The sequence below is a fragment of the Streptomyces sp. NPDC044719 genome, assembly GCF_056433405.1.
Genome location: NZ_JBWKHE010000006.1, coordinates 509,655 through 565,996, shown reverse-complemented (window position 1 = coordinate 565,996; position 56,342 = coordinate 509,655). Strand labels below are relative to the sequence as shown.

Below are 56,342 nucleotides of genomic sequence, written 5' to 3'. Positions count from 1 at the left end.
CTTCTTCACCCCGTCCCGCCCCGACCCGGCCGACTGGTCCAAGCTGGACATCTGGCAGGCGGCCAGCGACCAGCACCGCGTCTTCAAGGCCCTGAAGAGCGTCTACGGCAAGAACTGGCTCTCCACGGGCGGTTCGAAGGGCGGCATGACCGCCACCTACTACGAGCGCTTCTACCCCCGCGACATGGACGGCGTCGTCGCCTACGTCGCGCCCAACGACGTCGTGAACAAGGAGGACTCGGCCTACGACCGCTTCTTCGCCCGCGTCGGCACCAAGGAGTGCCGCGACCGGCTGAACGCCGTGCAGCGCGAGGCGCTGGTCCGCCGCGAGCCGCTGGAGAAGAAGTACGCGGCCTACGCGAAGGAGAACGGCCTCACCTTCGAGACCATCGGCAGCCTCGACAAGGCCTACGAGGCGACCGTCCTCGACTACGTCTGGGGCTTTTGGCAGTACAGCCTGCTGAGGGACTGCGACCAGATCCCGGCCGACGCCAAGAACGCCACCGACGACGACATCTGGACCTCCGTCGACACGATCGCCGGCTTCTCCGCCTACGCCGACCAGGGCCTGACCACCTACACGCCGTACTACTACCAGGCCGGCACGCAGCTCGGCGCGCCGACGATCGGCTTCCCGCACATCGAGAAGCAGTACATCCGCTACGGCTACCAGCCGCCGCGCAACTTCGTCCCCCGGGACATCCCCATGAAGTTCCAGCCGTCGGCGATGCGGGACGTGGACACCTGGGTCCGCCACAACGCCCGCCACATGCTCTTCGTCAACGGACAGAACGACCCGTGGAGCGCGGAGCCGTTCCGCCTCGGCAAGGGCGCGAAGGACTCCTACGTCATGACCGCTCCGGGCATGAACCACGGGGCCAACGTCGTGGGCCTCGTGCCCGAGCAGAAGGCCCTCGCCACCGCCCGCATCCTCGAGTGGGCCGGTGTCGCCTCCGGCGCGGTGCAGGCCGACCCGCAGGCGGCGAAGCCGCTGGCGAAGTTCGACGCCAAGCTCGACAAGCGGGACGTCCAGCGTGAGATGACGCTGCGCCCGTAACGCACATCGCCCTCGCGCCCGGCCGCTCACAGCGGCCGGGCGCACCCCACCGGCCGATCGCCGCCGAGCCGCACGTACAGGGCGGTCGAGCCGGGGCAGTCCTCCCGCCCGGCGACCGCCCGGGTCACCCGGTACTCCGGCTGCCGTTCGCCCTTCCCGTCGCACGCGGTCTCGCGGACCTGCCCGTCGCCGGAGCTGTAGACGCAGTCGCCGACGATGGTGCGCGGCCCGCCCCCGCCGCCCGGGTCTCCGGGGTGCGGCGGCTGGAGGTTGCGCATACAGGCGTAGCCGCGCGGCACCGCCCCGTCGCCGTCCTCGTCGGACGCGGGCCGCTGCTCGCTGATGTGCAGCACGAAGTCCGTGGTCCGCGGGCAGCGCGGCCCGTCACGCACCGCGCCGTCGTGCCGCGCCACGACTCGCGCCGCCGCCCGCTCACCGGCGCACGGCACCTCGGTGAAGCTCGTCGTACCGAACGAACTGCACTCGTCGACCGCGAGGAACACCGCCCCGTACCCGGACGGCCGGGTCGCCGACGGCGAGACCGCGGCACTCGTCCCCGTCACCGGCTCGCCCAGCCGGCCGTCCTCCGCCACACCCGCCGACGGGCTCTGACACCCGACCAGCAGCGCGACCAGCACGAGCAGCCCGCCCATCCCCCCGACCGAACCCGTCTTGCGCATTGCCGTCCCCCAAAGTGCTCAGGGCCCCGGGGCCCTGCCCCAGCGTGACCCGCCATCGCGGGCGCACGCCAGGCACATGGGGCGGTTTGCGCACGTTGGGGGTGGTGCGCCCGGTCCGTGGCGTACGTCTAGTACGACAGACCGTGCCCGATCGGGTACAGCACCTGTTCTGGATCATCCGCCCGCTGTACGGCGACCGGCAGTTTCCCGCGTGGCTCCACCCGGCCCGCGATCACCCGTGCGGCGGCCCGCAGTTCGACGTCCGTCCAGGAGTAGGCGGCCAGGCAGGCCCGGACGGACGGCAGCTGGGCCACGTCGTAGGGATTGCGGATGGCGACCGCCACGACCGGCCTCCCGGTCGCCAGGAGCTGCTCGACCAGGGTCTTCTGGCTGCTGCCCGCCGTGACGTTGTACGTGGCGGCCACCACCGCGTCCGCGTCCCGCGCCGCCGCGACCGCCTTCGCGATGGTCGCCGCCGAGGGGGCCGTACCCGTCGACAGGGCAGTGGCGGTGAAGCCCAGTTCCGACAGCGCGCCCGCGAGCACGCCCGTGGGCGGCCCGGTCGTCCCCGACGGCGAGGCCGGATCGGCCCCGACCACGAGCACCTTGGGATGGCGGCGCCGGGACAGCGGCAGCAGCCGCCCCTCGTTGACGAGCAGGGTGGTCGTCCGCTCGGCGATCCGGTCGGCCGCCTTCAGGTGCGAGCGGATGCCGACGGTCCGGTCGACACCGTCCTGACCGACGTACGGTGCCCGGAAAAGTCCCAGCCTGGACTTCAGCCGCAACACCCGCAGGATCGATTCGTCGAGTCGATCCTCCGTCAGCTCGCCCGCACGCACGGCCGTCAGGACGGCGTTCCAGGCCAGGTCCAGATCCGGCGGGTTGAGCAGCTGGTCCACGCCCGCCTTCAGCGCGAGCACCGGCACCCGGGCGTCGCCGTACTTGGTCCGTACGCCCTCCATGCCGAGGGAGTCGGTGACCACCACCCCGTCGTAGCCGAGCTGTTCGCGGAGGATGCTGGTGAGGATGGGGCGGGAGAGGGTGGCGGGGTCGCCGGAGTCGTCGAGGGCCGGGACCATCAGATGGGCCGTCATGATCGAGTCGATGCCCGCGGCGATCGCCGCCCGGAACGGCGGCGCGTCCAGCTTCTCCCACAGCTCCCGGCTGTGCGTGATGGTCGGGAAGCCGGTGTGGCTGTCGACGTTGGTGTCCCCGTGCCCCGGGAAGTGCTTGGCGGTCGCGGCGACCCCGGAACCCTGGTACCCGGCGACCTCGGCGGCCACCAGCCCGGCCACGGCCCGCGGGTCGGCACCGAAGGAGCGTACGCCGATGACCGGGTTGGCCGGGTTGACGTTCACGTCGGCCACGGGGGAGTAGTCCTGCCGGATGCCCATCGCCCGCAGCTCGGCGCCCGCGATCCGGCCGAGCGCCCGGGCGTCGGACCGGGATCCGCCCGCCCCCACGGCCATGGCCCCGGGGAAGAGCGTCGCGGGCTTCCCGACCCGGGCCACGATCCCGTGCTCCTGGTCGGTGGAGATGAGCACGGGCAGCCCGCGGGGCAGTCCCAGGGAGGCCCGCTGGATGCCGTCGGAGAGGTCGGCGATCTGGTGCGGCTCACGGGTGTTGTGCGCCCAGGCGAAGTAGATGATGCCGCCGACCCGGTACTTCGCGACCAGCTCGGCGGCCGTACGGACCCCGATCTCCTTGAGGTTGGCGTCGATGTCGGCCTGGTCGGGGGCGGTGGCGGAGTGGCCGTAGACCCGCATCACGAAGAGCTGGCCGACCTTCTCCTCCAGCGTCATCCGCGAGACGAGTGCGCGCAGTCTCTTGTCGTCCGGTGGGCCGGAGGCGTACGAGGGCCCGGCGGCCGCGAGGGCGGCGGTGACCCCGGCCGTGGCGGCGAGAACGGTGCGTCTGGAGGGCTGTGCGGTGCTTCCTGTGCTTCCCGTGCCGGTGTCGTGCACGTGCGCTCCTTCCGGAGGTGATCCTCTCGGATCCGCTGAAGGAAACTTCCAAGAGGTCACCAATAACCGGGAAGTTTCTGCCAGTCAAGGGAGCGCGCGGTGACCGCACAGGGGCCGCCACCGGCGCGGTTGGAGGGGGACGCGCCGATGGCGGCGGGGCCGCCGGCCGCGGTACGGCGGAGAGGGAGGTCAGCGATCGCAGCCAGCAGCGAGGGCCGACACCGCACCGTGGTGACTCTCCGGCGGCCTGCGATTGGACGACGGGAGTCCGGGCCGGGTTCCCGGCGCGGGCCGTATTTCCGGAAGTCGGTACCCGGGGTGAACCGGTGGTCCAACGGGGCGTGTGAGCCGACATTTGGCCACTACTCGCCGAGTGCCCGGTTTCCGCGATGGCCGGACGCCGGGCCGCCCCCGTCCGCCACAGCGCGTACTTCCGCCGCACCGGCACGGGATCGAGCGGCACCTCCCCCCGGTCGTGCCCGGCCGTGCGCAGCGTCTGCGGCAGCCAGTCGTGGCAGACCCGCTTCGCTGCCACGACCTCGATACGGCCGCTGCCCCGCCCGGTTCCACGGGCGGGGCAGCGAGCCTGGTTCAGCAGCGGATCACCGGGTGTGCTCGACGAACCTCGCCGCCGTCTCGGCCAGCACCTCGCGGCCGTCCCGTGCCCACAAGCCGTCGTTGAACAGCTCCACTTCGATGGCGCCGGTGTACCCGGCCGCCTCCACGTACCCCTGCCACTCCCGCATGTCGATCGCGCCGTCGCCGATCTGGCCCCGGCCGGTCAGCACGCCCTCCGGGAGGGGAGTCGTCCAGTCGGCGAGCTGGAAGGTGTGGATGCGGCCGGACGCGCCCGCGCGGGCGATCTGCGCCGGAGCCGTGTCGTCCCACCAGATGTGGTACGTGTCGACGGTGACCCCGACCTGCTGGGCGGGGAACCGTTCGGCCAGGTCCAGGGCCTGGGCCAGCGTCGACACCACACAGCGGTCGGAGGCGTACATCGGGTGGAGCGGCTCGATGGCCAGGCGGACGCCGTGCTCCTCGGCGTACGGCCCCAGTTCCGCCAGCGCGTCCGCGATCCGCTCCCGCGCCCCGTGCAGATCCTTCGAGCCCGCCGGGAGCCCGCCCGAGACCAGGACCAGCGTGTCCGTGCCCAGCGTCGCCGCCTCGTCGATCGCGCGGCGGTTGTCGGCCAGGGCCTCGGCCCGCTCCCGCGGGTCGATCGCCGTGAAGAAGCCGCCCCGGCACAACGTCGTCACCGTCAGGCCCGCGTCACGGACCAGCTTGGCCGTGGCCTCCAGACCGTACGACTGGACCGGCTCACGCCACAGGCCTACGTTGACGACGCCCACCTCACGGCAGTTGTCGACCAGTTCCGGCATCGACAGCTGCTTGACCGTCATCTGGTTGATGGAGAAACGCGCGAGCTCCGTCACTGGTTCACCCCGTACAAGGACAGCAGGTTCTTCATCCGCTCCTGCGCCAGCTTCGGGTCGGGGAACAGACCGAGACCGTCGGCGAGTTCGTACGCCCTCGCGAAGTGCGGGAGCGAGCGGGCCGACTGCAGGCCGCCGACCATCGTGAAGTGGGACTGGTGGCCCGCCAGCCAGGCCAGGAACACCACGCCCGTCTTGTAGAAGCGGGTCGGCGTCTGGAAGAGGTGGCGGGAGAGCTCGACCGTCGGGTCGAGGAGCGCGCGGAACCCCGCGACGTCCCCGGTGTCCAGCACCCGGACCGCCTCGGCGGCCAGCGGGCCCAGCGGGTCGAAGATGCCGAGCAGGGCGTGGCTGAAGCCCCGCTCGTCGCCCGCGATCAGCTCGGGGTAGTTGAAGTCGTCGCCGGTGTAGCAGCGGACCCCGTCGGGGAGCCGGCGGCGCAGGTCGACCTCGCGCTGGGCGTCCAGCAAGGAGACCTTGATGCCGTCGACCTTGTCGGGGTGGGCCGAGATCACCTCCAGGAAGGTGTCCGTGGCCGCGTCCAGGTCGGACGACCCCCAGTAGCCCTCCAGCGCCGGGTCGAACATCGGGCCGAGCCAGTGCAGGACGACCGGCTCGGCGGACTGGCGGAGCAGATGGCCGTAGACCTCCAGGTAGTCCTCGGGCCCTGAGGCGGCCGCCGCGAGCGCCCGGGACGCCATCAGGATGGCCTGGGCGCCGGACTCCTCCACGACCGCGAGCTGCTCCTCGTAGGCCGCGCGGACCTCGGCGAGGGACGCCGGGCCGGTGAGCTGGTCGGTGCCCACGCCGCAGGCGATACGACCGCCCACCGACTTGGCCTCCGCCGCCGACCGGCGGATCAGCTCCGCCGCGCCCGCCCAGTCCAGGCCCATGCCGCGCTGCGCGGTGTCCATGGCCTCGGCGACACCCAGCCCGTGCGCCCACAGATGGCGGCGGAAGGCGAGGGTGGCGTCCCAGTCGACGGCGGCGGGCGAGTCGGGGGACACATCCGCGAACGGGTCGGCGACGACGTGCGCCGCCGAGAAGACCGTGCGGGAGGTGAGCGGGGAACCGGTGGTGAGGGTGAGCGGTTCCTGGCGGGGCTCGTACGCCCTCAGGGACCCGCTCGCGTCCGGGAGCTGGATGGTCACAGCGCGATCTCCGGTACGTCGATACGACGGCCCTCGGCCGAGGACGCGAGGCCCAGCTCGGCGAGCTGGACACCGCGGGCACCGGCCAGCAGGTCCCAGTGGTAGGGCGCGTCGGCGTAGACGTGCTTCAGGAACAGCTCCCACTGGGCCTTGAAGCCGTTGTCGAACTCGGCGTTGTCCGGGACCTCCTGCCACTGGTCGCGGAAGACCTCCGTGGCGGGGATGTCCGGGTTCCAGACCGGCTTGGGGGTGGCCGAGCGGTGCTGGACGCGGCAGTTGCGCAAGCCCGCCACCGCCGAGCCCTCCGTGCCGTCCACCTGGAACTCCACCAGCTCGTCGCGGTTGACGCGCACGGCCCAGGAGGAGTTGATCTGGGCGATGGCGCCGCCCTCCAGCTCGAACACGCCGTAGGCGGCGTCGTCGGCGGTGGCGTCGTACGGCTTGCCGTTCTCGTCCCAGCGCTGCGGGATGTGGGTGGCGGTGAGGGCCTGGACGGACTTCACGCGGCCGAACAGCTCGTGCAGCACGTACTCCCAGTGCGGGAACATGTCGACGACGATGCCGCCGCCGTCCTCGGCACGGTAGTTCCAGGACGGGCGCTGGGCGTCCTGCCAGTCGCCCTCGAAGACCCAGTAGCCGAACTCGCCGCGCACGGAGAGGATCCGGCCGAAGAAGCCGCCGTCGATCAGGCGCTTCAGCTTCAGCAGGCCGGGGAGGAAGAGCTTGTCCTGGACGACGCCGTGCTTGATGCCGGCCTCGTCCGCCAGCCGGGCGAGGTCCAGGGCGCCGGCGAGGCCGGTGGCGGTCGGCTTCTCGGTGTAGATGTGCTTGCCGGCCGCGATGGCCTTCTTCAGGGCCTCCTCGCGGGCGGAGGTGACCTGGGAGTCGAAGTAGATGTCCACCGTCTCGTCGGCGAGGACCGCGTCCAGGTCGGTCGAGACGTGCTCGAGGCCGTGCCGCTCGGCCAGCGCCCTGAGCGCGTGCTCACGGCGGCCGACCAGGATCGGCTCGGGCCACAGCACGGTGCCGTCGCCGAGGTCGAGGCCGCCCTGCTCGCGCAGGGCCAGGATGGAGCGGACCAGGTGCTGGCGGTAGCCCATGCGCCCGGTCACGCCGTTCATGGCGATACGCACCGTCTTGCGTGTCACGTCGTTCCCTTCGTACGCGGTCGTCGCGCCGCGTACGCCCACTGGTGAGCGTTGCAGCAAGCGCTTTCTACATACGGAGAAGCTAGCCTCTGAACGGTGGTCCGGACAAGACCGTGACCAGGACGAGTTGTTCGAGGGGGCGAACAACCGGGGGTCGGGGGCTTAAAGTCTGCTCGGAAACCTTGGCCACGGATTCGGTGAGGCCAGGGCTGCCGACCTGCTCGGAACCGTAGTCATGGCTCCGGGTGTGTACGAGGGCGACGACGAGATGCGCGACCGGAGGACGACGAGATGACGGTGACCCTGGCGGACGTGGCGGCCCGCGCGCAGGTCTCGCCCGCGACGGTGTCGCGCGTGCTGAACGGGAACTACCCCGTTGCCGCCTCCACCCGCGAGCGGGTGCTGAAGGCCGTGGACGAGCTGGACTATGTGCTCAACGGGCCCGCGAGCTCCCTGGCCGCCGCCACCTCCGACCTGGTCGGGATCCTGGTGAACGACATCGCCGACCCCTTCTTCGGGATCATGGCGAGCGCCATCCAGGCCGAGATCGGCGGCCCGGGCGGCCGTGCGGGCGGAGAGAGACTCGCGGTGGTCTGCAACACGGGCGGCTCCCCGGAGCGGGAGCTGACGTATCTCACGCTGTTGCAGCGGCAGCGTGCGGCGGCCGTGGTGCTGACCGGTGGGGCGATAGAGGACGCGGCGCACAAGGCGGCGATGGACGCGAAGGTGCGCAAGCTCACGGACGCGGGGACGCGGGTGGTGCTGTGCGGGCGGCCGCCGGCGCCGGAGACCGGGGCGATCGCGCTGACCTTCGACAACCGCGGCGGCGGGCAGGAGCTGACCGAGCACCTGATCGGGCTCGGGCACCGGCGGCTCGGCTACATCGCGGGCCCCGAGGAGCGGACCACGACCCGGCACCGGCTGGAGGGACACCGGGCCGCGCTGGCCGCGCACGGGATCGAGGAGGACCCCCGGTGGACGGTCCACGGACGCTACGACCGCAGGTCCGGCTACGAGGCGACGCTGGAGCTGCTGCGGCGTGACCCGTCGCTGACGGCGGTCGTCGCCGCGAACGACTCCGTCGCGCTGGGGGCGTGCGCGGCGCTGCGCGACTCGGGGCTGCGGATTCCGGAGGACGTGTCGGTGGCCGGGTTCGACGATCTGCCGTTCAGCATCGACGCGGTGCCTTCGCTCACGACGGTGCGGTTGCCGTTGGGGGAGGCCGGGGCGCGGGCCGGGCGGATCGCGATGGGGCGGGAGGAGGCGCCGCCCGGGGGGATCGCCTCGGTGCGGGGAGAGTTGATGGTGCGGGGGTCCTCCGGGGTGCCGCGGGTTTCGTAGTGCTGGGCGTTGCTGCCCGGGTCGTACTGGGGGTGCCGCGGGTTTCGTAGTGCTGGGCGGCGCCACCCGGGTCGTGCTGGGGGTGGCGCGGGCTTCCTGGCCCTGGGCGTTGCCGCCCCGGCCCTGCTGGGGGCTGCCGCCCCCAGGCCCCCGCTTCGGCCTGAACGGCCTCGTCCTCAATCGCCGGACGGGCTGAGACGCGCTGCCCCGCCCCCCAGGGGGGCGGGGCGGGCCGAGCGCGCGGCGCCTCGTCAGCGAACGACGTCGAAGATGTTCTTCTGCAGACCGTTGGCGTAGGCCTTGTGCTCGACGAGTCTCAGCTTCTGGGCGTCCTTGTCCGTGGTGCTGAAGAGCCGCTTGCCCGCCCCGAGCAGAAGCGGGAAGACGAGCAGGTGGTAGCGGTCGATCAGGCCGGCGTCGGAAAGGGCCTGGTTGAGGGAGGCGCTGCCGTGGATGATGATCGGGCCGCCCTCCGTCTCCTTCAGCGCGGCGACGTCGTCGAGCGACCGCAGGATCCTCGTCTCCCCCCAGTTCTTCACGAGCTCGTCCTCGGTGAGGGTCGTGGAGACGACGTACTTCGGCATCACGTTGTAGTCGGCGAATTCCTCCTCCATGCCGGGCCACACCGGGCTGAACGCCTCATAGCTGGTGCGGCCCATCATCATCGCGGTGGCTTCCCGCTGTTCCCGGTCCTTGATCTCGTACGCCTCGGGCAGGAACTCGGCGTGCTTGAAGGTCCAGCCGGTGTTCCGGTAGCCGGGCTCGCCGCCCGGGGCCTCCACGACGCCGTCGAGCGAGATGAATGCGGTACTGATCAGGGTGCGCATCGTGGGTTCCTCGGTCTCTCATGTCGGGTTCTCGGCGGACTTCGTCCGTGCGTGCCTTCCACGACACTCGCGGCCGCGACGCACGAACACGTCTTCTGACTGCGCCATACGGAAAAACTCATCGGCCGTCTCTCGTCCGGATCCTTCTCGCGTCTGGCCTCGCATGTCCCGGACCGTTAGGCTCGGCTCGTCGGTATCTCTGACTGAGTCAAACATTCGGGGGTCGAGGTCATGACCGTCCAGGACATCCGCTCCTTCAACCGCTTCTACACGAACGTCATCGGCGCGCTCGACTACGGCCGCCACATGTACGCCCCCTACACCCTCACCGAATCCCGCGTGCTCTACGAGCTCGCCCACGCACCGCGCACGGACGCCGCCGACCTGCGGACCCAGCTGCACCTGGACGCCGGATACCTGACCCGCATCCTGAACAAGTTCGAGCAGGACGGACTGGTCGAGCGCGGCCCGTCGGAGACGGATCCGCGCCGCCGCCGCATCACCCTCACCGCGTCCGGCCGCGAGGCCGCCGCACTGCTCGACGAGCGGGCCCGGGAGACGGTCGGGGCGATGCTGGACACAGTGCGGGCCGAGGACCGGCCCCGGCTGGCGGAGGCCCTGCGGACCGTTCGGACGCTCCTCGGCGACGGCCGTGCCCCGCGTCCCGAGGACGTCGTCCTGCGTGAGCCCACCCCCGGCGACCTCGGCTGGATCGTGGAGCGCAACGCCGCGCTGTACGCCGCCGAGTACGGCTTCAACCTCGAGTACGAGGGCCTCGTCGCCCGTATCGTCGCCGACTACGGCGAGGACCACGACCCGCGTCTGGACCGGACCTGGATCGCCGAGCTGGACGGCCGGCGGGTGGGGTGCGTGATGTGCGTACGGGACGACGCACCCGGGGCCGCCCGGCTCCGGCTGCTGCTCGTCGAGCCCGACGCGCGCGGCCTGGGCATCGGCGACCGGCTGGTGGGGGCACTCGTGGACTTCGCCCGCGCAGCCGGCTACCGCGAGGTGGTCCTGTGGACCAACGACATCCTCGGCGCGGCCCGCCGCATCTACCAGCGCCACGGCTTCGAGCTGGTCGCGGAGAAGCCGCACCACTCCTTCGGCCAGGACCTGAACGGCCAGGACTGGCGGCTGGATCTTCACGCAACACCCGAGTGAAGTAAGGGAGTCGTTCGGCGGGAGTGCCGGGGTAGGGTCCGTCCACTTGACTTCCTCCCCCTCGTGACGAGGGGGATTCCTACGGCTTGCGTCGTAGGGATTCCTGCTTCGTCACCGGCTGCCCGCCCGGAGTGCTCCGTTGAGGTCTTACGCCGGCTCCACAGGCCGACACCGCCAGCCCGGGGACGGTTCCTGACCATGTTGCGGACGGTCAGGTCCTCGATCACGATCGTTTGGTTCTCACGAACGAGACGTGTGCTGAGCTTGTGGAGGTGGTCACGGCGCCGGTCGGCGATCCGGGCGTGGATCTTGGCGACCTTGCGCCGGGCCTTGCGCCGGTTGTCGCCCTCTCCCCTGACCTTGCGGGACAGCTCCCGCTGGGCCTTGGCCAGACGGGTGCGGTCACGGCGCTCGTGCCTCGGATTGGCGACCTTCTCTCCCGTGGAGAGGGTCAGTAGATGGTCCAGGCCGACATCCACCCCGACGGCCTCATCGGTGGCGGGAAGCGGCTTGATGGCGGGGTCCTCACACAGCATGGACACGAACCATCGTCCCGCCGCGTCCTGCGACACGGTCACGGTGGACGGTTTGGCGCCTTCGGGAAGCCGCCGGGACCACACGATGTCCAGCGGGTCAGCCATCTTTGCCAGGGTCACCCTGCCGTCGTGGAAGCGGAAACCGCTGGTGGTGTACTCGGCGGACTTCCGCGATCTTTTCCGCGACTTGAAGCGCGGGTACCTGGCCCGCTTGGCGAAGAAGTGGGTGAACGCCGTCTGCAAGTGCCGCAGTGTCTGCTGCAACGGCACCGAAGAGACGTCGTTGAGGAATGCCAGTTCCTCGGTCTTCTTCCACGCCGTCAGCATGGCCGAGGTGGCGTTGTAGTTGACCCGCACCTGCCGTGTCCATGCTTCGGTGCGGGCGGCCAGGGCGAGGTTGTAGACCTTGCGCACGCACCCGAACGTGCGCGACAGCTCGGCTGCCTGCGCATCAGTCGGATAGAAGCGGTACCTGAACGCCCGCTTCACATGGTTCGCGGCCACGCTCACAAACTAGCGTGGATACGTGTAATGAATGCGGACGATGAATAAAGCTGCGGGTTGGGGCACTGTTGATCTGTCTGGCGACGAATCGCAGTTCTTCGCCCTGTCGCCGCAGGAGTCCGTTTCCTCCCCTGTCTGCGGGCGGGGGTATCCACGGAGGAATCACATGAAGCTGGCGTTCTCCACCCTCGGTGTCCCCGGCATGCCCCTGCCCGACGTCCTGCGGCTCGCGACCGCGCACGGCTACCACGGCGTGGAGCTGCGCACCCACCCGGAGGAACCGGTCCACACCGGCCTCGACCCGTCTCAGCGGGCCGAGGTGGCGGCCGAGTTCAAGGGGTCGGGCGTAGAGATCCTGGGCCTTGCGGGATACGCGCGCGTCGCCGCGCCGGGAGACGACGAACCCGTCCTGGCCGAGATCCGCGCCCTCCTCGACCTGGCCCGCGACCTCGGCGCCCCGTACATCCGCGTCTTCCCCGGCGGCGACCTGGACGTCCAGACCCCCGAGGAGGCCGACGCGACGGCCGCCCGGCGCCTGGGCACGGCCGCCGAGTACGCGAACGACCTGGGCGTGCGCGTCCTCCTGGAAACCCACGACTCGCACCGCACCGCCGCCGACGCGATGCGCGTCCTCGGCCTCGTCGGCCACCGCCAGGTCGGCGCGCTCTGGGACGTCATGCACACCTGGCTGGGCGGCGAACAGCCCTCGGAGACCTACGCGGCGCTCTCCCCCCACCTCGGCTACGTCCAGGTCAAGGACATCGCCTCCGCCGAGGACACCACACCGCTGCCCCTCGGCGCGGGCGTCCTCCCCCTGGCCGAGTGCGTGGAGGTCCTCTCCCGCCACGGCTGGGAAGGCTGGCTGTGCTGGGAGTACGAGAAGCGCTGGTACGAAACGGCCCAGCCGCTGCCGGACCTGCTGGAGGCCGGGCGCGAGCACCTGGGCAGGCTGCTGAACGACTCGGCGTGACGGGGCGCTTGCGCGCAAACCCGATTGCCGCCCGGCCCTCGTGTCGCTAGCGTCCCCGCTCATGCCCCCGACACTGCGCACCCCCCGCCTCCTCCTGGACCCCTACACCCCGCAGGACGAAGAGAGCTTCGTCGCCCTGTTCCAGGACCCGAGGGTGTCGCGGTGGATGGGGGAAGGGCCTTCGCCCGAGGCGGACGACCGGGCCCTGTTCGGGCGGATCTTCACCAAGGTCTACGCCCAGGACCTGTTCGACGTGTGGGCGGTCCGGCGCGACGGGCGGCTGATCGGGCACGCCGAGATCAAGCGGACCGACGCGGTGGACGGCCACGAGATCGTCTACGCGCTGGCTCCCGAGGCCTGGGGCGGCGGGCTCGGGACGGAACTGGCCGAGGCGCTCGTGGGGTACGGGTTCCGGACGCTCGGGCTCAGCGAGGTGCACGCCACCGTGGACGCGCGGAACACGGCCTCGCTGCACCTCCTCGGCAGGATCGGGTTCGCGCACGTCAGGGACATCGAAGAGGGCGACGGAGGTCTCACCCAGGTGCTGACCCGACCGGCGCGGTGATCTTCTCAAGAATCCGGCAAGAAATTCTTACCCGAGCGTGCAACCCTTCGCGGCCCTTGGCTGTCGTACTTGGTGTCAGGACTTCTGGGGGGAGATCTGGGGGGATCGCGGGGTTCCTGACGGGAGGGGAAAAGCCGAGGGGGCCCGGTCGACGGACCGGGCCCCCTCGAAACCTTTCACGACACCTCAGAAGAAGACGCCGCACCTCAGCAGCACGTTCGCGTACGGCCGTGCCTCGCCCGTGCGGACGATCAGCCGCGCACCCGCCGACAGCTCCTTCAGCCGCTCGTGCGAGACGAGGTCCAGCGACGGGAAGTGGCTCTCCAGAAGCCGCGAAGCCTCAGCGTTCGCTTCCCGCACCTCCGCCGCCGCCGTCGCCCCCTCGACCACCAGCTCGGCCAGCAGGCCCTCCAGCACCTCGGCGAACGCCGGCACCCCGGCCCGGAAGGCCAGGTCCACCACCCGGGGCCCGTCGGGAATGGGCATGCCCGCGTCGCACACCAGCACCCCGTCCCCGTGGCCCAGTTCGGCCAGCGCACCGGCGAGGTGGCGGTTCAGTATTCCGGCCTTCTTCACAGCTCAGCGACCTCCGCCGCCGTCGGGAAGGACGCCTGCGCGCCCTCCTTCGTCACGGTCGCCGCCCCGACCCGGGCCGCGTACGCAGCCGCCTCCGCGAGGGACTCGCCCGCCCCCAGCCGGAAGGCCAGCGCGGCGGTGAACGCGTCTCCCGCGCCGGTCGTGTCCACGGCGTTCACCTTCACGGACGGGACCCGGGAGACACCCTCCGACGACGCCACCAGCGCGCCTTCCCCGCCCAGCGTCACCACCACGGACCGGGGCCCCTTCGCGAGCAGTATCCGGGCCCAGTCCTCCGGGCTGTCCCCCACAGCGGCCGAACCGAGGATCACCTTCGCTTCGTGCTCGTTGACGATCAACGGGTCGCAGGCCGCCAGCACCTCCGGGGGGAGGGGGCGCGGGGGCGACGGGTTCAGTACGAAACGGCTCTCCGGAGCCAGGTTCCGCACGACCGCCACCACCGTCTCCAGCGGAATCTCCAGCTGCGCCGACACCACCCGGGAGCCCTGGAAAAGGCACCCGGCGGCGCTGACGTCCTCCGGGGTGAGGCGGCCGTTGGCGCCCGGCGAGACGACGATGCTGTTGTCCCCGGACGGGTCGACCGTGATCAGCGCGACGCCGGTCGGCGCGCCGCCCACCAGGACACCCACCGTGTCGACGCCGGCCTCCCGCTGCGAGTCGAGCAGCAGCCGGCCGTGCGCGTCGTCGCCGACCCGGGCCAGCAGGGCCGTACGGGCCCCGAGCCGGGCGGCCGCGACCGCCTGGTTCGCGCCCTTGCCGCCGGGGTGGATGGCCAGATCGGAGCCGAGCACGGTCTCGCCGGCACCGGGCCGGCGCTCGACACCGATCACCAGGTCGGCGTTGGCCGACCCCACGACCAGGAGGTCGTAGTCGTACATGAGTTGTCTCCCCACGTGAGTGACATGGCCGGGCGGGCCCATGCGCTGGGCGCCGCCCGGCCGTTCCCCGATGTCAGCGATAACAGCGATATCAGCCGCTGAAGCCGGCCACGTTCTCCTTCGTGACCACCTTCACCGGCACCTTCACCGTCTCCTCGACCTTCTTGCTCTGGAGCGCCTTCAGGGCGTTGTCCACGGCGATCTTCCCGAGCTGCGAGGGCTGCTGCGCCACGGACGCGTACAGCGTGCCGCCCTCGACCGCCTTCAGTCCGTCAGGCGTGCCGTCGAAGCCGACCACGGAGACCGACTTGCCGGCCTTGGAGCCCAGCGCCTTGATCGCGCCGAGCGCCATCTCGTCGTTCGCGGCGATGACGCCCTGGACGTCCGGGTGGGCCTGGAGCAGGTTCGACATCACGTCGAGGCCCTTGGTGCGGTCGAAGTCGGCGGGCTGCTGGGCGACGACCTGGATGCCCGGGTAGGCCTTGAGGCCGTTGGCGAAGCCCTGCGCGCGCTCGCGGGCGGCGGAGGTGCCCGCCTGGCCCTGGAGGATCACGATCTTGCCCTTGCCGCCGAGCTTCTCGCCGATCGACTTGGCGGCGAGTTCACCGCCGGCGACGTTGTCGGAGGCCACCAGCGTGTCCAGCTTGGCGTTGTTGACGACGCGGTCCACGGCGATGACCGGGATGTCCGCCTTGTCGGCGGCCTTCACCGAGTTGCTGGCCGCGTCCGAGTCCACCGGGTTGACGATGATCGCGCCGAGCCCGGAGCTGGTGAAGTTCTGCAGCTGGTTGGCCTGCTGGGAGGCGTCGTTCTGGGCGTCCGTGATGGTCAGGTCCACGCCCAGCTTCTTCGCCTCGGCCTGGGCGCCCGCGCGGATCTGCACGAAGAAGGGGTTGTTGAGGGTGGACAGCGACAGGCCCATCTTCGGAGTGCTCGCGGCGGAGGAACCGTTGTGCAGGAACGAGGTGGCGCCCACGATCGCGACGGTGACGACAGCCGCGAGTCCGTACGTCGCCGCCTGCTTCCCCTTGCCTCCCTGGGACGTACCGGTGGCCCCCGGAGTGGCCCCCGCCTTGCGCCGCAGCGTGTCGAACAGCACCGCCAGCGCGATGACGACACCGATGACGACCTGCTGCCAGAACGCCGACACGTTCAGCAGGTTCAGCCCGTTGCGCAGCACGGCCAGGATCAGCGCGCCGATCAGCGTGCCGGACGCCTTGCCGGTGCCACCGGCCAGAGACGCGCCGCCGATGACGACCGCCGCGATCGCGTCCAGTTCGTAGCCGTCGGCTGCCTGCGGCTGCGCCGAGGACAGCCGGGCGGCGAGCACGACACCGGCGACGGCGGCGAAGACACCGGAGAAGGCGTAGATGGCGAGCTTCTGCTTCTTCACCCGCAGGCCCGACAGCCGCGCGGCCTCCTCGTTGCCGCCGATCGCGTACATCGAGCGGCCGATGTAGGTACGGCCGAGCACGAAGGCGGCGATCAGCCCCATCACGATCATCACGAGCACCGGCACCGGCAGCCAGCCGCCGAGCGTGTCCCCGAGGTGGGAGACCGAGTCGGGCAGGGCGATCGGGGAACCCTCGGAAATGACGAGGGACAGACCGCGGGCCACCGACAGCATGGCCAGCGTGGCGATGAACGGCGGCAGCTTGCCGTAGGAGATCAGGATGCCGTTGACCAGGCCGCACGCGATACCGGTGGCTATGGCCAGCAGGACGGCGACGAAGACGGGGACGCCCGCCGAGGTCGCGGTCCACGCGAGCACCGTGGCCGACAGCGCGGCGACCGACCCCACCGACAGGTCGATGCCCGCCGAGACGATCACGAAGGTCACGCCGAAGGCGAGGATGGCGGTCACGGCCGCCTGGACGCCGACGTTGAGCAGGTTGTCCGTCGTCAGGAAGTCACCGGACAGCGCCGACATCGCGACGACCAGGACGATGAGCGCGGTGAGCGCGCCGTTGTCGAGCAGCAGGCGGCGCAGGCCCCCCGAGGCGGCTCCCGCGCCCGTCGTGCTCTTGAGCGTGTCAGTGGCCACGGGAGGCCTCCTTGTCAGTGCTGGGGTTGCTTACTGCGAGCGCCATCACGGCGTCCTGGGTGGCCTCGTCGGCGGAGAGTTCGCCCGCGATCCGGCCCTGGGCCATCACCAGCACCCGGTCGCTCATGCCGAGCACCTCGGGCAGATCGCTGGAGATCATGAGTACGGCGGCACCGGCCGCCGTCAGTTCGTTGATGAGCTGGTAGATCTCGACCTTGGCGCCGACATCGATACCGCGCGTCGGCTCGTCGAGGATCAGCACCCTGGTGTCGGCGAGCAGCCACTTGCCGATGACGACCTTCTGCTGGTTGCCGCCGGACAGCGTGCGCACGTGCTGGCCGAGTCCGGCCATCCGCACGCCGAGCTGCTCGGCGATCCGGGCGGCGGCCTCCCGCTGCCCCTTGAGGTCGACGAGCCCCGCGCGCGTGGCCGACCGCAGCGTCACCAGGCCGAGGTTCTCCTCCACCGAGGCGTCCAGCACCAGGCCCTGGCCCTTGCGGTCCTCGGGGATGAGACCGATGCCGGCGGTCATCGCGGCGTTGACGTCGTGACCCTTCAGAGCGGCCCCGGAGACCTTCACGGCTCCCTTGTCGTACGGATCGGCCCCGAAGACCGCCCGCACGACCTCGGTACGACCGGCGCCCACGAGCCCGGCGATACCGACGACCTCACCGGCGCGCACCTCGAAGCTGACGTCGTGGAAGACCCCGTCCCGGGTCAGTCCCTCGACGGTGAGCAGCGCGTCGCCCTTCTCGGGCCGCTCGCGCGGGTACTGCTGCTCGATCGACCGCCCCACCATGAGCCGTACCAGCTCGTCCTCGGGCGTGGCGGCCGGGACCTGCCCGACGCTCTTGCCGTCCCGGATGACCGTGACCCGGTCGCCCAGGGCGGCGATCTCCTCCAGGTGGTGCGTGATGAACACGATCCCGACGCCGTCCTCGCGCAGCTTGCGCACGATCGCGAAGAGCTTCTCGACCTCCTCGGAGGTGAGCACGGCGGTCGGCTCGTCCATGATGAGCACGCGCGCGTCCAGGCTGAGCGCCTTGGCGATCTCGACCATCTGCAGGCGGGCGATACCGAGTTCGCGTACCCGCGCGCGGGGCGACACCTTCACGCCCACGCGCGCGAGGAGGACCTCGGCGTCGGCCTCCATCCTCTTCCGGTCGATCATCCCGAACCGGCGCGGCTGGCGCCCCAGGAAGATGTTCTCGGCGACCGTCAGATCGGGAACGAGGTTGAACTCCTGGTAGATGGTGGCGATCCCGAGCCGCTCGGAGTCCTGCGCACCCTGGATGCGCGTCTCCTCGCCGCCGACCAGGATCCGCCCGGCGTCGGGCGTGTAGGCACCGGAGAGCATCTTGATGAGGGTGCTCTTGCCCGCGCCGTTCTCACCGAGCAGCACATGCACCTCGCCCCGGCGCAGGTCGAAGTCCACGCCGTCCAGCGCGACCACACCCGGGAAGGTCTTCCGTATGCCCTCGATGCGCAGCAACTCGTCCGCGTTGCTCACGTCTGGCTCCTGTTCTCAGCGGGGTACTGCACAGCGGGGGCCTGTGCAGGGTCCGGCCCCGGGGAGGCCGGACGGGGTTCGGGGGAAGCCGTCACCGGCTCGCCGCACGAGCGGCGTACGACGAGCCGGGCGGGGAGGGTGACGGACTTTCCGGGCCGGCCCTCGATCCGGGCGACCAGCGCGCGCACGGCGGCACGCCCCAGCTCACCGGTCGGCTGGGCGATCGCCGTGACCGGCGGATCGGTGTGCACGAACCACGGGATGTCGTCGAACGCGGCCAGCGCGAGGTCGTCCGGCACGCGCAGTCCACGCGCGCGTACGGCGTCCAGCGCGCCGAGCGCCATCAGGTTGTCGGCCGCGAACACGACCTCGGGCGGCTCGGCCAGGTCGAGGAACCCCTCGGTGACCCGGCGCCCGCTCTCGGCCTGGAAGTCGCCCTGCCCTATGTAGGCGTCGGGGAGTTCGAGGCCGTACTCGCCGAGCGCCTCCCGGAAGGCCTCCACGCGCTCCCGGCCGGTCGTGGTCGCCGCCGGTCCCGCGATGATCGCGAGCCGCCGGTGCCCGAGCCCGTGCAGATGCGCCACGAGGTCCCGTACGGCGGTCCGGCCGTCCGCCCGCACCACCGGCACGTCCACGCCCGGGATCCACCGGTCCACGAAGACCATGGGCGTCCCCGCCCGCGCGGCGTCGAGCATCAGCGGCGAGCCGCCGTCCGTGGGGGAGACGAGCAGCCCGTCGATGCGCCGGTCCAGCAGGTTGCGTACGTGGTGGTCCTGGAGGTCGGGCCGCTCGTCGGCGTTGCCGATGATGACGCTGTAGCCGAGCGCGCGGGCCTCCTCCTCGACGGAGCGGGCCAGTTCGGTGAAGTAGGGGTTCATCACGTCGCTGATGACCAGGCCGAGGGTGTGGGTCTGGTCGGTGCGCAGGGAGCGGGCGACGGCGTTCGGGCGGTAGCCCAGGGTCCCGACGGCGGCCAGCACGCGGGCGCGTGCGTCGGCGCTGACCGACGGGTGGTCGTTCAGGACGCGCGAGACCGTGGCGACGGAGACGCCCGCTTCGGCAGCGACGTCCTTGATGCTCGCCATCGCCGCTCCACCTCCTTGTGGAACCGGAACCCGCCAGGGGTTCGTGGAATCGATTACATCGACGGGTGGATGGAATCGATTACACGCCGGTAAATCAAGACCCCGGCGGCACCTCGAAACCGGATCGTGATGTCGCGGGAGGCTCCCCGGCGGTCCAGGGTGGAATGAGGAGGTCCGTTTCCACCGCGAGCGGAGGAATCATGACGGCGGCGACCCGGAACGACGTACCCGTCGCCCTCGACGGCGACGGCGTGGAGCTGCGCAGCATGCCGATCGGGGGCGGCATGTCGGTGGGCTACATCAGCCTGCCCCAGGGCACGGACATGGGCCCGGCCCTCAAAGGCATGCCGGACGACGCGTGCCAGTGCCCGCACTGGGGCTATCTGCTGAAGGGGCGGATCAGGATGCGCACGGCCTCCGGCGAGGAGGAGGAGTACGAGGCGGGACAGGCGTACTACTGGGCCCCCGGCCATGTGCCGCTCGTCCTGGAGGACGCCGAGTTCGTGGAGTTCTCACCGGAGGCGGACTTCAAGCGGGTGATCGACCACGTGGTGACGCAGGCCGGGTGAGACAGGCAGGGGGCTCCCCCGAAGACCGATGAGTTTCGCCGGCCGGAGGGGTCCACCCCCTCATCGACCACAGGAGGAGCCCCGTGTCTCAGCTACTGCGCGTGCAGAACTTCAATGTCTCCAGCGACGGATTCGGCGCCGGTGAGAACCAGAGCCTGGAGCGGCCGTTCGGCCACGCCGACCCCGGCACGATGTTCGCGTGGGCCGGGGCCACGGCGAGCTGGCCCAACCGCACCGACCCGGGCGGAAGCCGAGGCCTCGACGACTACTTCACGCGCGACTTCGCCAACAACATCGGCGCCGAGATCATGGGCCGCAACAAGTTCAGTCCCCACCGCGGCCCCTGGCAGGACCACGAGTGGCAGGGCTGGTGGGGCGACGAGCCCCCGTTCCACACCCCGGTGTTCGTGATGACCCACCACGAGCGCCCCTCCTTCACCCTCTCCGACACCACGTTCCACTTCGTCGGCGGTGACCCGGCCGACGTCCTCGCGCAGGCGCGGGAGGCGGCGCAGGGCAAGGACGTCCGCCTCGGCGGCGGAGCCGCCACCATCCGGGAGTTCCTCGACGCGGACCTGGTCGACACGCTGCACGTGGCGGTCTCGCCGGGCGTGAAGCTCGGGTCGGGTTCACGGCTCTGGGAGTCCCCCGACGAACTGCTCGACCGCTTCCACCGCGATGTCGTACCGAGCCCCAGCGGGGTGACACACCACCTGTTCTGGAGGCGGTAAGGCTAGTCGCCCTCCCCTTCTGCTTCCCCGGCCGAGGCCTCCCGCACCCCGGTCAAAAAGCCCCTGATCGCAGCCAGTTCCCGCTCGTCGTACCCGCTCAACAGGCCCACCGCCCGGTCGATCAGAGGGCCGAAGTGCTGCCGGCCGAGGGCGATCGCGCCCTCGGTCACCTCGATGGTGACCTTGCGGCGGTCCCGCTCGCCGCGCACCCGCCGCACATGCCCGGCCCGCTCCAGCCGGTCGACCAGTGCCGTCGTCCCGGCCGAGTTCAGCCCGAGCGCGGCGCCGAGTCGCCCCGCCGTGGTCTCCTCACCCGCGCGGTAGGCGTCCATCAGGACGATCAGCGCCCGCACATCGGTGGGATGCATGCCGTTGCGCTGGGCGAACCGGGCGCTGTGCCGCCCCAGGTCGACCACCACGGCGCGCAGCAGATGGACGAGCTCCATCTCCTGGTCGGACACGGGCCGCCTCCGATACCATCTCGCTGAGCAAGTATCTCGTTCAGCAAGATAATAAGGGGTCCTGGCTCATGAGCGCGCGCAGCACGTACGACACCGACCACTTTCTCGCCGCCTACGACAAGGTCATGGCCAAGTGGCCGACGGCGCGGGAGACGGCGACCGTGCCCACGCCCTTCGGCTCGACGCACGTCAACATATGCGGCCCGGCCGACGGGCCCCCGCTCGTCCTGCTGCCGGGCGGCGGAGGCCCGACCTCCGCGTCCTGGTACCGGCAAGCCGCCGAACTGTCCCATGCCCACCGGCTGTACGCCGTCGACCTGATCGGCGCCCCGGGTCGCAGCACACCGGCCCCCGGCCGCCACCCCCGTACGACCACCGACCTGGTGTCCTGGCTGGACGCCCTCCTCAAGGGCCTCGGCCTCGCGGAGACCGACCTGGGCGGGCACTCGTACGGCGCCTGGATCGCGCTGCGCTTCGCCCTGCACTCGCCCCACCGGGTACGCCGCCTGGTCCTCATGGACCCGACCCAGTGCTTCACCAAGCTGAAGCTGGCCTACGGGCGGCATGCGGTGCCGACGATGCTGCGGCCGACGCCCCGCCGCGTCCGGGAGTTCCTGGAGTGGGAGACGAGGGGCGTCCCCCTCGACCCCGATTGGCTCGCCCTCCAGGAGGCCGCCGTCGGCTTCCCCACCGTGCGGCCGGTGGTGGGACCACGCCCGACACCGGCCGCGCTGCGCGCCCTTGACCTGCCGGTTCTCGTGCTCCTCGCCGAGAACACCCGGACCCACAACCCGTCCAAGGTGGCCGCCCGCGCCGAGAAACTGCTGCCGCACGCCACGACGGCAACACTGCCGAACGTCTCCCACCACGCTCTGCCGCACGCCGCCCCGGCCGAAGCGAGCCGCCGCATCACCGACTTCCTGACCGGCCCCGCCGACTGAGCCCCTCCCACGCCGGCTACGCACAGCCGACCAGCACAACGGCTCCCACGGTCTCGACCCAGAAGTAGAACCAGGAGGGGTAGAACGCCGACGGCCGCCGCTCCACCACCCGCGCCACCAACCGCCCGAACGCCATCCCCGCCAGCGACACCGCCACCGTGAGGACCACCCCCGACCGCAGACCACCGGAGCCACTGAGCGCGGCCCAGGCGAGCAAGGCACCGACCGCGATCCCGAACCCGCCGTAGACGGCCCTGACTTCAGCGCGGGCCTCCGGGACGGACAGCTCGATACCGAAAGGGCGGATGAGCGCCCTGGGAGCGACGAGCCCGAAGAGCCCCATACCCAGGAAGAACAGTGCGACGAGGCCTGTGTAGACAGAGGACATGGCAGCGAGCGTGCCGTCCGTGAGCGTGGGCCCTCAATTACTCCCCTGGTAATGGCCTGGGCCACGGCCGAGTCGTGCCCCTCTGCTTTCCGCGACCCGTTTGACGTCCCGCAGGGACTCGGTGAGCCGCAGGGCCAGGTAGTGCAGCTCCGCGCTCGTCACCCGGCGTTCCGCGAGGAGTTCGGCGGCGTGTCCGAGCAGGTCGTCCGCCATGGCGAGCTGCAGGTCCTCGATGTCGTCGGCGAGGCGCGAGACGTAACCGGTCCCGTCGCCCACGAGATAACACGGCCGCCCGTCGGTACCGGTCCATGGCAGCAGGCGTTCGTGTGCTCCTCCGGTCATGCGCCCGTCTCCGCCATCAGATAGGGGCGGACCAGCCGGTTGTCCTCACCGCGCAGCGGAGGCTCCGTGGGGCGGCGGGGCGTCGCGACCCCGACGCCGTCGTGGCAGTACGGGCACGCGTACGGGCACGGAAGCGATGCCGACGATCGCCGCCGTCGCCCGCGAGGCGGGAACAGGAAACGGAGGAGCGGCTCGAGGAGCCGGGCGATGAGGTCTGTCACGTCTGCCTGCCTTCTCACCTGCGGTGACTGCGTTCTGTGCTGAATCACTCACAGAGTGGGGTCGGCCCTCGCTACGCTGCCAGAGGTCGGAGCTTGACATCGCGCTTGTCAAGAAGAGGAGTTGGCCGCATGGACGATCGCCGCGCACTTCGAACGCCGCGTCAGAAGTACGGAGAGGAGCTGCGGCTGAGGCGGACAGCAGTCGGCCTCACCCAGGAGGAACTGGGCGACCAGGTCGTGTGTTCACCCACGCTGATCAGCCACTTCGAGGCCGGCAGGCGCCTGCCGAAGCCGGATGACGCGCTGCGGATCGACCGGGCGCTGGGGACGGACGGGTTCTTCGCGCGGTGGCTGGAGGATCTGGAGAACAAGTACGACCCCCGCTTCGCTGCCGCCGCGGAATTGGAGCGACAGGCGAAGCTGATCCAGCACTTCGCGCTCACGCTGGTTCCCGGGCTGCTTCAGACGCCTGATTACGCCCGCGCCGTGTTCGCCGCCTACCGTCCCAACTCCACAGACGAGGAACTTGACAGGCAAGTTGTCATCCGAACAGAGCGAATCCGGATCCTCGATGGGCCGTCCCCTCCGGTCGTCTGGACGCTTCTCGACGAGTCCGTGCTGCGACGTTGTGTGGGTGGCCCGCAGGTGATGGCGGAACAGCTGCACAGGATCGCGGACTTGGCCGAGGCGCGACGGATTCGGCTGCACGTCGTTCCGTACCGCGTGGGTGCGCATCCGCTCATGGAGAGCCTGCTCATCCTGATGAGCTTCGAGGACTCCGCCCCGGTGGCATACATCGACGCGTTCGAGACCGGACGCCTGATGGACGATCCGGCGCTGGTGAGTGCCTGCCAGACCGCCTACGCTCTGGCCCTGAGCGACGCGTTGTCGCAGCAGGATTCACTGGCCCTCGTCAGGTCGGCAGCGGAGGAGCACACACGTGATCAGCAGTGAGCGCACCGGGTGGTTCAAGTCCAGCTACAGCGGCGGCAGTCAGGCCGATTGCCTCGAAGTCGCCCACGGCCACCCCGACATCCCCGTCCGCGACAGCAAGAACACCCCCGGCCCCACCCTCACCTTCTCGGCAACCGGCTGGACCGCCTTCGTCACCGCTCTCAAGGACGGCCACCTCACCGCCGCAAGCTGTAACTGACCAGCGACGCCCCCACCACCGACCCGAACGCCGGCAGCAGAAACTGTGCGAAGGCCTCCCAGCCCCACACGATCCCCGCGCACGCCGCCGTGATGTTGATGGCCAGGGACATGATCCACAGGGCGACGCTCTGGGCCTGGGGTGACATCGTTCCTCGTCGTCATTCGGTCCGGGGGGAATTCGCTGGGCGGGGCGGAATCAACCCGGCCCAGGGCTCGGAAGGGGGCGGAATTCCGGTGTGGGTGTCCGGTCCGTCGGGGGGAGCCGGGGGGTGTTCTCGTTCGGCGCGGAACGTTCGGGAGCCACGATCGCGTGGTCCCCGGAAATCGCCGGAGCCATCATGAGCAGCGTCAACGTGCTGACAGCGCACAGGCCGACGAGAAGGGCTCCTGCGGAGTGCGCACGCCGGAGGGCGCTCGGGCCTGGGGGACGCAGCGGCATCACGGTCACTCCGGAATCGAATCCGCCCCCCTTGATGAACTCCTGGATCCTCCCACGGGTAAGGAGCTCAAAAGGGACGACGCCGATGCTTGAACTGTAAAGCTTCGGGCTTCCGGGTGAATTCAGCGTGAAATGTGAGAGCCCGGCCGCATACTGATCGGTCGCTTTATTCGAGGGCGTTGTCCTACCCAGGCGGTACGGTCCCACCATGACCGATCAGGGAGAGCGGCGACTGGCCACGCTGGAAGGCGTACTTGAGCGCATCACCTATGCCAACGAGGAGAACGGCTACACGGTCGCCCGGGTCGACACCGGCAGAGGCGGCGGTGATCTGCTCACGGTCGTCGGCGCGCTGCTCGGCGCCCAGGTCGGCGAGTCCCTGCGGATGGAAGGGCGTTGGGGCTCACACCAGCAGTACGGGAAGCAGTTCCATGTAGAGAACTACACGACCGTGCTGCCGGCCACCGTCCAGGGCATCCGCCGCTACCTCGGCTCGGGGCTGGTCAAGGGCATCGGCCCGGTCTTCGCCGACCGGATCACGCAGCACTTCGGGCTGGACACCCTCCAGATCATCGAGGAGGAGCCCAAGCGGCTGATCGAGGTGCCGGGCCTCGGCCCCAAGCGGACCAAGAAGATCGCCGACGCCTGGGAGGAACAGAAGGCCATCAAGGAGGTCATGCTCTTCCTCCAGACGGTCGAGGTGTCCACGTCCATCGCCGTGCGCATCTACAAGAAGTACGGCGACGCCTCCATCTCCGTCGTGAAGAACCAGCCCTACCGGCTCGCGGCCGACGTCTGGGGCATCGGCTTCCTGACCGCAGACAAGATCGCCCAGTCCGTCGGCATTCCGCACGACAGCCCGGAGCGCGTCAAGGCGGGCCTGCAGTACGCGCTGTCGCAGTCCACCGACCAGGGGCACTGCTTCCTCCCGGAGGAGCAGCTGATCAAGGACGCGGTCAAGCTCCTCCAGGTCGACACGGGCCTGGTCATCGAGTGCCTGGCGGAGCTGGCCGAGCCGGGGGAGGACGGGGAGGAACCCGGCGTCGTACGGGAGAAGGTTCCGGGGCCGGACGGCGGGGAGCCGGTCACCGCCATCTATCTCGTGCCCTTCCACCGCGCCGAACTCTCCCTCTCCGCCCAGCTGCTGCGCCTCCTGCGCACCGAGGAGGACCGGATGCCGGGCTTCCGTACGGTGACCTGGGACAAGGCCCTCACCTGGCTCAAGGGCCGTACCGGCACCGAGCTCGCGCCCGAGCAGGAGGCCGCCGTCAAGCTGGCGCTGACCGAGAAGGTCGCCGTCCTTACCGGGGGCCCCGGCTGCGGCAAGTCGTTCACGGTCCGCTCGATCGTGGAGCTGGCCCGCGCCAGGAAGGCGAAGGTCGTGCTCGCGGCCCCGACCGGCCGGGCCGCCAAGCGCCTGTCCGAGCTCACCGGCGCCGAGGCCTCCACGGTCCACCGCCTGCTGGAGCTGAAGCCGGGCGGCGACGCGGCCTACGACCGGGACCGCCCGCTGGACGCCGACCTGGTGGTGGTCGACGAGGCGTCCATGCTGGACCTGCTGCTCGCCAACAAGCTGGTGAAGGCCGTGCCGCCAGGGGCGCACCTGCTGTTCGTCGGGGACGTGGACCAGCTGCCGAGCGTGGGCGCGGGGGAGGTGCTGCGGGATCTGCTCGCCGCCGGGGGACCGATCCCCGCCGTCCGTCTGACCCGGGTCTTCCGGCAGGCCCAGCAGTCGGGCGTGGTGACGAACGCCCACCGGATCAACGCCGGCCAACACCCGGTCACCGACGGCATGAAGGACTTCTTCCTCTTCGTCGAGGACGAGACCGAGGAGGCCGGGCGGCTCACCGTGGATGTGGCGGCCCGGCGCATCCCGGCCAAGTTCGGGCTCGATCCGCGCCGTGACGTGCAGGTCCTCGCCCCCATGCACCGGGGCCCGGCCGGCGCGGGCACCCTGAACGGCCTGCTCCAGCAGGCCATCACCCCCGGCCGCCCTGACACGCCGGAAAAGCGGTTCGGCGGACGGGTCTTCCGCGTCGGGGACAAGGTCACCCAGATTCGCAACAATTACGAGAAGGGCGAGAACGGCGTCTTCAACGGCACCGTCGGCGTGGTCACCTCGATCGACCCGGTCGACCAGCGGCTGACCGTGCTGACGGACGAGGACGAGGAGGTTCCGTACGACTTCGACGAGCTCGACGAGCTGGCGCACGCGTACGCCGTGACGATCCACCGCTCCCAGGGCAGCGAATACCCGGCGGTCGTCATCCCGGTCACCACGGGCGCCTGGATGATGCTCCAGCGGAACCTGCTCTACACGGCGGTCACCCGGGCCAAACAGCTGGTCGTCCTCGTCGGTTCGCGCAAGGCGATCGGCCAGGCGGTGCGCACGGTGTCGGCGGGCCGGCGGTGCACGGCGCTCGATTTCCGGCTCGGATCGTACGGATCTCAAAAAAATGATCGATCAAATGAGTCGTGAAGGTCACAGAGGCTTCCGGATGGGGAAGACAGGGGGCAGGATGAGCAAGTTGGCGGCACTCAGTGCCGCCAGTAGGCCCGATGGTCGACCCCGAGTGCACTCTCCTGAGCCAAGTGGGGGATGGTAGAAGCAGTCAGGGCAACCTCGAAGATGAGGCACAACGTCGGTGAGGGAAGACGTGAGCGACAACTCTGTAGTACTGCGGTACGGCGACGGCGAGTACACCTACCCGGTGATCGACAGCACCGTCGGGGACAAGGGCTTCGACATCGGAAAGCTCCGCGCCCAGACCGGTCTGGTGACACTGGACAGCGGTTACGGCAACACCGCCGCGTACAAATCCGCCATTACCTACCTGGACGGCGAAGCGGGCATCCTGCGGTACCGCGGGTACCCGATCGAGCAGCTGGCCGAGCGCTCCACCTTCCTGGAGGTCGCCTACCTGCTGATCAACGGCGAGCTGCCGACCGTCGACGAGCTCTCGACGTTCAAGAACGACATCACGCAGCACACCCTGCTGCACGAGGACGTCAAGAACTTCTACAAGGGCTTCCCGCGCGACGCCCACCCGATGGCCATGCTGTCCTCGGTCGTCTCGGCGCTGTCCACGTTCTACCAGGACAGCCACAACCCGTTCGACGAGCGCCAGCGCAACCTCTCCACGATCCGCCTGCTCGCCAAGCTCCCGACGATCGCGGCGTACGCGTACAAGAAGTCGATCGGTCACCCGTTCGTCTACCCGCGCAACGACCTCGGCTACGTCGAGAACTTCCTCCGCATGACCTTCTCGGTCCCGGCGCAGGAGTACGAGCTGGACCCGGTCGTGGTCTCCGCGCTCGACAAGCTGCTGATCCTGCACGCGGACCACGAGCAGAACTGTTCGACCTCCACGGTCCGCCTGGTCGGCTCCTCGCAGGCGAACATGTTCGCCTCGATCTCCGCCGGCATCAACGCCCTGTGGGGCCCGCTGCACGGCGGCGCTAACCAGTCGGTGCTGGAGATGCTGGAGGGCATCCGCGACTCCGGCGGCGACGTCGACACCTTCATCCGCAAGGTGAAGAACAAGGAGGACGGCGTCCGCCTGATGGGCTTCGGCCACCGGGTCTACAAGAACTTCGACCCGCGCGCCAAGATCATCAAGGCCGCCGCGCACGACGTGCTGTCCGCGCTCGGCAAGTCCGACGAGCTGCTGGACATCGCGCTGAAGCTGGAGGAGCACGCGCTCTCCGACGACTACTTCGTCTCGCGCAGCCTCTACCCGAACGTCGACTTCTACACGGGTCTGATCTACCGGGCCATGGGCTTCCCGACCGAGATGTTCACGGTCCTGTTCGCCCTCGGCCGGCTGCCGGGCTGGATCGCCCAGTGGCACGAGATGATCAAGGAGCCGGGCTCCCGCATCGGCCGCCCGCGCCAGATCTACACGGGCGTGGTCGAGCGCGACTTCGTTCCCGTCGAGGCCCGCTGAGACGCGGTAACCGCACGAGCCCCCGTATCCGGCTGCCGGATACGGGGGCTCGTGCGTATCCCCTGAGAGGGGCGATCTCCTGCGCGCTCTGCGCGATCTCTTACGTGATCTCTTACGCGATCGCTTACGGGATTTCTTACGCAATGAAGAAGGCGCCCCGGAACGTCGGTCCCCCCACGGGCCGACGGCCAGGGCGCCTTCCCAGTCCCGGTGCGGATTCCCCCCACGGGATCCGGCCGGGCGTCTGTGAGGACAGCGCCTGAATCGCTGTGAGCACAACGAGCAAAACTCGTCGTACCTCTGTCGTGTGCGATCTGCCGGGACAGCGCACGTCCGGGAGGGCCGCTCAAAGCTTCCCGGTGTGCGTGCCCCGGCAACGCATCTCTGGAGAAGTCCCCCAAGACATCTCCAGATGTCAGATCACGCCCCCCAAGACGCTCCCTGACATCGTCAACTTAGACCTTCGAACCCCTTCGATGGTTACGTTCACATCACTGTGATCTGCGTCTCTTGCATATGTCCGTTAGCTGCGCAAGAGCCCGGAAATGCCGTCCGGGACTCAAGCGTAAGGATGATGCGCGAGCCTTGTGAAGAGCTTATGTGAGCCGGGCTCGGGACTCCAGAGGGGCTCATATCAGGTTCGCCGCGAACTTAGGCCGAATTCGGGGGACTTCACCGGAATGTCCGGAGACGGAGGCTGTTCGTGACGACGAAGACCGACGAGAAGGCCATCGCGGCCCCCGCGATCATCGGGTTCAGCAGCCCCGCGGCGGCCAGCGGCAGCGCGGCCACGTTGTAGCCGAAGGCCCACACGAGATTGCCCTTGATCGTGGCCAGCGTCCGGCGCGACAGCCGGATCGCGTCCGCGGCCACCCGCAGGTCACCGCGCACCAGCGTCAGATCGCCCGCCTCGATCGCCGCGTCCGTGCCGGTGCCCATGGCCAGGCCCAGATCGGCGGTGGCGAGCGCGGCCGCGTCGTTGACGCCGTCACCCACCATGGCCACGACCCGCCCCTCGGCCCGCAGCCGCCGTACGGCGTCGACCTTGTCCTCGGGCAGGACCTCCGCCACCACCTGGTCGATCCCCACGGCCTTCGCCACCGACTCGGCCACCGCCCGGTTGTCCCCGGTCAGCAGCACCGGAGTGAGCCCCAGGGCGCGCAGCTCCCGCACCGCCTCGGCGCTGGTCTCCTTGACCGCGTCCGCCACGGCCAGCACGGCCCGCGCGGTCCCGTCCCAGCCGGCCACGACGGCCGTACGCCCGGCCCGCTCGGCCTCGTCCCGGGCGCGGGCCAGCTCCGGCGGTACGTCGTCGAAGAGCCGCCCCACGGCGACCTCACGGCCCTCGACGCGCCCGCGTGCGCCCCGCCCGGGGACGCTCCGGAAGCCCCCGACCTCCGGGAGCCGCCCGGCCCTCTTCTCGGCGCCCAGTGCGATCGCCCGCGCGACGGGGTGCTCGGAGGCGTGCTCGACGGCGCCCGCGAGCCGCAGCACCTCCTTCTCGTCGGCGCCCTCGGCGAGGTACACCTCCTGGAGGGTCATCCGGCCCGTGGTGACCGTGCCGGTCTTGTCCAGGACGACCGTGTCGATCCGGCGCGTGGACTCCAGCACCTCCGGGCCCTTGATGAGGATGCCGAGCTGGGCGCCGCGGCCCGTGCCGACCATCAGCGCGGTCGGGGTGGCCAGGCCCAGCGCACACGGGCAGGCGATGATCAGCACCGCGACGGCCGCCGTGAAGGCGGCGACACCGTCGCCGGTCAATCCGAGCCACGCCCCGGCGGTGGCGACGGCGATCAGCAGGACCACCGGCACGAAGATCCCGGAGATCCGGTCGGCGAGCCGCTGCACCTCGGCCTTGCCGTTCTGCGCGTCCTCCACCAGCTTCGCCATCCGCGCGAGCCGGGTGTCGGCGCCGACCCGGGTCGCCTCGACGACCAGCCGGCCGCCCGCGTTGACCGTCGCGCCGGTGACCGTGTCCCCGGCCGTCACGTCCACGGGCACCGACTCGCCGGTCAGCATCGAGGCATCGACCGCGGAGGCCCCTTCGACGACCGTGCCGTCGGTGGCGATCTTCTCGCCGGGCCGTACGACGAACCGGTCGCCGACCGCCAGCCGCTGCGCCGGGATCCGCACCTCGCGCCCGTCCCGCAGGACGGCCACGTCCTTGGCGCCCAGCTCCATCAGGGCCCTGAGCGCGGCCCCGGCGCGGCGCTTGGAGCGCGCCTCGAGGTAGCGGCCCAGCAGGATGAAGGCGGTGACGCCGGAGGCGACCTCCAGATAGATCTGGGAGGCGCCGTCGCCGCGCGAGACCGTGAGCTCGAAGGGGTGCCGCATGCCCGGCATGCCCGCGTCGCCGAGGAACAGCGCCCACAGGGACCAGCCGAACGCGGCCAGCGTGCCGAGACAGACCAGCGTGTCCATGGTGGCGGCGCCGTGCCGGGCGTTCGTCCAGGCGGCCCGGTGGAAGGGCAGTCCGCCCCAGACGACGACCGGCGCGGCGAGGGTGAGCGAGAGCCACTGCCAGTTGTCGAACTGGAGGGCCGGGACCATCGCGAGCAGGACCACGGGCACGGCGAGCACGGCCGAGACGGTGAGGCGGCGGCGCAGGGCCGACAGCTCCCGGTCCTCGTCGGCGGCGGGTTCCTCCTCGCGCGGGGGCGCGGGCTCCTCGGCGGTGTATCCGGTCTTCACCACGGTGGCGATCAGATCGGCGACCTCGGTGCCCGCGGGGTAGCTGACCCTGGCCTTCTCCGTCGCGTAGTTCACCGTGGCTGTGACGCCGTCCATGCGGTTGAGCTTCTTCTCGACGCGGGCCGCGCAGGAGGCGCAGGTCATCCCGCCGATGAGCAGCTCGACCTCGGCGGCCGCCGGCTCACGGTCCGGCGGCGCCTGGGCGGTGGTGCTGGTCATGTCCTTCACTCCAGGAGGTGGCGGGGTGCCCGGGAAGCGGAACGGGCCGTACGGGCCGGGGCGGCGGCCGTACGGCCCGTACGTCGGTACGAGTGCCAGGTCTGGAGCGTCTCAGGCCTGGCTTCCGGGCTTTCGGCCCGGCTCTCGGCGCAGGCGGGGGTCAGGCCCTGCCGGCCAGCTCGAAGCCGGCCTCGTCGACGGCGGCGCGTACGGCCTCTTCCTCGAGCGGGGCCGCGGAGACGACGGTGACCTCGCCGGTCTTGGCGACGGCCGTCACCGAACTGACGCCGGGGATCTCGGAGATCTCGCCGGAGACGGCGCCCTCGCAGTGTCCGCAGCTCATGCCGCTCACCTTGTAGACGGTGGTGACGGGGCCCGTGGTGTCGGTCTGGGCGGTCATGTCGTTACTCCTCGTCGAGGCATGTGGGGCTGTGGGGACCCACGAGGGGCCCGCACACTTCCCACTGTACCCCTAGGGGGTATCAGCGCACGACGTCCTCGACCAGGGGTCGCAGGTAGCGCAGCAGGACGTCCTTCAGCTCCTGGATGTACGCCTCCCGCTCGGCGCCCTCGTGGGCCAGGACCAGCTCCAGGCCGGCCATGTAGATGGCGACGCACATCTGGGCGGTGCGGGTGACGGCGGGGGCGGGCGCGTCGGGCACGAACGGGGCAAGGGTCGCCTCGACCCGGGCGACCAGTGTCGTGTGCAGCGCGTCGTGCTCCTCGGTGATGCGACCCGGGATGTCGGGGCCGTGCAAGAGGGCGAAGAAGGCCGGGTGGCGGCAGTTGAACTCGATGAAGCGGTCGACGGCCCCGGCGATCACCTCCTCGATCGGGGTGGCCGCGGGGTCGATCGGAGCGAGGATCTCGTCGTACGACTGCCGCATCTCGTGCATGAGCCGCCCGCCCAGCTCGATCGCGATCGCTTCCTTGTTCGGGAAGAACTGGTACAGCGTGCCCGGCGAGACGCCTGCCTCGCGGGCGATGGCGTTGGTGCTGGCGGCCGTGTAGCCGGTCGTGGAGAACACCGTGGCGGCGGCTTCGAGCAGTTGGGTGATCCGGCGCTCGCCGCGGGCCTGGCGCCGGCGCGGCCGGTCCTCGGCCGCCGTCGCCGTCTCCGTCTCCGCTGTTCCGTGTCTCTCGGTCTTGCCGGTCTTCCTGGTCCTGTCGGTCTTCTCGGGCACGCGTTATCCCCAGGTCTCATCACGCGATTGACAAACGCGAGTGGTCGCTCGCATTCTGGAGTCGGCAGAAATGCGAGCGAGCTCTCGTGTTTGCCAGTCTATGGCAGCCCCGCGCTGTCAGGCTGCGCCTGGACACGGGTCACGGTGAAGGGGACACCGCACGATGACCGAAGTCAACACACCACCACGCACCGGCGGCTGGACCCGCTTCGTCACCGCAAGGCCCAGACTGTCGCTGCTGGTGGCACTGGTGATCACCGCGCTCGCGGTGCTGGCCGGCAGCGGCGTCGCCGACCGGCTCGGCGCCGGCGGCTGGGAGGACCCGGCCGCCGAGTCCACCCGCGCGACCAAGGCCCTGGAGCGCGAGTTCCCCGGGTCCCAGCCCAACCTGCTGCTCCTGGTCGACGCGGGCCACGCCCCGGTCGACGATCCGGCCGTGGCCGCCGAGGCCAAGCGCCTCACCCAGCGCCTGGCGAGCGAGCGGGGCATCACCGGCGTCGGCTCCTACTGGCAGTCCGGCACCCCGGCCCTGCGCGCCGAGGACGGCCACGAGGCGCTGATAGCCGCCCGCATCACCGGCGACGAGAAGACCGCCGCCGAGACCCTGGAGCGCATCGCGCCCCACTACCGCGGCGCGCACGGCCCGGTGGAGGTCACCGTCGGCGGCCCGGTCGCCGTGCGGCACGAGATGCAGACGATCATCCAGGAAGACCTGACCCGGGCCGAGCTCATCGCCCTGCCGGTGACGCTCGTGCTGCTGGTGATGGTCTTCGGCAGCGCGGTCGCGGCCCTGCTGCCGCTCGGCATCGGCATCGTCGCCATCCTCGGGACCAACGCGATCCTGCGCGGCCTGACCGAGCTCACCGACGTGTCCGTGTTCGCGATCAACCTCACCACGGCCCTCGGCCTCGGCCTCGCTGTCGACTACGCGCTGTTCATCGTCCGCCGCTTCCGCGAGGAACTGTCCACGGGCGCCGAGCCCTTGACGGCGATCGGCACGACCCTGCGCACCGCCGGCCGCACCGTGCTGTTCTCCGCCCTCACCGTCGCGGTGTCCCTGGCCGCGATGCTGGTCTTCCCGCAGTACTTCCTGCGGTCCTTCGCCTACGCCGGGATCGCCGTGGTGCTGCTCGCCGCGGCGGCCGCGCTGATCCTGCTCCCGGCGGCGCTGATGCTGCTCGGTAACCGGGTCAACGCCCTGGACCTGCGCCGCCTGTTCCGGCGCGGACACCGGCCGAAGCCCGCCGGGGAAGAAGGCAGAACGTGGGCGCGTACGGCGACGCTCGTCATGCGCCGCGCCCCGTTCTTCGCCCTGGGCACCACAGCCGTCCTCGTCCTGCTGGGCCTGCCCTTCCTGGGCGTGAAGTTCGGCACCGCCGACGACCGCCAGCTGCCCTCGACCTCCGAGTCCCATGTCGTGCAGCAGCACATCAGGGAGGGCTTCCCCGGCAGCCCCGACGGCGGCCTCGAAGTGCTCGCCCAGGGCCGCGCGACCGAGGCGCAGTACGGCGCCTACAAGGAGCGGATCGCCGGCCTGCCCGATGTGCAGCGGGTCGAAGGACCGCTGGTGAAGGGCGACTCGGCGTACTTCACCGTGCTGCCGAAGGGCGAGGCGGTCGACGATCCGGCCCAGCGCCTGGTGGGTGAACTGCGCGAGGTCCGGGCCCCCTTCGACACCGAGGTGACCGGCACCGCGGCCGCCCTGGTCGACTCCAAGGACGCCATAGGGGAGCGCCTGCCGCTCGCGGCCGTCTTCATCACGATCGTCACCCTGCTCCTGGTCTTCCTCCTCACGGGCAGCGTGCTGATACCGATCCAGGCGGTCGTGCTCAACGCGCTCAGCCTGACGGCCATGTTCGGCGCGGTCGTCTGGGTCTTCCAGGACGGCCACCTGTCCGGCCTGCTCGGCTTCACCAGTCCGGGCTCCATAGAGACGACCCTGCCGGTCCTGATGTTCTGCGTGGCCTTCGGCCTGTCCATGGACTACGGGGTGTTCCTGCTCTCCCGCGTCAAGGAGGAGTACGACCACACCGGCGACCACGACCAGGCCGTCCGGCACGGCCTGGCGCGCACGGGCGGGCTGATCACCGCGGCGGCGGTCATCCTGGCCGTGGTCATGGTCGCGATCGGCACCTCCCGGGTGACCAACACCAAGATGCTCGGCCTGGGGATCGCGCTGGCGGTCCTGATGGACGCGATGATCGTCCGCAGCCTCCTGGTCCCCGCGGTCATGCGCCTCACGGGCCGCGCCACCTGGTGGGCCCCCCGCCCGCTGCGCCGCTTCCACGAGCGCTTCGGTCTGAGCGAGGGTGAACCTGAGCCGGAGAAGAAGACGGAAGAGGCCAGAGACAAGGTCGGAGCGTCGCATGCTTGATCGCCCGGGGAGGTAAAGGCACCTCGGAATCCCGGACATGCGCGAACCGGGTGAGAGTGAGAAGGCGGGTGGACCATGCGGGCCGTGGTGTTCGAGCGGTACGGGGAAGCGGCCGAGGTACGGGAGGTCTCGGACCCGGAGCCCGCGGAGCACGGGGTCGTCGTGCGGGTCGAGGCCACCGGCCTGTGCCGCAGCGACTGGCACGGCTGGCAGGGCCACGACCCCGACATCGCGCTGCCGCATGTGCCCGGGCACGAACTGGCCGGTGTCATCGAGACGGTGGGCGCCCGGGTGACCGGATGGCGGCCCGGCGACCGTGTCACCGTGCCGTTCATCTGCGCCTGCGGCACCTGCCCGTCCTGCGCGGCGGGCGACCATCAGGTGTGCGAGCGCCAGACCCAGCCCGGCTTCACCCACTGGGGCTCCTTCGCCGAGTACGTGGCGCTGGACCACGCCGACGTGAACCTCGTGGCGCTCCCCGGGGAGCTGTCCTTCGCGGCGGCGGCCTCCCTCGGCTGCCGGTTCGCCACGGCGTATCGGGCGGTGGTGCGGCAGGGCCGGGTCGCGGCGGGGGAGTGGGTCGCGGTGCACGGCTGTGGCGGGGTCGGGCTCTCGGCGGTGATGATCGCGGCGGCGTCGGGAGCGCGGGTCGTGGCCGTCGACGTGTCGGCCCGAGCGCTGGAGCTGGCAGGGAGGTTCGGGGCCGCGCACTGCCTGGACGCGGCAGACGTACCGGACACCGCGGCGGCGGTCCGCGATCTCACCGGCGGTGGCGCCCACCTCTCGCTCGACGCCCTCGGCTCACCCGCCACCTGCGCCGCCTCGGTGAACGGCCTGCGCCGCCGCGGCCGGCACGTCCAGGTCGGTCTGCTGCCCTCACCGACCGGCACGACACCCGTCCCGATGGCCCGTGCCGTCGCCCTGGAGCTCGAACTCCTCGGCAGCCACGGCATGGCCGCGCACAGCTACCCGCCGATGCTGGAGCTGGTCCGCGGCGGTGTGCTGCGCCCGGACCTGCTGGTGACGTCCACGATCACGCTGGACGAGGTCCCGTCCGCGCTGGCGGCGATGGGGACGGCGCAGGGAGCGGGGGCCACGGTCATCGAGCCGTGGAGCTGACGCCCCCTGAGGGCCGAGCTCAGTCGGTTCTTCGGTTGCGATTGCCGGGCCGGGAGGCGACCCAGGCCCGGACCGTGTCGGCGTACCAGTAGGGCTTGCCGCTCTCGACATGGTCGGGCGGCGGCAGCAGCCCGTGCTTGCGGTAGGACCGCACGGTGTCCGGCTGCACTTTGATGTGTGCCGCGATCTCCTTGTACGACCAGAGCTTTCGGTCGGTCATGACGTGCACCTCCCCGCGCGCACCACGGCGGCGGCCGGGGACGGCCGTCCGGGGGAGCCGGGCGCTGCGCTGGCGATCAACAAGCCTGTGTCCGGTCAACGACGCTCGGTGACACGGGGCAGGACCTGTGGGCCGGGTGTGACGGAAGACCTGTGTACACGCGACATGTGTGACAGGAAGCGGGCGTTTGTGACACGGCCGGGGCAAAGGCGCGCACCGGATCGTCGGCGGGGCGCTTTGACGCGGCACCAGAGCACGAATCCGTGAGACCCGGACCAGGACACGCGGAAAGCGCTGTCATGATCTGGTCCGAATGTCCGGACAAAACATTGACAGGGCTTCGGGAAGGGGACTACAACACCGGGGAGAGCCGACACCGAGGGGTATCCGATGGCGTACGACCTGATCACCATGGGGCGGATCGGAGTGGATCTGTATCCGCTCCAGACGGGCGTCCCGTTGCCGCAGGTCACGTCCTTCGGCAAGTTCCTCGGCGGCTCGGCGACGAACGTCGCGGTCGCCGCTGCCCGCCTGGGACGGCGGACCGCGGTGATCACGCGCACCGGCGACGACCCCTTCGGCACCTACCTCCACGAGGCCCTGAAGGGCTTCGGCGTGGACGACCGCTGGGTCACCGCGGTCCCCGGCCTGCCCACCCCGGTCACCTTCTGCGAGGTCTTCCCGCCGGACGACTTCCCGCTGTACTTCTACCGCCGGCCCAAGGCCCCCGACCTGGAGATCGACGCCCACGAGCTCGACCTCGACGCCCTCCGCGACGCCCGCGTCTTCTGGGTCACCGGCACGGGCCTGAGCGAGGAACCGAGCCGCACGGCGACCCTCGCGGCCCTCGCCCACCGCGCCAAGTCCGGCACCACGGTCTTCGACCTCGACTGGCGCCCGATGTTCTGGACGGACCCGGACGCCGCCCGCCCGTTCTACACGGAGGCCCTGCGCCACACCACCGTCGCGGTCGGCAACCTCGACGAGGTGGAGGTCGCCACGGGCGTGCGCGAACCCCACGCCGCTGCCCGCGCACTCCTCGACGCGGGCGTGGAACTGGCCGTCGTCAAGCAGGGCCCCAAGGGCGTCCTGGCCGTAAACCGCGAGGGCGAGAGCGCCGAGGTCCCCCCGCTGCCCGTGAACGTCCTCAACGGCCTGGGCGCCGGTGACGCCTTCGGCGGCTCCCTGGTCCATGGCCTCCTGGCCGGCTGGGACTTGGAGAAGACCATGCGGCACGCCAACGCCGCCGGCGCCATCGTCGCCTCCCGTCTGGAGTGCTCCTCCGCGATGCCCACCCCGGGCGAGATCGAGGCGGCCGTCACCGCGGGGGCCGTCAAGTGACCGTCGACGTCTCCGAACTCGTCCGCCTGCGCAGCCACCGTCCGGAGGCGATCGCCGAGGCCGCCGCCCGCCGCCCCCGCAGGCCCCTGCTGAACGACAACGGCCGGCTGATGATCGTCGCCGCCGACCACCCGGCCCGCGGCGCCCTCGGCGTCGGCGGCCGCAGCATGGCCATGGCCAACCGCGCCGGCCTCCTCGAACGCCTCTGCCTGGCCCTGTCCCGCCCCGGCGTGGACGGCGTCCTCGCCACCGCCGACATCCTCGACGACCTGCTGCTGCTCGGCGCCCTCGACGGCAAGGTCGTCCTGGGCTCGATGAACCGCGGCGGCCTCCAGGGCGCGAGTTTCGAACTCGACGACCGCTTCACCGGCCACCGCCCCGAAGACATCGAGCGCCTCGGCTTCGACGCGGGCAAGCTCCTCCTACGCATCGACTACGACGACCCGGGCTCCCTCACCACGATGGAGTCCACCGCACGCGCGATCGACGCCATGGCCGCCCGGCGGCTCCCCGTCTTCGTCGAGCCGTTCATCTCCCGCCGCGACGAGACGGGCCGGCTGCGCAACGACCTCTCCGCCGAGGCCGTCACCAAGTCGATCGCCATCGCCTCCGGCCTGGGCGGCAGTTCCGCCTACACCTGGCTGAAGGTGCCGGTCACCGCGAACCCCGACGACATGGCCGAGGTCATGGCGGCTTCCACACTGCCCGCCGTCCTGCTCGGCGGGGAGGTCGGGGAGGACCAGGACGGGGCGTACGAGAAGTGGCGCGGCGCCCTCCAACTGCCCACCGTGCGCGGGCTGGTGGTCGGCCGTTCGTTGCTGTACCCGGCGGACGGCGATGTGGCCGCCGCCGTGGACACCGCCGTAGGACTGTTGTGAGGGCCGCTTCATGACCAGTGAGCTGTACGTTCCCAAGGGCACCACCGGCGATGTGAACTACGTCCTGGACATCGACCCCAAGCGGGCCGGCTGGACGCACTGCAGCCTGCGGATCGTGGAGCTGGCACGGGGCGGCACCCACACCTTCACCACCGGGGACAGCGAGTGGATCGTGCTGCCCCTGCGGGGCGCGTGCACCGTGCGCGTCGAAGACGAAGAGTTCCACCTCTCGGGCAGGAGGAGCGTGTTCGCGTCGGCCACCGACTTCGCGTACGCGCCCCGTGACGCCCGGGCCCAGATCGCCTCCGGCGCGGGAGGCCGCTTTGCTTTGGCAGGAGCGAAGTGCGAGCGACAACTCCCCGCCCGCTACGGCCCCGCGCCGGAGGTCCCCGTCGAGCGGCGTGGCAGCGGCACCAGCCTGCGGCACGTCCGCAACTTCGCCTCGGCCGACGCCTTCGACTGCGACAAGCTCATCGCCGTCGAGGTGGTCACCCCCGGCGGCAACTGGTCCTCGTACCCGCCGCACAAGCACGACGAGCACCGCCCCGGCGAGGAGTCGGAGCTGGAGGAGATCTACTACTTCGAGATCGACGGCCCGAACGGTTTCGGCTATCAGCGCGTATTCCCTTCGCGCGAGGGCGGCTCCGACGTCCTCACGGAGGTCCGCTCCGGCGACGCCGTCCTCGTCCCCGACGGATGGCACGGCCCGTCCATCGCCCAGCCCGGCCACGACATGTACTACCTGAATGTCATGGCGGGCCCGGGTGACACGAGGGAGTGGCGGATCTGCTTCCACCCGGACCATACGGAGGGGTACCGATGACGACGACCCGGCTGACCGTCGCGCAAGCGCTGGTTCGTTTCCTCGCCGCCCAGTACACCCAACGCGACGGCGTACGCCAGCGGCTCATCGGCGCCACCTGGGGCATCTTCGGCCACGGCAACGTCGCCGGTATCGGGCAGGCGCTCCTGGAGTACCCCGACGCGATGCCGTACCACCAGGGGCGCAACGAACAGGCCATGGTGCACGCCGCGGTCGGCTACGCCCGGCAGTCCAACCGGATGTCCACGCACGCGGTCACGACCTCCATCGGCCCGGGCGCCACCAACCTGGTCACCGGCGCCGCCCTCGCGACCGTCAACCACCTGCCGGTGCTGCTCCTGCCCGGCGACGTGTTCGCGGCCCGCCCCGCCGACCCGGTCCTGCAGCAGCTCGAAGTGCCGTACGCGGGCGACGTGTCGGTCAACGACTGTCTGCGCCCGGTGTCGAAGTACTTCGACCGGATCACCCGGCCGGAGGCCCTGATGCCCTCCGCCTTGAACGCGATGCGCGTCCTCACCGACCCCGTCGAGACCGGCGCCGTCACCCTCGCGCTGCCCCAGGACGTGCAGGCCGAGGCGTACGACTGGCCGGAGGAGTTCTTCGCCGAGCGCGTCTGGACCGTACGGCGTCCCGGCGCCGACCCGGCGGAACTCGCCGAGGCGGTACGGATCATCCGCGCGGCCGCCAGGCCCTTGGTCGTAGCGGGCGGCGGCGTCCACCACAGCCGCGCCGAGGAGGCCCTCGCCGAGTTCGCCGGGACCACCGGCATCCCGGTCGCCTCCACCCAGGCGGGCAAGGGCTCCCTGCGCCACGACCACCCCCAGGACGTCGGCGGCGTCGGGCACACCGGCACGGCGACGGCGGACGAGCTGGCCCGCACCGCCGACCTGGTGATCGGCGTGGGGACCAGGTACACCGACTTCACCACCGCCTCCGGCACCCTCTTCGCCGGCGAGAACGTCCGGTTCCTCAACCTCAACATCGCGTCCTTCGACGGCCACAAGCTCGCCGGTCAGCCCCTCGTCGCCGACGCCCGCAGCGGCCTCACGGAACTCACCGACGCCCTCCGCCTGCACGCGTACCGGGTCGCCGACTCCTACGCCACCGAGTACACCGAGGACAAGGAGCGCTGGGAGCAGCGCGTCGACGCCTGCTACGAGGTGGACGAACCGGACACCCGCCCCAGTCAGCCGCAGGTCCTCGGCGCCCTGGACGAGCTCGCCGACGAGTCGGACATCCTCATCAACGCGGCCGGTTCCCTCCCCGGCGACCTGCACAAACTGTGGCGGACGCGCTCCTGCGACCAATACCACCTGGAGTACGGCTACTCCTGCATGGGCTACGAGATCCCGGCCGCGATCGGCGTGAAGATGGCCGCCCCGGACCGGCCCGTGTGGGCGCTGGTCGGCGACGGCACGTATCTGATGATGCCGACCGAGATCGTGACGGCCGTGCAGGAGGGCATCGCGATCAAGGTCCTGATCATCCAGAACCACGGCTACGCGTCCATCGGCGGACTGTCCGAGTCGGTCGGCGGCGAGCGGTTCGGCACCGCCTACCGCTACCCGTCCGAGGACGGCACGTACACGGGGCCGCCGCTGCCGGTGGACCTCGCCGCCAACGCGGCCAGCCTCGGCATGCGCGTCCTGCGCGCGAAGACCGTACGGGACCTGCGGGAGGCCCTCGCCGAGGCCCGGGCCGCCGACACTCCCACATGTGTCTACGTCGAGACCCAAACGGCAGACACAGTGTCGGGCGCGCCTCCCGCGCAGGCCTGGTGGGATGTACCCGTGGCCGAGACCGCGACACGGCCGTCCGCGGTCAAGGCACGTGAGCTGTACGAACGGCACGTCTCCACCCGACGCCGCCATCTGTGAAGGAGTTCCCGGCCATGACGAAGATCGTCAACCACTGGATCGGCGGCAAGACCGTCGAAGGCGCCTCGGGCAAGCACGGGCCGGTGACCAACCCGGCGACCGGCGCGGTGACGACGAAGGTCGCCTTCGCCTCGGTGGACGAGGTGGACGCGGCGGTCGCCGCCGCCAAGGAGGCCTACGCCACCTGGGGCCAGTCCTCGCTGGCGCAGCGGACCTCGATCCTGTTCAAGTTCCGCGCGCTGCTGGACGCCAACCGGGACGCGATCGCCGAGCTGATCACCGCCGAGCACGGCAAGGTGCACAGCGACGCGCTCGGCGAGGTGGCCCGCGGCCTGGAGATCGTCGACCTGGCCTGCGGCATCAACGTCCAGCTCAAGGGCGAACTGTCCACGCAGGTCGCGAGCCGCGTGGACGTCTCCTCGATCCGTCAGCCGCTCGGCGTCGTAGTGGGCATCACCCCGTTCAACTTCCCGGCGATGGTGCCGATGTGGATGTTCCCCATCGCCATCGCCTGCGGCAACACCTTCGTGCTGAAGCCGTCCGAGAAGGACCCGTCGGCCTCGCTGAAGATCGCCGAGCTGCTGTCGGAGGCGGGCCTGCCCGACGGCGTCTTCAACGTCGTCCACGGCGACAAGGTGGCCGTCGACCGCCTCCTGGAGCACCCGGACGTCAAGGCCGTCTCCTTCGTCGGCTCGACCCCGATCGCCCGCTACATCCACACCACGGCCTCCGCGAACGGCAAGCGCGTCCAGGCCCTGGGCGGCGCCAAGAACCACATGCTGGTCCTCCCGGACGCCGACCTGGACGCCGCGGCCGACGCCGCCGTGTCCGCCGCCTACGGCTCGGCCGGCGAGCGCTGCATGGCCATCTCCGCCGTCGTCGCGGTCGGCTCGATCGGCGACGAACTGGTGGAGAAGATCCGCGAGCGCGCCGAGAAGATCAAGATCGGCCCCGGCGACGACCCGACCTCCGAGATGGGCCCGCTCATCACCAAGGTCCACCGCGACAAGGTCGCCTCCTACGTCGAGGGCGCGGCGGCAGAGGGCTGCGAGGTCGTCCTGGACGGCACCGGCCACACGGTCGACGGCTTCGAGGACGGCCACTGGATCGGCATCTCGCTGCTCGACAAGGTGCCCACGTCCGCGAAGGCCTACCAGGACGAGATCTTCGGCCCGGTGCTGACCGTGCTGCGCACCGAGACCTACGAGGAGGCCCTGGACCTGATCAACGCCTCCCCGTTCGGCAACGGCACCGCGATCTTCACCCGGGACGGCGGCGCGGCCCGCCGCTTCCAGCTGGAGGTCGAGGCCGGCATGGTCGGCATCAACGTCCCGATCCCGGTCCCCGTCGGCTACCACAGCTTCGGCGGCTGGAAGGACTCGCTCTTCGGCGACCACCACATCTACGGCAACGACGGCACGCACTTCTACACCCGCGGCAAGGTCGTCACCACCCGCTGGCCGGACCCGGCCGACGCCCCGGCGGGCGTTGACCTGGGCTTCCCGCGCAACCACTGAGGTTTTTTCTCCGGGGGCGCCTGCGGTTCTCGCAGGCGCCCCCGGACCTGTTCCCGCTGACCTCAGAGTGCTCAAAAGGGCAATCAGATTGCCTTTCTGCTGCGGATTTCGCAGGCAAAGAGGCATTGACGTGCTGCTTTTCGTCGGGGTTCGATGCTGCGCACGTTCACCGCCGAGCCGATGGGAATCGCCGCATGACCGACACGCTCCGTCCTGTCGAGACAGCCGTGGCGCACGCGCCGGACAGTCACCCCAGGAAGCTCAAGCGCTCCATCGGAGTCGTCGGCGGCACCCTCCTCACCCTCTCCTGCGTGACCCCCGCCTCCACGCTGTTCGTGGTGGTCCCCGACCTGTTCGGATCGCTCGGCACCGCCACGGCCCTCACCATCGCCGTCGGCTCGCTGCTCTGCGTCGCGGTGGCGTTCTGTTACTCGGAGCTGGGCACGCTCATCCCCAGCGCCGGCGGCGAGTACGCGATGGTCTCGATGATGGCCGGGCGCCTCGCCGGCTGGCTCGTCTTCGTCCTCTCGCTCCTGGTCGTGATGATCGTCCCGCCGGTCATCGCGATGGGCACGGCCGACTACCTCGCCCCGGTCGCCCACCTCGACCCGTCCTGGACGGGCGCCTCGGTCATGCTGCTCGCCACCCTCGCCGGCCTGCTCGACCTGCGGGCCAACGCCTGGATCACCGGCGTCTTCCTGGTCCTGGAGGTCATCGCGGCGGCCGTCGTGGCGGTACTGGGCTTCGCCCACGCCGAGCGCGGCCCGGACAGCCTGGTCTCCATGGAGGTGGCCGGCCCGAGCGGCGCCCCGGACACCGTCACTGCCCTGCTCGTGGTCTCCGGACTCGCGATCGCCTTGTTCGTCACCCAGGGCTTCTCCACCGCCGTCTACCTCTCCGAGGAACTGGAGAACCCGCGCCGCACGGTCGCCCGTACGGTCCTGGCCACCCTCGCCATCTCCGCCGTGATCATCCTGGTCCCGGTCGCCGCGATCACCCTGGGCGCGCCCGACCTCGCCGCCCTGACCGGCGGTGACATCGGCACCATGGTCACCGCCTGGTCCAACTCGGCCGTCGGCACGTTCGTCAGCCTCTGCGTGGCCCTGGCGATCATCAACGCCGGGATCGTCATGGTCATCCAGAACTCCCGCGTCCTGTTCGCCTCGGCCCGCGACAAGGCCTGGCCCGCCCCGGTGAACACCCTCCTCTCCCGCCTCGGCCGCTTCGGCTCCCCCTGGGTCTCCACCCTCGCCGTGGGCGTCCCGGGCGCGGCCCTGTGCTTCGTGAACCTGGACACCCTGTACGGCGTCACGGGCGTCTCGGTCACCGGCATGTACCTGCTGGTCGCGATCGCCGCCCTGCGCACCCGCCGCGACCCGCACCGCCACACCCAGGCCTGGCGCATGCCCCTGTGGCCGGCGGCCCCGGTCCTCCTGATCGTGGTCCTGGTGTACATCCTGGTCCAGCAGGACCCGACGTACCTGCTCTGGACGGGCGGCATCACAGCAGCGGCGACCCTGTACTGGGCGTTGTACCTCCGCCCGCGCAAGAACACGCGCTGGCTGGTGACGGTCCCCGAGGACGCCCGGGACTGAGGATTGGCGGCAGCCCTACGCCCGCTGGCCCGGGCGATGAACGGGCAACCACGCCACCGCGTGATCGACGGCGTCCCGCAGGGGAAACACCCTGACGGCGGCACGTCCGACCGTGCCCGCCGTGACAGACGCCCCGCTCCGCTCGAACGACGAGCCCAGCTCCGCGAAGTCGCTGTCGTCGAGCGCCACATCCGTGTAACTCCACCAGGTGCGTTCGCCCCGGGCCCGGACGACGCAGTGGTACTCCCGCAGAGGCCGGTCCGGCACCCGGTACTCGGCCAGGTGGAACGCGGTGCAGAAGGCGAACCCCACTCCGAGGAGGAGCACCTTGGCGTGCTCCTCGTACAGCCGGGCCAGTGGGGAGAGTTCCCCGAGGTGGCAACTGGCGGAGTGATCGGAGACGACCTTCTGGGCGAGAGGGCCGAGGGCGGCGAACGACGTCTGGGGATGGTCGCTGCGCATCGCGTCGGGGTGGGTCCGCACCTCTTCGGCCAGGCGTCCCATCGACGGGGCAGGTGTGTGCTGCGGGTCGTAGGGCGGCATCCTCCTTCGCAGTTCCGCCACCTGTTGCCGGGTGCACCCTTGGACGCGCTGGAGATAGGCCCGTGAGGTGTCCGAGTTCTCGGGCGTGAAGGTGGGCACCACGAGCGTGCCTTCGGGGCCGAGCGCAGTACGCAGCGCTCGCACCACCGCCCGGCTCCCGTCCTGCACCGGGCCGAGGCTGCGCAGCGACGAGTGTGTGAGGAGAACGTCTCCGGCGCCAATGCCCGCCGCCCGGAGTTCAGCGGTCATGGTGGCTTCATCGAGGGCTGATGGATGTGAACGGTCGTGGAGTCTCTGCATCATGACCTTTCCGAATCGGCCTGCCGCGATGGGCTCACGAGCCGGTCCTGGAAACGGGAAATCAGTTTCATCAGGTCGCGGCAGAAGACGGAGGGGTTGTCAAAACCGTTCCCCGCTGCGAAACGATGGGCGTAGAGCCCTCCTCCGCACGTCGTCACCACGGGACATGACCTACAGGTGGTGCAGAGGCCCGCGACGCCGCGTCGGCGATTCCGCATACCCGGATGGTCGGCGACGTCGTCCAGGCTGTGGGAGAAGACGGCCATCCCTGTCGCGGGGGCCCCGTGATACGCCACCTTGAGGGAATCGGCCTGCTCGAACGTCCCGTCGGTTTCGATCACCACGAGTTCGACCGCGTCCGTTCCCGTCGACTCGACGAGCGAAGGGCCGCCTCTCAGGAGGCTCAGCACTGAATCGAAGAGCCGCACCGGCACCGGACGCTCGGTGGCGAACCACTGTTCGGCGATGGTGATCAGCCAATCCGCGTACGGAGTCGCTTCCGGGGCCGACCGCGGAGGCGGGTTGTCCCATGTGGCGTGCGGCAGCAGAAAGTCGATCTTCGGAGGGTTCAGTGCGAGCAGGGCCTCGTAGGTCCGCAGGGGATCGTTCTCGGGGTCGATCGTGCAGAGAATTCCCGCGAACGAGTCTCGGTAGCGCGGTTCCTGGAAAAGCTGCAAGGCGCTCAGGACGCGGTCGTGACTGCCGCGTCCGTCCGCGAAGCGGCGATGCCGGTCGTGCGCGGTCCGGTCGCCGTCCATCGATACGCCGACCTTGATGTCGTAGGCCCGGAAGATCTCACAGAACTGCTCGTCCAGACGGACGGCGTTCGTCTGGAGCCGTAGATCCAGCCGGCAGTGGCCCTCGAGTGCGGCCCGGAATTCCCGCGCGATCCGGCGCAGTCCCGAGTGCCCCACGAGAAGCGGTTCGCCGCCGTGCAGAACCACGTGCACGGTGTCCAGCCGGTGAGCCGTCGCGTGCTCGGCGATTCTCGCGGCGGTCAGGGCGACGACGTCACGGGACATGACCTGGGGCCGTTCTCGCCAGCTGTGATCCGCGTGCTGGTAGACGTAGCAGTGGTCGCATGCCAAGTCGCAGCGACTGTGTACCTTGACGACGAACTGCCGTAATGCCGGCCCGGCCCCGGCTGCATGCATGTCAGATGCAGGAACTGAACGTGACGGAGCAGCCTTGGTCATGGTCACCCGACTCCGTTCTCTGTACGGGGCACTCGGCTTCCACCCGGCCCTGTGCGGTAGCGGTCGAATCCCGCTCACGACTCGTCGACGGCCAGGGCGCTGCGCATTTCGATTTCAGCTCCACGTAGGCAGTGCAGAATTCGTTCATGGGTATCCCCTACGCCGTCGGTCACCCGGAGCCGGATGTACAGATTATCCAGCATCGAGATCGCATGGATGGACAGGCGAGCTGCGTACAAACCTTTGTCGTTGGTGGCGCTGAGCGGGAAGCCGGAGCCGAGGGGGTTGATATCGAAGTCCTTGCCGATCTGCAGGCCCATGGTCTCCAGTGTGTCGATGGCCTTCTGGTAGCCGTGCCACGGGACGTTCTCGGGAGGGATCTCCGCGTCTCGTGGCTGGACGTAGTACTCGACGCTCTCGGCCACGGCGTTGTGCGTGGTTCCGCTGCGTATTTCGACGACCCATACGAGCTTGCTGCTCATGCCCTGCGCAGCACTGCTCACCTGGCCGCTCCAGCCGATCACGGGCCGCACCGTCCGTGCGTACTGGGCGCGTGCGAAGACGAAGCCGAGTGCCACGGCGAGCAGGCTTCCCAGGGCCTCCTGGTCGAGTAGGGAGAGCCGCCAGGGCCACTCCTGCCTGACGGCCGGAGGCAGGTTGCTCATGACCATCTCCCAGACGGTCATGGCGACGAGTGCGGTGAGCAGAACAACAGGTGCTGTGAAGAGGAGCGGGCTTCGGTGTATTCGATGCTGACGGTCGTCGAGATGTCCTGAACCCGGCAGGGTGGTGCCACCTGGCATAGGGTTTTCCCGCTTTCGCTCAACGGGCACTCGGGTGCGGCACAGCATGGCAGCAGGGAAATTTATCCCCCAGGCACTTTCTGGACATTCTCACGTCGGTGCTCATGTGGCCGCCGGTGTAATTGTCGTAAAGGCGGCCGCGATCTCCGTACTGCGGACGCGGTACAGCGGCAGGGGCTCGTACTCCCCTGGGAGGGGTGCCACTTCCGTCTCCGGTCGACAAGTGTTCGACAGGTTGACCCCGTACCGTTGACGCATGGATCTTCGACTGCCCGGACTCCACGGGCTGCTTCGGAGGCCCCGGAGGCTCCTCGCCGCCGGGGCCGCCGTCGTCGTCCTCGCGGGCGCGGGAACGTGGACGGCCGTCGCCGACGACGAGACGCCCCCGGTCCACCGCGAAGACCGGACCCTGGCCACCGGCGACGGCGTGCGCGTCGACACCTCGTTCTTCACCTCCGGAGGAGACCGCCGCCGCCCCGCCGTGCTGCTCGGCCACGGCTTCGGCGGCAGCAAGAACGACGTACGGCAGCAGGCCGAGGGCCTCGCCAGAGACGGCTACGCGGTCCTGACCTGGTCGGCACGCGGCTTCGGCAAGTCGAACGGGAAGATCGGCCTGAACGACCCCAAGGGCGAGGTCGCCGACGTCTCGAAACTCATCGACTGGCTGGCGAAGCAGCCCCAGGTCGAGCTGGACAAGCCCGGAGATCCACGCGTGGGCATGGCCGGCGGCTCCTACGGCGGCGCCATCGCGCTGCTGACGGCGGGACACGACGACCGGGTCGACGCCATCGCCCCGGCGATCACGTACTGGAACCTCGCCGACGCGCTGTTCCCGAACGGCGTGTTCAAGAAGCTGTGGGCGGGCATCTTCGTCAACTCCGGCGGCGGCTGCGAGAAGTTCGAACCCGCGCTGTGCCGGATGTACGAGCGGGTCGCCGAGTCGGGCAACCCGGACGCCGAGGCGCGCAAGCTGCTGGAGGAGCGCTCACCGTCCGCCGTGGGCAAGGACATCGACGTGCCGACCCTGCTGATGCAGGGCCAGTCCGACTCCCTCTTCCCGCTCGGCCAGGCCGACCAGGCCGCGAAGGCCATCCGCGCGGGCGGCGCCCCCGTCGACGTCGACTGGATCGCGGGCGGGCACGACGGCGGAGACATGGAGACCGGCCGCGTCCAGGACCGCGTCACGTCCTGGTTCGACCGCTATCTGAAGGACGACAAGGCCGCCGACACCGGCCCCGCCTTCCGCGTCACCCGCACCCTCGGCACGGGCTCCGGCGACGGCGAACCCCGTCTGACCGGCGTGACCTCGGACCGCTACCCCGGCCTGGAGGCCGAGCAGCGCTCCATCGCCCTGGCCGGCCGTGAGCAGCGCTTCGACAACCCGCCCGGCGCCAGCCCGCCCGGCGTCTCCGCCCTGCCCGGCCTCGGCGGCGCCGGCGGCCTCAGCCAGCTCTCCACGCTCGGCATCGGCATCTCGCTGGACTTCCCCGGCCAGTTCGCCGCGTTCGAGTCGGCCCCCTTCAGCGAAGACGTCCAGATCACCGGCTCGCCCACCGCCACCGTCCATGTGAAGTCCACCAGCGACGACGCCGTGCTCTTCGCGAAGGTCTACGACGTCGGGCCGGGCGGCGGCTCCCAGCCGGTCCTGCCCTCCCAGCTCGTCACGCCACTCAGGGTCGAGGGCGCCAAGGCCGGCAAGGACGTGACCATCACCCTCCCGGCGATCGACCACGAGGTCGACGACGGCCACCGGCTGCGCCTGGTCCTCGCCTCGACGGACCTCGGCTACGCCTCCCCGGCTTCCCCGGCGACGTACACCGTCTCCCTCAAGGGTGATCTGAAGGTCCCCTCGGCCCTCGGCCAGCGCGACACCGAGGGCGGGCTGCCCGCCTGGGTGTGGTGGATGCCGATCGCCGGCGCCGTGATCGCCCTGGCCCTGCTGGTCACCGGCCACCGCCGCACCGCCGCCCCCGCCCCGCCCGACCCCGGGCTCGCCGAAGTCCCGCTGCAGATCACGGACCTGACCAAGCGCTACGCGAAGTCGTCCGAGCGGTACGCGGTCAAGGACCTGTCGTTCCGCGTGGAGAAGGGCCAGGTGCTGGGCCTCCTCGGCCCCAACGGCGCCGGCAAGACCACCACCCTGCGCATGCTGATGGGCCTGATCAAGCCGGACGGCGGCGAGATCCGCGTCTTCGGCCACGCCATCAGCGCGGGCGCCCCGGTCCTCTCCCGGGTCGGCGCCTTCGTCGAGGGCGCGGGCTTCCTGCCGCACCTGTCCGGCCGCGAGAACCTGGAGCTGTACTGGCGCGCCACCGGACGCCCCGCCGAGGACGCCCACATGGAGGAGGCCCTGGAGATCGCGGGCCTGGGCGACGCGCTCGCCCGCGCGGTGCGCACCTACTCCCAGGGCATGCGCCAGCGCCTCGCCATCGCCCAGGCCATGCTCGGCATGCCGGACCTGCTCATCCTCGACGAACCGACCAACGGCCTGGACCCGCCCCAGATCCGCGAGATGCGCGAGGTGATGATCCGCTACGCCGCCGCGGGCCGCACGGTCATCGTCTCCAGCCACCTCCTCGCGGAGGTGGAGCAGACCTGCACCCACCTGGTCGTGATGGACCACGGACAGCTCGTCCAGGCGGGCCCGGTCGAGGACATCGTCGGCTCGGGCAACACGCTGCTGGTCGGCACGGCCACGCCCGTGGACGAGCCCGTCGTGGAGAAGGTCACCGCCCTGCCGGGCGTCGCCTCGGCCGTGCGCACCGACGAGGGTCTCCTGGTCCAGCTCGACGCCGACGGCTCCCCGCAGCGCCTGGTCGCCGAACTAGTACGGCTCGACGTACCGGTGCGGTCGGTCGGCCCTCACCGCCGCCTGGAGGACGCCTTCCTCACCCTGATCGGAGCCGAAGCATGAGCAAGCTCGCCGAGCCGCCCGTCGAGGTCGCCGACGGCTACCGCGCGGGCCGTACCCTGCCCTTCCGCGTCGAGCTGGTCCGGCAGCTGAAGCGGCGCCGCACGATGGTCATGGGCGGCGTCCTGTTCGCCCTGCCGGTCATCCTGCTCATCGCCTTCCAGGTCGGCGGCGCCCCGGGCGGCAGCAACAACCGCGTGAACCTCATGGACACGGCGACGGCGTCCGGGGCGAACTTCGCCGCGGTCAACCTGTTCTCCGCCGCCGGCTTCCTGCTGGTCATCCCCGTCGCCCTGTTCTGCGGGGACACCGTCGCCTCGGAAGCCAGCTGGTCCTCCCTGCGCTACCTGCTCGCGGCCCCCGTGCCCCGGGCCCGGCTGCTGTGGTCCAAGCTCGCCGTCGGACTCACCCTGAGCTTCGCGGCAATGGTCCTGCTCCCGGTCGTCGCCCTCGCCGTCGGCACGGCGGCCTACGGCTGGGGCCCGCTCGAACTCCCCACCGGCGGCAGTCTGTCCACGGGCACGGCGGCCCAGCGCATCCTGATCGTCGTCGCGTACATCATGGTGTCCCAACTGGTCACCGCCGCCCTGGCGTTCTATCTGTCGACCCGGACGGACGCACCGCTCGGCGCGGTCGGCGGCGCGGTGTTCCTGACCATCATCGGCAGCGTCCTCGACGAGGTGACGGCCCTCGGCGACTGGCGCCACTTCCTGCCCGCGCACTGGCAGTACGCCTGGCTCGACGCCGTCCGGCCGCAACTGGAGTGGTCGGACATGATCCAGGGCACGTCGATCTCCGTAACGTACGCGCTCGTACTGTTCGCCCTGGCCTTCCGCGGTTTCGCCCGCAAGGACGTCGTCTCCTAGGTCAACGGAGGATCTCCCACCGGTCTCGAAGGGCCGTCTCCGTGGCCGCTTCGAGACGCTTCCGCAACACCCCGTACCGCACGTTCTGACCCCCTGCGCCGTCACAGTCGCAAGAAGCCGACACCAACGGACCCAGGGGGCACGGACGATGGAGAGGTACCGGACACGAAAACTGGTGCTCGCCTTGACGGCGGCGAGCGGACTGCTGCTCACCGCGTGCAGCGCAGGCGCCGACAGCAGCGGGGGCAGCAGGGCGACCGACCGCGACGGCTACAGCTCGGGCCTGACCGCACCCACGCACGGCGACGAACTCAGCGAGCAGGAGGACTACCGCCGGGAGAACCCCCGTCACCTCTCCACCTTCGCCCTCGACGTCGACACCGCCTCCTACGACTACGCCCGCCGCGCCCTCGCCGACGGCCGGTTCCCCGACCCCTCCACGGTCCGCCCTGAGGAGTTCGTCAACAGCTTCCGCCAGGACTACGAACGCCCGGACGGCGACGGCTTCTCGGTCACCGTCGACGGCGCCCGCACCGACGACGAGGACTGGTCCCTGGTCCGCGTCGGCCTCGCCACCCGCTCCGCGCAACGCACCGGCGAACGCCCGCCCGCCGCCCTCACCTTCGTCATCGACGTCTCCGGCTCCATGGCCGAACCGGGCCGTCTGGACCTCGCCCAGGAGTCCCTCGCCGTGATGACGGACCGGCTGCGCGACGACGACTCGGTCGCTCTCGTCACCTTCAGCGACGAGGCCGAGACCGTCCTGCCCATGACCCGCCTCGACGGCAACCGCGACGAGGTCCACGACGCCATCGCCGAGCTGGAGATCCAGAACTCCACCAACCTGGGCGCGGGCGTCGAGACCGGCTACGAACAGGCCGTCGAGGGCCTGCGCGAGGGCGCCACCAACCGGGTCGTCCTCGTCTCCGACGCCCTCGCCAACACCGGCGACACCGACGCCGACGCCATCCTGGAACGGATCTCCGGCGAACGCCGTGAGCACGGCATCACCCTCTTCGGCGTCGGCGTGGGCAGCGACTACGGCGACGCCCTCATGGAGAACCTCGCCGACAAGGGCGACGGCCACACCGTGTACGTGTCCGGCCCGGGCGAGGCCCGCAAGGTCTTCTGCGAGCAGCTCCCGCGCCACGTCGACCTCACCGCCCGCGACGCCAAGGCCCAGGTCGCCTTCGACCCGGAGACCGTCGAGGAGTTCCGTCTGATCGGCTACGACAACCGCCGCGTCGCCGACGAGGACTTCCGTGACGACCGTGTCGACGGCGGCGAGGTCGGCCCCGGCCACACCGTCACCGCCCTGTACGCCGTTCGCACCGAGCCGGGTGCCGAGGGCCACCTCGCCACCGCCACCGTCCGCTGGCTCGACCCGGACACCCGCGCCCCCCACGAGGAGTCGGGCGACCTCGAGGCCGACGCCCTGCACGACTCCCTGCGGGACGCCCCGAGCCGCTTCCAGGTCACCGCGACGGCGGCCTACTTCGCCGACGCCCTGCGCTCGGGAGAAGACGGTGTCCCGGGAGCCCCGGCCGGATTCGGAGAACTCGCCGACCGCGCCCGCGCGTTGGCGGACCGCACCGGGGACAGGGCCGTGGACGACCTCGCCGAGGCGATCGGACAGGCGGCCCGAGGGCGGGACTGAGAAGCCTCCCGGCCTTCCCCCGCGCGGCGGGCCAACCGGGTGAACCTGCGGAACCAATCCTCCCGTGCCGGGTTGATGAGGCAGTAGAGCGGGCGGCGCTGCGATCTTTCGCCACTGCCCCATTCTTCAAGCAGGAGGACAACTACATTGCGACAGACCCTGAGCAAGGGAGCGTTCGCGGCGGCCGCCGCCACGGGGATTCTGTCCCTGTACGGCAGCCCCGCTCTGGCTGACGCCGACGCGTCGGGCGTGGCGAAGGACTCGCCTGGCGTGCTCTCCGGGAACAGCGTGCAGGTGCCGGTCCACGTGCCGGTGAACCTGTGCGGCAACACCGTCAACGGACTCGCGGCGCTCAACAAGGCGATCGGCAACTCCTGCAAGAACACCTCGCACAAGTCGAAGCACGACGGAGCGGGCGCGGACGCGTCGGCGGTCGTGAAGGGTTCTCCCGGTGTGGGCTCCGGGAACAACGTTCAGCTGCCGGTCGACGTGCCCGCGAACGTGTGCGGCAACTCCGTCAACGGCGGCGCGCTGTTCAACACGGCGTACGGCAACGACTGCGAGAACGAGTCGTCCGGCGGCGGTTACGGCCACGGCCACGACCACGGCCACGACACCCCGTCGACGGACGAGGAGAAGACGCCCCCGGTCAAGGAGGTCCCCTCCAGGCCGGACCACGAGACCCCGGACTCCACGACTCCGGACACCGAGACCTCGTCCACCTCCCAGGAAGAGGAAGTGGAGGAGGGCCCGCTGCCCCAGCTGGCCGAGACCGGCAGTGAGGCCCTGGCGGCCGCGTCCGCCGCCAGCGCCGCCCTGATCGTCGGCGGAGTGATCATGTACCGCCGCGGTCGCACCACCTCGTCCCGGTAGCTGTTCCCGGGTGCCGGACGCGATCCGTCCGGCACCCGCGCTCCGCCCCACCCGCACCCCCCGTCGATCACGACCGGGGGGTGTCGGCCGTCCCGTCCCCGCGTCTGCCGACCGCAGGGCCCCGCACAGGGAGGGGCCGCTGACGGCTCCGCAGCCGTCAGCGGCCCGTGGGCCCTCGTGTGGTTCCCCGTCAGCGGTGTACCGGCGACACCGACTCGCTCCGGTTGCCGTCCACCGGCGCGGGGACGGTGCCGGCCGCCGGCATCGCACCGAGCCGGCGGCGTACTCCCGCGACGAGCGTCGACGCCGTGAAGGCCGCGCCCTGGACGAAGCGCATCGCCGGGCCGAAGCCCGAGGCCGTGACCAGGCCCGCGAGGAACAGCCCCGGGTGGGAGGACTCGAAGCTGTGCCCGACCTCCGGGGAGCCGTCGGGCAGCGCCGCCAGCGAGCCGCGCAGCTCGGGGGCGAGCAGTCCGAGCCGGTCGCAGCGCGGCCGGAACCCCGTGGCGGCGATGACGTGCTCGGTCTCCAGGCTGCGCGGTGCGCCCGTACGGCTCACCGTGTCCAGCCGGACCCCGCCCGGCACCGCGGAGGCCGCGGCGACCTCATGGCCCGGCAGAAGCTCCACCACACCCTCCACCCGGTCCCGCACCCACCAGGCGCCCGCCGGTCCCAGCGCGGTGGTCGCGATGCGTGCCCGGGTCGGCTCCGGCAGCCGCCGGAACAGGCCCGGGCGCTCCGCGTAGAACCAGTTCCGCCAGCCGGGGCCGAGGCCGCTGTGCGGGGAGCGGGCCGACTGCCACCAGGGGCGCTCCCAGGGCGGCGGCACATCGTTCCACACCAGCTGTTCCGCCCGGGCCAGCACACGCACCCGCGTGCCCTGTTCGGCGAGCAGCGCCGCCGTCTCCAGGGCCGCCTGGCCGCCGCCGATCACCGTGACGTCCTTGCCGCGGAACCGGTCGAGGTCGCTGTGGTGGCTGCTGTGCGTCACCAGCGCGGGGTGCAGTCCGCGCAGGGCCTGCGGTACCTCGACGAACGGCATCACACCCACCGCCAGGGCCACCGCCCGCGCCTGCACCTCCTCGCCGTCCTCGGCGATCGCCGTGAAGCCGCCGGGTCCGGCCGCCACGCGGGTCACCGTGCGCTCGTCCACCCCCGGCACGGCGTTGCGCGCGAACCACAGGCCGTACTGCGCGAACGCCTCGACCGGGATCGGCTTCGCGTGACGCGCCGTCAGCCCCTGCTCCGCGCAGTAGACGTCCAGACGCCACCGCCCGGCCGGGTCGGAGAGGTTGGACGCCCACGGCTCCGACTTCAGGAACATGCCACGGGGCATGTTGTCCCGCCAGGACGCCATGGGCCGGCCGAACACGCGCAGGTTCAGCCCGGCGGCCGCGGCATGGGACGCGATCGACAGGCCGTACGGGCCTGCGCCCACCACCAGAAGGTCGTACATCAACTGCTCGCTTTCTCGTTGTCGGTCAGGGAGGGCGAGGCCGCCCGGGGGATCAGCCGGGGCGCCGGCGCCGTCACCGCCGGCGTCGTCGTGCCCAGCCGTTCACGCAGCCGACGGGACACATGCCGGCACCACAGGGCCCACATGACCCGTCCGGGGGCGCGGTCGTCCCCGGCGTACCAGGCCAGTTCGCGTTCGCGTCCGCCCGGCACCGAGCCCAGGGCGGCCAGTGGCGCGTAGTTCTCCACCACGAACGTCCGCCCGGCCAGCGGGGACCCGTCCGGCAGCGGACGGCCCGTCAGGTCCAGGTGCAGGGCTCGTACGACGTCAAGACCCGCGCTGTCCGCGAAGAGCCGGAACTGGGCGCCGGTGCGCGGGTTGAAGTCGAGCAGGTGGTAGCGGCCCGTCGTGCCGCAGCGGCGGAAGTCGAGGTCGAAGATGCCCCGGTAGCCCAGTTCGTCGGTGAGCCGCTCGGCCAGCGCCTGCACCTGTGCGTTGGGCGTCCAGCAGCCCACCGCGGTCAGTCCCGCCCCGCGCGGCCAGGCCAGCTGCTTGCGGCCGGGGCCGCCCGCGCGCACGGTCCCCGCGTGGTCGGCGTAGCCGTGGAAGAACCAGTCCCGGTCCGGTCCCGGTGCCAGATACGCCTGGAGCAGCAGCCGGCTGCCCGCCTCGCCGGTGCGCAGGAACAGCTCCCGGGCCTGCTGCACGGACTTCACCAGCACCGTGCTGCGCAGTCCGCTGCCGGCGGGCAGCAGCCAGGGCCGGCTCCACTTCGCCACCACCGGCAGCCCGAGCCGCCGCATGGCGTCGGCGACCTCCGCCGGGCTGTCCGGGACCAGCGTCTCCGGGTACGGGACGTCGACGGCCGCGCACACGGCGGCCAGTTCGGCTTTGTCGGCGACGCGCTCGGCCAGGGTGCCCGGCATCGCCGGCAGCAGATAGGAGGGGGCGAGTTCGTCCCGCATCCGGCCCACGGCGATCGCGCTCGCGTCGTCCATCGGGACCAGGACGGCGGGCCGCCCGATGTGCTCTGCCACGCGGCGCAGCACGGCGAGGATGTCGTCGGGGGAGGCTCCCGGGAGCGGCGGGGAATGCATATGGCGTACGTAGCGTGACGCGCCGACGGGACTTCCCGCGGAATCAGCGACGACGTGTACCTCCACGCCCGCCCTGCCGAGCGAACGCGCGGCCCCCAGCGTTCCGTGGTGAAAAGGGTTCCGGTCGATCCGCATTACTACAGCGGGGACGCGG

50 protein-coding genes and 1 pseudogene (2 of these 51 cut by a window edge) are annotated in these 56,342 nt (G+C 70.8%); 24 read left to right on the top strand and 27 right to left on the bottom strand.

From position 1 onward, the window contains the following. Positions 1–1,057 carry the 3' portion of a S28 family serine protease gene (locus AC07DF_RS26125; RefSeq protein ID WP_478975987.1) on the top strand. The gene continues 386 nt to the left of window position 1, outside the view, so 1,057 of the gene's 1,443 nt are visible here — the last part of the coding sequence; the start codon falls outside the window, past its left edge; its stop codon occupies positions 1,055–1,057. Between the two features lie 26 nt (positions 1,058–1,083). On the opposite strand, the gene AC07DF_RS26120 is transcribed toward AC07DF_RS26125, so the two are convergent. The 6 genes and pseudogenes from AC07DF_RS26120 to AC07DF_RS26095 form a co-directional block, all read right to left on the bottom strand. Further along, entirely contained in the window at positions 1,084–1,737 is a 654-nt protein-coding gene (locus tag AC07DF_RS26120; RefSeq protein ID WP_478975984.1) for a hypothetical protein, read from the bottom strand. A 128-nt stretch (positions 1,738–1,865) separates the two neighbouring features. Beyond that, complete coding sequence (locus AC07DF_RS26115; RefSeq protein ID WP_478975981.1) at positions 1,866–3,701, bottom strand: glycoside hydrolase family 3 protein; 1,836 nt, start codon at positions 3,699–3,701, stop codon at positions 1,866–1,868. A gap of 379 nt (positions 3,702–4,080) precedes the next feature. Further along, positions 4,081–4,224 (bottom strand): annotated as a pseudogene (locus tag AC07DF_RS26110) (LysR family transcriptional regulator); the annotation flags it as partial. Between the two features lie 79 nt (positions 4,225–4,303). Beyond that, on the bottom strand, positions 4,304–5,134 hold the full coding sequence (locus AC07DF_RS26105; RefSeq protein WP_478975978.1) for a sugar phosphate isomerase/epimerase family protein: 831 nt from the start codon (positions 5,132–5,134) through the stop codon (positions 4,304–4,306). After that, positions 5,131–6,285, bottom strand: a complete 1,155-nt coding sequence (locus AC07DF_RS26100; protein ID WP_478975975.1) for a dihydrodipicolinate synthase family protein — start codon at positions 6,283–6,285, stop codon at positions 5,131–5,133. The genes AC07DF_RS26105 and AC07DF_RS26100 overlap by 4 nt, the downstream gene beginning before the upstream one ends. Beyond that, positions 6,282–7,433 (bottom strand): Gfo/Idh/MocA family protein, encoded by a 1,152-nt coding sequence (locus AC07DF_RS26095; RefSeq protein WP_478975972.1) that lies wholly within the window; start codon positions 7,431–7,433, stop codon positions 6,282–6,284. Before AC07DF_RS26095 ends, AC07DF_RS26100 begins: the two co-directional genes overlap by 4 nt. 291 nt (positions 7,434–7,724) lie before the next feature. Here AC07DF_RS26095 and AC07DF_RS26090 point away from each other — a divergent pair, with 291 nt between their 5' ends. Further along, a complete protein-coding gene (locus tag AC07DF_RS26090) occupies positions 7,725–8,774 on the top strand; it encodes a LacI family DNA-binding transcriptional regulator (protein WP_478975969.1) in 1,050 nt (349 codons plus the stop codon). A gap of 251 nt (positions 8,775–9,025) precedes the next feature. Here the strand turns inward: AC07DF_RS26090 and AC07DF_RS26085 are convergent, their stop codons facing one another. Further along, on the bottom strand, positions 9,026–9,601 hold the full coding sequence (locus AC07DF_RS26085) for a dihydrofolate reductase family protein (protein WP_478975966.1): 576 nt from the start codon (positions 9,599–9,601) through the stop codon (positions 9,026–9,028). 231 nt (positions 9,602–9,832) lie between these two features. On the opposite strand from AC07DF_RS26085, the gene AC07DF_RS26080 reads away from it, so the two are divergent. Then, positions 9,833–10,765: a bifunctional helix-turn-helix transcriptional regulator/GNAT family N-acetyltransferase gene (locus AC07DF_RS26080; RefSeq protein WP_478975963.1), complete on the top strand. Its 933-nt coding sequence runs from the start codon at positions 9,833–9,835 to the stop codon at positions 10,763–10,765. Here AC07DF_RS26080 and AC07DF_RS26075 read toward each other — a convergent pair. After that, on the bottom strand, positions 10,747–11,805 hold the full coding sequence (locus AC07DF_RS26075; protein WP_478975960.1) for an RNA-guided endonuclease InsQ/TnpB family protein: 1,059 nt from the start codon (positions 11,803–11,805) through the stop codon (positions 10,747–10,749). The genes AC07DF_RS26080 and AC07DF_RS26075 overlap by 19 nt on opposite strands. A 166-nt stretch (positions 11,806–11,971) precedes the next feature. On the opposite strand from AC07DF_RS26075, the gene AC07DF_RS26070 reads away from it, so the two are divergent. Further along, positions 11,972–12,775 carry a sugar phosphate isomerase/epimerase family protein gene (locus AC07DF_RS26070; protein ID WP_478975957.1) on the top strand — a complete coding sequence of 268 codons (804 nt, stop codon included), beginning with the start codon at positions 11,972–11,974 and terminating at the stop codon, positions 12,773–12,775. 61 nt (positions 12,776–12,836) lie between these two features. Next, positions 12,837–13,340, top strand: coding sequence for a GNAT family N-acetyltransferase (locus AC07DF_RS26065; RefSeq protein ID WP_478975954.1), 504 nt, complete (start codon positions 12,837–12,839; stop codon positions 13,338–13,340). A 186-nt stretch (positions 13,341–13,526) separates the two neighbouring features. On the opposite strand, the gene rbsD is transcribed toward AC07DF_RS26065, so the two are convergent. The 5 genes from rbsD to AC07DF_RS26040 all read right to left on the bottom strand — a co-directional run bounded on the left by rbsD (position 13,527) and on the right by AC07DF_RS26040 (position 19,454). Next, on the bottom strand, positions 13,527–13,916 hold the full coding sequence (rbsD, locus tag AC07DF_RS26060) for a D-ribose pyranase (protein ID WP_478975951.1): 390 nt from the start codon (positions 13,914–13,916) through the stop codon (positions 13,527–13,529). Next, positions 13,913–14,815 carry a ribokinase gene (locus AC07DF_RS26055; protein ID WP_478975948.1) on the bottom strand — a complete coding sequence of 301 codons (903 nt, stop codon included), beginning with the start codon at positions 14,813–14,815 and terminating at the stop codon, positions 13,913–13,915. The genes rbsD and AC07DF_RS26055 overlap by 4 nt, the downstream gene beginning before the upstream one ends. Positions 14,816–14,906: 91 nt before the next feature. Then, entirely contained in the window at positions 14,907–16,859 is a 1,953-nt protein-coding gene (locus AC07DF_RS26050) for an ABC transporter permease/substrate-binding protein (RefSeq protein WP_478975945.1), read from the bottom strand. Further along, positions 16,849–18,369, bottom strand: a complete 1,521-nt coding sequence (locus tag AC07DF_RS26045; protein WP_478975942.1) for a sugar ABC transporter ATP-binding protein — start codon at positions 18,367–18,369, stop codon at positions 16,849–16,851. Before AC07DF_RS26045 ends, AC07DF_RS26050 begins: the two co-directional genes overlap by 11 nt. Continuing rightward, entirely contained in the window at positions 18,366–19,454 is a 1,089-nt protein-coding gene (locus AC07DF_RS26040) for a LacI family DNA-binding transcriptional regulator (RefSeq protein WP_478975940.1), read from the bottom strand. Before AC07DF_RS26040 ends, AC07DF_RS26045 begins: the two co-directional genes overlap by 4 nt. 200 nt (positions 19,455–19,654) lie before the next feature. Here AC07DF_RS26040 and AC07DF_RS26035 point away from each other — a divergent pair, with 200 nt between their 5' ends. After that, positions 19,655–20,023: a cupin domain-containing protein gene (locus AC07DF_RS26035; protein ID WP_478975938.1), complete on the top strand. Its 369-nt coding sequence runs from the start codon at positions 19,655–19,657 to the stop codon at positions 20,021–20,023. 83 nt (positions 20,024–20,106) lie between these two features. Beyond that, positions 20,107–20,754, top strand: coding sequence for a dihydrofolate reductase family protein (locus AC07DF_RS26030; protein WP_478975935.1), 648 nt, complete (start codon positions 20,107–20,109; stop codon positions 20,752–20,754). A 2-nt stretch (positions 20,755–20,756) separates the two neighbouring features. Here the strand turns inward: AC07DF_RS26030 and AC07DF_RS26025 are convergent, their stop codons facing one another. Next, a complete protein-coding gene (locus tag AC07DF_RS26025; protein WP_478976247.1) occupies positions 20,757–21,200 on the bottom strand; it encodes a MarR family winged helix-turn-helix transcriptional regulator in 444 nt (147 codons plus the stop codon). 83 nt (positions 21,201–21,283) lie between these two features. Here AC07DF_RS26025 and AC07DF_RS26020 point away from each other — a divergent pair, with 83 nt between their 5' ends. Further along, on the top strand, positions 21,284–22,156 hold the full coding sequence (locus AC07DF_RS26020) for an alpha/beta fold hydrolase (protein ID WP_478975932.1): 873 nt from the start codon (positions 21,284–21,286) through the stop codon (positions 22,154–22,156). 16 nt (positions 22,157–22,172) lie between these two features. Here AC07DF_RS26020 and AC07DF_RS26015 read toward each other — a convergent pair whose 3' ends face one another. From AC07DF_RS26015 to AC07DF_RS26005, 3 genes are read right to left on the bottom strand one after another with little or no spacing between them, the layout of a single operon-like run. Continuing rightward, entirely contained in the window at positions 22,173–22,544 is a 372-nt protein-coding gene (locus tag AC07DF_RS26015; RefSeq protein ID WP_478975929.1) for a DUF4345 domain-containing protein, read from the bottom strand. Positions 22,545–22,577: 33 nt separating this feature from the next. Then, complete coding sequence (locus tag AC07DF_RS26010; RefSeq protein ID WP_478975926.1) at positions 22,578–22,886, bottom strand: hypothetical protein; 309 nt, start codon at positions 22,884–22,886, stop codon at positions 22,578–22,580. After that, a complete protein-coding gene (locus AC07DF_RS26005; protein WP_478975923.1) occupies positions 22,883–23,107 on the bottom strand; it encodes a hypothetical protein in 225 nt (74 codons plus the stop codon). The genes AC07DF_RS26010 and AC07DF_RS26005 overlap by 4 nt, the downstream gene beginning before the upstream one ends. Before the next feature lie 129 nt (positions 23,108–23,236). Between AC07DF_RS26005 and AC07DF_RS26000 the strand changes: the two genes are divergently transcribed. Beyond that, the gene (locus AC07DF_RS26000) at positions 23,237–24,061 is read left to right on the top strand and encodes a helix-turn-helix domain-containing protein (RefSeq protein WP_478975920.1); all 825 of its coding nucleotides are present in this window, start codon (positions 23,237–23,239) and stop codon (positions 24,059–24,061) included. Then, positions 24,048–24,260 (top strand): DUF397 domain-containing protein, encoded by a 213-nt coding sequence (locus AC07DF_RS25995; RefSeq protein ID WP_478975917.1) that lies wholly within the window; start codon positions 24,048–24,050, stop codon positions 24,258–24,260. Before AC07DF_RS26000 ends, AC07DF_RS25995 begins: the two co-directional genes overlap by 14 nt. Here the strand turns inward: AC07DF_RS25995 and AC07DF_RS25990 are convergent. After that, positions 24,238–24,408: a hypothetical protein gene (locus AC07DF_RS25990; protein WP_382494143.1), complete on the bottom strand. Its 171-nt coding sequence runs from the start codon at positions 24,406–24,408 to the stop codon at positions 24,238–24,240. The genes AC07DF_RS25995 and AC07DF_RS25990 overlap by 23 nt on opposite strands. Positions 24,409–24,909: 501 nt before the next feature. Here AC07DF_RS25990 and recD2 point away from each other — a divergent pair. Next, positions 24,910–27,180: an SF1B family DNA helicase RecD2 gene (gene recD2, locus AC07DF_RS25985; RefSeq protein ID WP_478975914.1), complete on the top strand. Its 2,271-nt coding sequence runs from the start codon at positions 24,910–24,912 to the stop codon at positions 27,178–27,180. A 178-nt stretch (positions 27,181–27,358) separates the two neighbouring features. Further along, complete coding sequence (locus AC07DF_RS25980) at positions 27,359–28,648, top strand: citrate synthase (protein ID WP_376388172.1); 1,290 nt, start codon at positions 27,359–27,361, stop codon at positions 28,646–28,648. A gap of 672 nt (positions 28,649–29,320) precedes the next feature. Here AC07DF_RS25980 and AC07DF_RS25975 read toward each other — a convergent pair. The 3 genes from AC07DF_RS25975 to AC07DF_RS25965 all read right to left on the bottom strand — a co-directional run bounded on the left by AC07DF_RS25975 (position 29,321) and on the right by AC07DF_RS25965 (position 32,742). After that, the gene (locus AC07DF_RS25975; RefSeq protein WP_478975909.1) at positions 29,321–31,558 is read right to left on the bottom strand and encodes a heavy metal translocating P-type ATPase; all 2,238 of its coding nucleotides are present in this window, start codon (positions 31,556–31,558) and stop codon (positions 29,321–29,323) included. A gap of 160 nt (positions 31,559–31,718) precedes the next feature. Then, positions 31,719–31,958: a heavy-metal-associated domain-containing protein gene (locus AC07DF_RS25970; protein ID WP_478975906.1), complete on the bottom strand. Its 240-nt coding sequence runs from the start codon at positions 31,956–31,958 to the stop codon at positions 31,719–31,721. Positions 31,959–32,040: 82 nt separating this feature from the next. Then, positions 32,041–32,742, bottom strand: coding sequence for a TetR/AcrR family transcriptional regulator (locus AC07DF_RS25965; protein WP_478975903.1), 702 nt, complete (start codon positions 32,740–32,742; stop codon positions 32,041–32,043). A gap of 163 nt (positions 32,743–32,905) precedes the next feature. Here AC07DF_RS25965 and AC07DF_RS25960 point away from each other — a divergent pair, with 163 nt between their 5' ends. Together AC07DF_RS25960 and AC07DF_RS25955 are read left to right on the top strand one after the other, a co-directional pair. Next, complete coding sequence (locus AC07DF_RS25960; protein WP_478975900.1) at positions 32,906–35,116, top strand: MMPL family transporter; 2,211 nt, start codon at positions 32,906–32,908, stop codon at positions 35,114–35,116. Between the two features lie 75 nt (positions 35,117–35,191). Further along, positions 35,192–36,235 (top strand): zinc-dependent alcohol dehydrogenase family protein, encoded by a 1,044-nt coding sequence (locus AC07DF_RS25955; RefSeq protein WP_478975897.1) that lies wholly within the window; start codon positions 35,192–35,194, stop codon positions 36,233–36,235. 19 nt (positions 36,236–36,254) lie between these two features. On the opposite strand, the gene AC07DF_RS25950 is transcribed toward AC07DF_RS25955, so the two are convergent. Then, positions 36,255–36,455, bottom strand: coding sequence for a helix-turn-helix transcriptional regulator (locus tag AC07DF_RS25950; RefSeq protein WP_478975894.1), 201 nt, complete (start codon positions 36,453–36,455; stop codon positions 36,255–36,257). A gap of 390 nt (positions 36,456–36,845) precedes the next feature. On the opposite strand from AC07DF_RS25950, the gene iolC reads away from it, so the two are divergent. The 6 genes from iolC to AC07DF_RS25920 all read left to right on the top strand — a co-directional run bounded on the left by iolC (position 36,846) and on the right by AC07DF_RS25920 (position 44,486). Then, positions 36,846–37,796, top strand: a complete 951-nt coding sequence (gene iolC, locus AC07DF_RS25945) for a 5-dehydro-2-deoxygluconokinase (RefSeq protein ID WP_478975892.1) — start codon at positions 36,846–36,848, stop codon at positions 37,794–37,796. Further along, entirely contained in the window at positions 37,793–38,674 is an 882-nt protein-coding gene (locus tag AC07DF_RS25940; RefSeq protein ID WP_478975889.1) for a Cgl0159 family (beta/alpha)8-fold protein, read from the top strand. Before iolC ends, AC07DF_RS25940 begins: the two co-directional genes overlap by 4 nt. A gap of 10 nt (positions 38,675–38,684) precedes the next feature. Next, positions 38,685–39,497, top strand: a complete 813-nt coding sequence (gene iolB / locus AC07DF_RS25935; RefSeq protein WP_478975886.1) for a 5-deoxy-glucuronate isomerase — start codon at positions 38,685–38,687, stop codon at positions 39,495–39,497. After that, positions 39,494–41,374 carry a 3D-(3,5/4)-trihydroxycyclohexane-1,2-dione acylhydrolase (decyclizing) gene (gene iolD / locus AC07DF_RS25930; RefSeq protein WP_478975883.1) on the top strand — a complete coding sequence of 627 codons (1,881 nt, stop codon included), beginning with the start codon at positions 39,494–39,496 and terminating at the stop codon, positions 41,372–41,374. The genes iolB and iolD overlap by 4 nt, the downstream gene beginning before the upstream one ends. A gap of 14 nt (positions 41,375–41,388) precedes the next feature. Beyond that, a complete protein-coding gene (mmsA, locus tag AC07DF_RS25925; RefSeq protein ID WP_478975880.1) occupies positions 41,389–42,891 on the top strand; it encodes a CoA-acylating methylmalonate-semialdehyde dehydrogenase in 1,503 nt (500 codons plus the stop codon). A 194-nt stretch (positions 42,892–43,085) separates the two neighbouring features. After that, positions 43,086–44,486: an APC family permease gene (locus tag AC07DF_RS25920; protein ID WP_478975877.1), complete on the top strand. Its 1,401-nt coding sequence runs from the start codon at positions 43,086–43,088 to the stop codon at positions 44,484–44,486. A gap of 15 nt (positions 44,487–44,501) precedes the next feature. On the opposite strand, the gene AC07DF_RS25915 is transcribed toward AC07DF_RS25920, so the two are convergent. The 3 genes from AC07DF_RS25915 to AC07DF_RS25905 form a co-directional block, all read right to left on the bottom strand. Next, positions 44,502–45,278 carry an AAC(3) family N-acetyltransferase gene (locus AC07DF_RS25915; protein WP_478975874.1) on the bottom strand — a complete coding sequence of 259 codons (777 nt, stop codon included), beginning with the start codon at positions 45,276–45,278 and terminating at the stop codon, positions 44,502–44,504. Between the two features lie 50 nt (positions 45,279–45,328). Next, the gene (locus AC07DF_RS25910; RefSeq protein WP_478975871.1) at positions 45,329–46,525 is read right to left on the bottom strand and encodes an FxsB family cyclophane-forming radical SAM/SPASM peptide maturase; all 1,197 of its coding nucleotides are present in this window, start codon (positions 46,523–46,525) and stop codon (positions 45,329–45,331) included. 74 nt (positions 46,526–46,599) lie between these two features. Beyond that, complete coding sequence (locus AC07DF_RS25905; RefSeq protein ID WP_478975868.1) at positions 46,600–47,328, bottom strand: hypothetical protein; 729 nt, start codon at positions 47,326–47,328, stop codon at positions 46,600–46,602. A gap of 256 nt (positions 47,329–47,584) precedes the next feature. On the opposite strand from AC07DF_RS25905, the gene AC07DF_RS25900 reads away from it, so the two are divergent. The 4 genes from AC07DF_RS25900 to AC07DF_RS25885 all read left to right on the top strand — a co-directional run bounded on the left by AC07DF_RS25900 (position 47,585) and on the right by AC07DF_RS25885 (position 53,635). Further along, positions 47,585–50,242, top strand: coding sequence for a CocE/NonD family hydrolase (locus tag AC07DF_RS25900; RefSeq protein WP_478975865.1), 2,658 nt, complete (start codon positions 47,585–47,587; stop codon positions 50,240–50,242). Then, the gene (locus AC07DF_RS25895; RefSeq protein ID WP_478975862.1) at positions 50,239–51,105 is read left to right on the top strand and encodes an ABC transporter permease; all 867 of its coding nucleotides are present in this window, start codon (positions 50,239–50,241) and stop codon (positions 51,103–51,105) included. Before AC07DF_RS25900 ends, AC07DF_RS25895 begins: the two co-directional genes overlap by 4 nt. A gap of 148 nt (positions 51,106–51,253) precedes the next feature. Next, positions 51,254–52,762 carry a vWA domain-containing protein gene (locus tag AC07DF_RS25890; RefSeq protein ID WP_478975859.1) on the top strand — a complete coding sequence of 503 codons (1,509 nt, stop codon included), beginning with the start codon at positions 51,254–51,256 and terminating at the stop codon, positions 52,760–52,762. A gap of 147 nt (positions 52,763–52,909) precedes the next feature. Then, positions 52,910–53,635 carry a chaplin gene (locus AC07DF_RS25885; RefSeq protein WP_478975856.1) on the top strand — a complete coding sequence of 242 codons (726 nt, stop codon included), beginning with the start codon at positions 52,910–52,912 and terminating at the stop codon, positions 53,633–53,635. Between the two features lie 190 nt (positions 53,636–53,825). Here AC07DF_RS25885 and AC07DF_RS25880 read toward each other — a convergent pair whose 3' ends face one another. Next, the gene (locus AC07DF_RS25880; RefSeq protein WP_478975853.1) at positions 53,826–55,091 is read right to left on the bottom strand and encodes an NAD(P)-binding domain-containing protein; all 1,266 of its coding nucleotides are present in this window, start codon (positions 55,089–55,091) and stop codon (positions 53,826–53,828) included. Beyond that, positions 55,091–56,342, bottom strand: the 3' portion of a protein-coding gene (locus tag AC07DF_RS25875) for a carboxylate--amine ligase (protein WP_478975850.1). It continues 17 nt past the right edge of the window; 1,252 of the gene's 1,269 nt are visible here — the last part of the coding sequence; its start codon lies beyond the right edge, outside the window; it ends in the stop codon at positions 55,091–55,093. The genes AC07DF_RS25880 and AC07DF_RS25875 overlap by 1 nt, the downstream gene beginning before the upstream one ends.

Excerpts from the sequence above, each read along its gene's own strand:
- AC07DF_RS26010 (WP_478975926.1), bottom strand. The coding sequence starts at position 22,886 with ATGACCGGAGGAGCACACGAACGCCTGCTGCCATGGACCGGTACCGAC.
- AC07DF_RS25905 (WP_478975868.1), bottom strand. The coding sequence starts at position 47,328 with ATGCCAGGTGGCACCACCCTGCCGGGTTCAGGACATCTCGACGACCGT.
- AC07DF_RS26090 (WP_478975969.1), top strand. The coding sequence starts at position 7,725 with ATGACGGTGACCCTGGCGGACGTGGCGGCCCGCGCGCAGGTCTCGCCC.
- AC07DF_RS26080 (WP_478975963.1), top strand. The coding sequence starts at position 9,833 with ATGACCGTCCAGGACATCCGCTCCTTCAACCGCTTCTACACGAACGTC.
- iolB (WP_478975886.1), top strand. The coding sequence starts at position 38,685 with ATGACCAGTGAGCTGTACGTTCCCAAGGGCACCACCGGCGATGTGAAC.
- AC07DF_RS26035 (WP_478975938.1), top strand. The coding sequence starts at position 19,655 with ATGACGGCGGCGACCCGGAACGACGTACCCGTCGCCCTCGACGGCGAC.
- AC07DF_RS26025 (WP_478976247.1), bottom strand. The coding sequence starts at position 21,200 with ATGGAGCTCGTCCATCTGCTGCGCGCCGTGGTGGTCGACCTGGGGCGG.
- AC07DF_RS25960 (WP_478975900.1), top strand. The coding sequence starts at position 32,906 with ATGACCGAAGTCAACACACCACCACGCACCGGCGGCTGGACCCGCTTC.
- AC07DF_RS25955 (WP_478975897.1), top strand. The coding sequence starts at position 35,192 with ATGCGGGCCGTGGTGTTCGAGCGGTACGGGGAAGCGGCCGAGGTACGG.
- AC07DF_RS26065 (WP_478975954.1), top strand. The coding sequence starts at position 12,837 with ATGCCCCCGACACTGCGCACCCCCCGCCTCCTCCTGGACCCCTACACC.
- AC07DF_RS25895 (WP_478975862.1), top strand. The coding sequence starts at position 50,239 with ATGAGCAAGCTCGCCGAGCCGCCCGTCGAGGTCGCCGACGGCTACCGC.
- AC07DF_RS26070 (WP_478975957.1), top strand. The coding sequence starts at position 11,972 with ATGAAGCTGGCGTTCTCCACCCTCGGTGTCCCCGGCATGCCCCTGCCC.
- AC07DF_RS26055 (WP_478975948.1), bottom strand. The coding sequence starts at position 14,815 with ATGTACGACTACGACCTCCTGGTCGTGGGGTCGGCCAACGCCGACCTG.
- AC07DF_RS25900 (WP_478975865.1), top strand. The coding sequence starts at position 47,585 with ATGGATCTTCGACTGCCCGGACTCCACGGGCTGCTTCGGAGGCCCCGG.
- iolC (WP_478975892.1), top strand. The coding sequence starts at position 36,846 with ATGGCGTACGACCTGATCACCATGGGGCGGATCGGAGTGGATCTGTAT.
- recD2 (WP_478975914.1), top strand. The coding sequence starts at position 24,910 with ATGACCGATCAGGGAGAGCGGCGACTGGCCACGCTGGAAGGCGTACTT.
- AC07DF_RS25975 (WP_478975909.1), bottom strand. The coding sequence starts at position 31,558 with ATGACCAGCACCACCGCCCAGGCGCCGCCGGACCGTGAGCCGGCGGCC.
- AC07DF_RS26000 (WP_478975920.1), top strand. The coding sequence starts at position 23,237 with ATGGACGATCGCCGCGCACTTCGAACGCCGCGTCAGAAGTACGGAGAG.
- AC07DF_RS25880 (WP_478975853.1), bottom strand. The coding sequence starts at position 55,091 with ATGTACGACCTTCTGGTGGTGGGCGCAGGCCCGTACGGCCTGTCGATC.
- iolD (WP_478975883.1), top strand. The coding sequence starts at position 39,494 with ATGACGACGACCCGGCTGACCGTCGCGCAAGCGCTGGTTCGTTTCCTC.
- AC07DF_RS25950 (WP_478975894.1), bottom strand. The coding sequence starts at position 36,455 with ATGACCGACCGAAAGCTCTGGTCGTACAAGGAGATCGCGGCACACATC.
- AC07DF_RS26015 (WP_478975929.1), bottom strand. The coding sequence starts at position 22,544 with ATGTCCTCTGTCTACACAGGCCTCGTCGCACTGTTCTTCCTGGGTATG.
- AC07DF_RS26085 (WP_478975966.1), bottom strand. The coding sequence starts at position 9,601 with ATGCGCACCCTGATCAGTACCGCATTCATCTCGCTCGACGGCGTCGTG.
- AC07DF_RS26040 (WP_478975940.1), bottom strand. The coding sequence starts at position 19,454 with ATGGCGAGCATCAAGGACGTCGCTGCCGAAGCGGGCGTCTCCGTCGCC.
- AC07DF_RS26120 (WP_478975984.1), bottom strand. The coding sequence starts at position 1,737 with ATGCGCAAGACGGGTTCGGTCGGGGGGATGGGCGGGCTGCTCGTGCTG.
- AC07DF_RS25920 (WP_478975877.1), top strand. The coding sequence starts at position 43,086 with ATGACCGACACGCTCCGTCCTGTCGAGACAGCCGTGGCGCACGCGCCG.
- AC07DF_RS25915 (WP_478975874.1), bottom strand. The coding sequence starts at position 45,278 with ATGACCGCTGAACTCCGGGCGGCGGGCATTGGCGCCGGAGACGTTCTC.
- AC07DF_RS25990 (WP_382494143.1), bottom strand. The coding sequence starts at position 24,408 with ATGTCACCCCAGGCCCAGAGCGTCGCCCTGTGGATCATGTCCCTGGCC.
- AC07DF_RS26020 (WP_478975932.1), top strand. The coding sequence starts at position 21,284 with ATGAGCGCGCGCAGCACGTACGACACCGACCACTTTCTCGCCGCCTAC.
- AC07DF_RS25970 (WP_478975906.1), bottom strand. The coding sequence starts at position 31,958 with ATGACCGCCCAGACCGACACCACGGGCCCCGTCACCACCGTCTACAAG.
- AC07DF_RS25890 (WP_478975859.1), top strand. The coding sequence starts at position 51,254 with ATGGAGAGGTACCGGACACGAAAACTGGTGCTCGCCTTGACGGCGGCG.
- AC07DF_RS25910 (WP_478975871.1), bottom strand. The coding sequence starts at position 46,525 with ATGACCAAGGCTGCTCCGTCACGTTCAGTTCCTGCATCTGACATGCAT.
- mmsA (WP_478975880.1), top strand. The coding sequence starts at position 41,389 with ATGACGAAGATCGTCAACCACTGGATCGGCGGCAAGACCGTCGAAGGC.